General features: G+C 56.6%; 43 protein-coding genes, 1 other RNA gene and 1 pseudogene (1 of these 45 only partly in view). 9 read left to right on the top strand and 36 right to left on the bottom strand.

Annotation, left to right across the window (positions count from 1 at the left end):
- The 4 genes from topA to Tam1G_RS02965 form a co-directional block, all read right to left on the bottom strand.
- Positions 1 to 117, bottom strand: the 5' portion of a protein-coding gene (gene topA / locus Tam1G_RS02950) for a type I DNA topoisomerase (protein ID WP_101625415.1). Its footprint begins 2,892 nt before the window's first position; the window shows 117 of its 3,009 coding nt (coding positions 1-117); the start codon lies at positions 115 to 117; its stop codon lies off the left edge, out of view.
- Positions 118 to 255: 138 nt separating this feature from the next.
- Entirely contained in the window at positions 256 to 1,377 is a 1,122-nt protein-coding gene (locus Tam1G_RS02955; RefSeq protein ID WP_101625416.1) for a phosphatase PAP2 family protein, read from the bottom strand.
- A 143-nt stretch (positions 1,378 to 1,520) separates the two neighbouring features.
- An RNA gene (ffs, locus tag Tam1G_RS02960) (signal recognition particle sRNA small type) lies at positions 1,521 to 1,617 on the bottom strand.
- 22 nt (positions 1,618 to 1,639) lie between these two features.
- On the bottom strand, positions 1,640 to 1,849 hold the full coding sequence (locus Tam1G_RS02965; protein ID WP_101625417.1) for a hypothetical protein: 210 nt from the start codon (positions 1,847 to 1,849) through the stop codon (positions 1,640 to 1,642).
- Between Tam1G_RS02965 and Tam1G_RS02970 the strand changes: the two genes are divergently transcribed.
- On the top strand, positions 1,848 to 4,181 hold the full coding sequence (locus Tam1G_RS02970) for a transglycosylase domain-containing protein (RefSeq protein WP_165781884.1): 2,334 nt from the start codon (positions 1,848 to 1,850) through the stop codon (positions 4,179 to 4,181). The two genes, Tam1G_RS02965 and Tam1G_RS02970, sit on opposite strands and share 2 nt — an antisense overlap.
- 160 nt (positions 4,182 to 4,341) lie before the next feature.
- Here the strand turns inward: Tam1G_RS02970 and leuA are convergent, their stop codons facing one another.
- Both leuA and Tam1G_RS02980 read right to left on the bottom strand, forming a co-directional pair.
- Positions 4,342 to 6,258 carry a 2-isopropylmalate synthase gene (gene leuA, locus Tam1G_RS02975; RefSeq protein WP_033890730.1) on the bottom strand — a complete coding sequence of 639 codons (1,917 nt, stop codon included), beginning with the start codon at positions 6,256 to 6,258 and terminating at the stop codon, positions 4,342 to 4,344.
- Between the two features lie 167 nt (positions 6,259 to 6,425).
- Positions 6,426 to 7,817: a metallophosphoesterase family protein gene (locus tag Tam1G_RS02980; RefSeq protein WP_033890731.1), complete on the bottom strand. Its 1,392-nt coding sequence runs from the start codon at positions 7,815 to 7,817 to the stop codon at positions 6,426 to 6,428.
- Between the two features lie 428 nt (positions 7,818 to 8,245).
- Between Tam1G_RS02980 and Tam1G_RS02985 the strand changes: the two genes are divergently transcribed.
- Positions 8,246 to 9,109 (top strand): FadR/GntR family transcriptional regulator, encoded by an 864-nt coding sequence (locus Tam1G_RS02985; protein ID WP_081890032.1) that lies wholly within the window; start codon positions 8,246 to 8,248, stop codon positions 9,107 to 9,109.
- A 189-nt stretch (positions 9,110 to 9,298) separates the two neighbouring features.
- On the opposite strand, the gene Tam1G_RS02990 is transcribed toward Tam1G_RS02985, so the two are convergent.
- From Tam1G_RS02990 to Tam1G_RS03030, 9 genes are all read right to left on the bottom strand, one after another.
- A complete protein-coding gene (locus Tam1G_RS02990; protein WP_033890732.1) occupies positions 9,299 to 10,258 on the bottom strand; it encodes a dihydrodipicolinate synthase family protein in 960 nt (319 codons plus the stop codon).
- A gap of 45 nt (positions 10,259 to 10,303) precedes the next feature.
- Entirely contained in the window at positions 10,304 to 11,137 is an 834-nt protein-coding gene (locus tag Tam1G_RS02995; RefSeq protein ID WP_033890733.1) for an ABC transporter ATP-binding protein, read from the bottom strand.
- A complete protein-coding gene (locus Tam1G_RS03000) occupies positions 11,134 to 13,209 on the bottom strand; it encodes a dipeptide/oligopeptide/nickel ABC transporter permease/ATP-binding protein (RefSeq protein ID WP_081890033.1) in 2,076 nt (691 codons plus the stop codon). The genes Tam1G_RS02995 and Tam1G_RS03000 overlap by 4 nt, the downstream gene beginning before the upstream one ends.
- Positions 13,210 to 13,211: 2 nt before the next feature.
- Complete coding sequence (locus Tam1G_RS03005; protein ID WP_101625418.1) at positions 13,212 to 14,168, bottom strand: ABC transporter permease; 957 nt, start codon at positions 14,166 to 14,168, stop codon at positions 13,212 to 13,214.
- A 126-nt stretch (positions 14,169 to 14,294) separates the two neighbouring features.
- Positions 14,295 to 15,863, bottom strand: a complete 1,569-nt coding sequence (locus Tam1G_RS03010) for an ABC transporter substrate-binding protein (protein WP_033890734.1) — start codon at positions 15,861 to 15,863, stop codon at positions 14,295 to 14,297.
- A gap of 243 nt (positions 15,864 to 16,106) precedes the next feature.
- On the bottom strand, positions 16,107 to 16,775 hold the full coding sequence (locus Tam1G_RS03015; RefSeq protein ID WP_033890735.1) for an N-acetylmannosamine-6-phosphate 2-epimerase: 669 nt from the start codon (positions 16,773 to 16,775) through the stop codon (positions 16,107 to 16,109).
- 27 nt (positions 16,776 to 16,802) lie between these two features.
- A complete protein-coding gene (locus Tam1G_RS03020; protein WP_033890736.1) occupies positions 16,803 to 17,804 on the bottom strand; it encodes an ROK family protein in 1,002 nt (333 codons plus the stop codon).
- Positions 17,801 to 18,745 (bottom strand): DUF4862 family protein, encoded by a 945-nt coding sequence (locus Tam1G_RS03025; RefSeq protein ID WP_033890738.1) that lies wholly within the window; start codon positions 18,743 to 18,745, stop codon positions 17,801 to 17,803. The genes Tam1G_RS03020 and Tam1G_RS03025 overlap by 4 nt, the downstream gene beginning before the upstream one ends.
- A gap of 129 nt (positions 18,746 to 18,874) precedes the next feature.
- Positions 18,875 to 19,495 (bottom strand): DUF5701 family protein, encoded by a 621-nt coding sequence (locus tag Tam1G_RS03030; protein ID WP_033890739.1) that lies wholly within the window; start codon positions 19,493 to 19,495, stop codon positions 18,875 to 18,877.
- A 193-nt stretch (positions 19,496 to 19,688) separates the two neighbouring features.
- Between Tam1G_RS03030 and asd the strand changes: the two genes are divergently transcribed.
- Entirely contained in the window at positions 19,689 to 20,783 is a 1,095-nt protein-coding gene (gene asd, locus Tam1G_RS03035; protein ID WP_033890740.1) for an aspartate-semialdehyde dehydrogenase, read from the top strand.
- Positions 20,784 to 20,871: 88 nt separating this feature from the next.
- On the opposite strand, the gene Tam1G_RS03040 is transcribed toward asd, so the two are convergent.
- Complete coding sequence (locus tag Tam1G_RS03040) at positions 20,872 to 21,438, bottom strand: ACT domain-containing protein (RefSeq protein WP_033890741.1); 567 nt, start codon at positions 21,436 to 21,438, stop codon at positions 20,872 to 20,874.
- Between the two features lie 95 nt (positions 21,439 to 21,533).
- Positions 21,534 to 22,298: an aspartate kinase gene (locus Tam1G_RS03045; protein WP_051917361.1), complete on the bottom strand. Its 765-nt coding sequence runs from the start codon at positions 22,296 to 22,298 to the stop codon at positions 21,534 to 21,536.
- Positions 22,299 to 22,910: 612 nt separating this feature from the next.
- Here Tam1G_RS03045 and Tam1G_RS03050 point away from each other — a divergent pair.
- Both Tam1G_RS03050 and Tam1G_RS03055 read left to right on the top strand, forming a co-directional pair.
- A complete protein-coding gene (locus Tam1G_RS03050; RefSeq protein ID WP_033890742.1) occupies positions 22,911 to 23,339 on the top strand; it encodes a hypothetical protein in 429 nt (142 codons plus the stop codon).
- Between the two features lie 748 nt (positions 23,340 to 24,087).
- Positions 24,088 to 25,191 (top strand): class C sortase, encoded by a 1,104-nt coding sequence (locus Tam1G_RS03055; protein ID WP_051917362.1) that lies wholly within the window; start codon positions 24,088 to 24,090, stop codon positions 25,189 to 25,191.
- A gap of 35 nt (positions 25,192 to 25,226) precedes the next feature.
- Here Tam1G_RS03055 and recR read toward each other — a convergent pair whose 3' ends face one another.
- The gene (recR, locus tag Tam1G_RS03060) at positions 25,227 to 25,829 is read right to left on the bottom strand and encodes a recombination mediator RecR (protein ID WP_033890743.1); all 603 of its coding nucleotides are present in this window, start codon (positions 25,827 to 25,829) and stop codon (positions 25,227 to 25,229) included.
- A gap of 18 nt (positions 25,830 to 25,847) precedes the next feature.
- Complete coding sequence (locus tag Tam1G_RS03065; protein ID WP_034534698.1) at positions 25,848 to 28,574, bottom strand: DNA polymerase III subunit gamma and tau; 2,727 nt, start codon at positions 28,572 to 28,574, stop codon at positions 25,848 to 25,850.
- A 109-nt stretch (positions 28,575 to 28,683) separates the two neighbouring features.
- On the opposite strand from Tam1G_RS03065, the gene Tam1G_RS03070 reads away from it, so the two are divergent.
- On the top strand, positions 28,684 to 29,283 hold the full coding sequence (locus Tam1G_RS03070) for a TetR/AcrR family transcriptional regulator (protein WP_033890744.1): 600 nt from the start codon (positions 28,684 to 28,686) through the stop codon (positions 29,281 to 29,283).
- Between the two features lie 65 nt (positions 29,284 to 29,348).
- On the opposite strand, the gene Tam1G_RS03075 is transcribed toward Tam1G_RS03070, so the two are convergent.
- The 14 genes from Tam1G_RS03075 to dnaK all read right to left on the bottom strand — a co-directional run bounded on the left by Tam1G_RS03075 (position 29,349) and on the right by dnaK (position 42,094).
- A complete protein-coding gene (locus Tam1G_RS03075) occupies positions 29,349 to 30,485 on the bottom strand; it encodes a diacylglycerol/lipid kinase family protein (protein ID WP_033890745.1) in 1,137 nt (378 codons plus the stop codon).
- 150 nt (positions 30,486 to 30,635) lie between these two features.
- Positions 30,636 to 30,992, bottom strand: a complete 357-nt coding sequence (locus Tam1G_RS03080) for an Rv3654c family TadE-like protein (RefSeq protein ID WP_051917363.1) — start codon at positions 30,990 to 30,992, stop codon at positions 30,636 to 30,638.
- Between the two features lie 44 nt (positions 30,993 to 31,036).
- Complete coding sequence (locus Tam1G_RS03085; protein WP_051917370.1) at positions 31,037 to 31,414, bottom strand: TadE family protein; 378 nt, start codon at positions 31,412 to 31,414, stop codon at positions 31,037 to 31,039.
- A 5-nt stretch (positions 31,415 to 31,419) separates the two neighbouring features.
- A complete protein-coding gene (locus tag Tam1G_RS03090) occupies positions 31,420 to 31,731 on the bottom strand; it encodes a DUF4244 domain-containing protein (protein WP_337588784.1) in 312 nt (103 codons plus the stop codon).
- Between the two features lie 247 nt (positions 31,732 to 31,978).
- Positions 31,979 to 32,479, bottom strand: coding sequence for a hypothetical protein (locus tag Tam1G_RS03095; protein ID WP_420308629.1), 501 nt, complete (start codon positions 32,477 to 32,479; stop codon positions 31,979 to 31,981).
- A gap of 149 nt (positions 32,480 to 32,628) precedes the next feature.
- Positions 32,629 to 33,297, bottom strand: a complete 669-nt coding sequence (locus tag Tam1G_RS03100) for a pilus assembly protein (RefSeq protein ID WP_033890749.1) — start codon at positions 33,295 to 33,297, stop codon at positions 32,629 to 32,631.
- Entirely contained in the window at positions 33,264 to 34,391 is a 1,128-nt protein-coding gene (locus tag Tam1G_RS03105; RefSeq protein WP_081975056.1) for a TadA family conjugal transfer-associated ATPase, read from the bottom strand. The genes Tam1G_RS03100 and Tam1G_RS03105 overlap by 34 nt, the downstream gene beginning before the upstream one ends.
- The gene (locus Tam1G_RS03110; protein ID WP_237746100.1) at positions 34,384 to 35,121 is read right to left on the bottom strand and encodes a CpaE/TadZ family protein; all 738 of its coding nucleotides are present in this window, start codon (positions 35,119 to 35,121) and stop codon (positions 34,384 to 34,386) included. Before Tam1G_RS03110 ends, Tam1G_RS03105 begins: the two co-directional genes overlap by 8 nt.
- A gap of 514 nt (positions 35,122 to 35,635) precedes the next feature.
- A complete protein-coding gene (locus Tam1G_RS03115; RefSeq protein WP_033890750.1) occupies positions 35,636 to 36,397 on the bottom strand; it encodes a DedA family protein in 762 nt (253 codons plus the stop codon).
- 277 nt (positions 36,398 to 36,674) lie between these two features.
- A complete protein-coding gene (locus Tam1G_RS03120; RefSeq protein WP_033890751.1) occupies positions 36,675 to 37,346 on the bottom strand; it encodes an HAD family hydrolase in 672 nt (223 codons plus the stop codon).
- An 81-nt stretch (positions 37,347 to 37,427) separates the two neighbouring features.
- Positions 37,428 to 38,012, bottom strand: coding sequence for a heat shock protein transcriptional repressor HspR (locus tag Tam1G_RS03125; protein ID WP_033890752.1), 585 nt, complete (start codon positions 38,010 to 38,012; stop codon positions 37,428 to 37,430).
- A 166-nt stretch (positions 38,013 to 38,178) separates the two neighbouring features.
- Positions 38,179 to 39,204 carry a DnaJ C-terminal domain-containing protein gene (locus Tam1G_RS03130; RefSeq protein ID WP_101625419.1) on the bottom strand — a complete coding sequence of 342 codons (1,026 nt, stop codon included), beginning with the start codon at positions 39,202 to 39,204 and terminating at the stop codon, positions 38,179 to 38,181.
- 251 nt (positions 39,205 to 39,455) lie between these two features.
- Entirely contained in the window at positions 39,456 to 40,211 is a 756-nt protein-coding gene (gene grpE, locus Tam1G_RS03135; RefSeq protein WP_101625420.1) for a nucleotide exchange factor GrpE, read from the bottom strand.
- A complete protein-coding gene (gene dnaK / locus Tam1G_RS03140) occupies positions 40,211 to 42,094 on the bottom strand; it encodes a molecular chaperone DnaK (RefSeq protein ID WP_101625421.1) in 1,884 nt (627 codons plus the stop codon). Before dnaK ends, grpE begins: the two co-directional genes overlap by 1 nt.
- 672 nt (positions 42,095 to 42,766) lie before the next feature.
- Here dnaK and malQ point away from each other — a divergent pair.
- The 3 genes from malQ (at position 42,767) to Tam1G_RS03155 (ending at position 48,102) form a co-directional block, all read left to right on the top strand.
- A complete protein-coding gene (gene malQ, locus Tam1G_RS03145) occupies positions 42,767 to 44,995 on the top strand; it encodes a 4-alpha-glucanotransferase (protein WP_101625422.1) in 2,229 nt (742 codons plus the stop codon).
- An 87-nt stretch (positions 44,996 to 45,082) separates the two neighbouring features.
- Positions 45,083 to 46,096, top strand: coding sequence for a LacI family DNA-binding transcriptional regulator (locus Tam1G_RS03150; protein WP_101625423.1), 1,014 nt, complete (start codon positions 45,083 to 45,085; stop codon positions 46,094 to 46,096).
- 191 nt (positions 46,097 to 46,287) lie between these two features.
- Positions 46,288 to 48,102 (top strand): glycoside hydrolase family 13 protein, encoded by a 1,815-nt coding sequence (locus Tam1G_RS03155; RefSeq protein ID WP_101625424.1) that lies wholly within the window; start codon positions 46,288 to 46,290, stop codon positions 48,100 to 48,102.
- Between the two features lie 275 nt (positions 48,103 to 48,377).
- Here the strand turns inward: Tam1G_RS03155 and ilvC (Tam1G_RS03160) are convergent, their stop codons facing one another.
- From ilvC (Tam1G_RS03160) to Tam1G_RS03170, 3 genes and pseudogenes are all read right to left on the bottom strand, one after another.
- Entirely contained in the window at positions 48,378 to 49,430 is a 1,053-nt protein-coding gene (gene ilvC / locus Tam1G_RS03160) for a ketol-acid reductoisomerase (protein ID WP_101625425.1), read from the bottom strand.
- Between the two features lie 416 nt (positions 49,431 to 49,846).
- The gene (gene ilvC, locus Tam1G_RS03165; RefSeq protein ID WP_101625426.1) at positions 49,847 to 50,899 is read right to left on the bottom strand and encodes a ketol-acid reductoisomerase; all 1,053 of its coding nucleotides are present in this window, start codon (positions 50,897 to 50,899) and stop codon (positions 49,847 to 49,849) included.
- Between the two features lie 463 nt (positions 50,900 to 51,362).
- Positions 51,363 to 51,515, bottom strand: a pseudogene (locus Tam1G_RS03170) (MHS family MFS transporter); the annotation flags it as partial.

A 51,515-nucleotide genomic window follows, 5' to 3' on the forward strand; every position in this document is an offset into this window, starting at 1 on the left:
CTGAGCGAGGTCACGAATATGACCCACCGAGGCCATGACGGTGTAATCCTTGCCCAGGTAGTCACCGATCTTGTGAGCCTTGGTTGGAGACTCCACGATCACAAGCTTGGTAGCCATGCCCTCTCCTTATATTCCGATGAAACGTACGGTGTTTCTGGCGTCATAATACTCATGGTTTATGCTCAACTGCCAAATTTGCGGCCGGTTGACGGCCAAATACGCTGTTTTCAGCATCTTTGGCAGTACTTCTGGGTATTACTTCGGCTGCGCTGGCGGTGCAGGCGGCGCACCGATCAAGCCGAGTCGGCTCAGCGGTGCTGCAGTAATATGGCGCAGCGCCAGCAACAAACCGAATGCGAGCGCGGCAATACCAGACACACTCACCACAGCACTGACAATGGCACCCTCTACTGACCAGGAAGCTTCGATATTCAAGCCCGGCAGTACCTGCCAAATCACGTACGCGCTGTACGCCAGAAGCAGCAATCCGCCAGTAATCAGCACACTGCCTGCAATCTGCACGCTCACTGAGGAGACGCGGCGGCCGGGATCATCCATGCCGGAGGTGCGCGTGAATGCCAATGTAATCAAAGCCAGGCCCGCGACCAGCAGAATCGACATCAGCACGTCCGATGTGCGGTGCCACTGCCCCACCATCACTGATACGCCTACCAGTACCGACCAGATGCCGCCGACTACAGCGGCCAGCGCACGCGCGGCTCGCGGCACGGCAATCAGCAGCAATACTGCACTGGCTGCAGCCAGCATGGTGTGGCCGGAAGGCGCGGAATTAGCGACCGGTGAGTCGGTCTGAATGATGAACGGGCGCGGCAGCAGCTGTTTGATTTGGGTGACGGCAAGGCACACTGCAGCAAATACTGCCATCTGCCCGACCAGCCACCAGCGGCGACGCACCAAGGCAATAATCACGCCAATGCCGCCAAGCACACAGCTCACTGCAATAACAAGCCAGGATTGCGCCACCGCGTAAATCACGCCTGATATCCAGACCGGCACATGGGCGGGCAGCTGGCTCCACACGATTTCGTCATACGACTGACCGTTTTCGGTGTAGACGCACAGCCACCAAATACCGAATGCGGCCAGAATCAACAGCACGCCGAACACTGCGCACAGCACGCGGCTGGAAATGCGCGGGCGAACGGTCAGCGGATCAAGTCGGGCAAGACCTCGGTCAAGATCATCGCTCAATCTATGATCGAACATATCCGCGTCGTCGGTATTGCGAGCCGGGCTCGATACTGGGCCGAGCGCCGCCAACGGATCGTGGACCGCGGAATCAATCGAATCAATAGAGCCGACCATGTTTGCAGGCGCGTGCGGATCGCGAATTACAGGATGCTGTGCGTCATTCATACCCATGACTGTACGGCCGCGCCCCGGACAGTGGCGTGTAAGAGTCGTGGCTCAGGGCCAAATCCGCACAAACAGACGCTAGTGGGCGAGCTAATCGATGTACAAAGTCACAATGCGCAGCACATGCGAAAGAGAGGCGAGGAAATAGAAAACCCCCACGCACCCGCAAGAGGCCACTTACCCTTGCTGCATTCCTGCCCTGGGGGAGTTGGGTGACATAGCGCCGCGTGGAGGCTTTGTTCAGTGTAAAGACATGCGTGGACTATCGCAACTCCACCAGCGGCTTCATCAACAACTCCACCCACAACTCACCCACAACTCCCATGCCTTCAGCCAGCGTCCAGCAGCCTTTCAGCAGGCATCGTTCAATCATCAAATTTGTGAGAATTCGGCGCAAATACACTCCGCCCAAGGTGGAAATCACCCAAAAATTAGCTCTATTTTCAGCACCCATGGTTACGGTGTCATGCATGGCTTCATATCAACGTCGCGCACGTGCCGGCAGCAATGGCCCCGCCACTCGCAAACCGCGCACCACACAAAGCAAGACCGCCGGCAGCCACAGCACCAGCCACCGCCGCAATCATAAGAAAAAAGGCGGCAACGGCAAGCATCGCGTATTGAAGTGGATTCTTCGGATTTTCCTCGGCCTTCTCGGCCTAGGCATTCTGACCGGCATCGGCGTATTCGCATACCTGTACGCCACCACCGAAGTGCCGCAGCCGGAAAAATTCGCGCTGGCAGAGAAAACCACGGTGTATTACTCGGACGGCACTACCGCCATCGGCTCATATGCAGAGCAGAATCGTGAGATTATTTCCTGCACCGACTTGCCGGATTACATCGGCAACGCCATCGTGGCATCCGAAAACCGCACATTCTATACGGATAAAGGCATCGACTTAAAAGGCATCGCCCGCGCATTCCTGAACAATGTGACCACGGGAACCCGCCAAGGTGGCTCTACTATTACCCAGCAGTACGCTGAACGCTACTATCTCGGCGAAACCACCACGTACGCGGGCAAGGCTCGCGAGGCGATTCTGGCTATCAAAATTGCACAAACTGAATCTAAGGAAGAAGTGCTGTGCAATTACATGAATACGATTTATCTGGGCCGTAATTCGTACGGCATTCAGGCAGCCGCCAAAGCCTACTTCAATAAGGATGCCAAGGACTTGACGCTGTCTGAAGCTGCGATGATTGCGGGCATTATTCCAGCGCCTTCCACATGGGATCCGGCCGACAACCCAAATATTGCCAAGCAGCGATTCAAGCGCGTGCTGAACATCATGCAGGAAGACGGATACATTACCGCCAAAGAACGTAAGGCAGCCGCTTTCCCGGAGACCGCTGCGGTAGCGCAACAGAATGAGTATCAGGGGCCCAACGGCTATCTGCTCACCATGGTGCGCCAGGAATTGGTGGATTCCAAGGCCTTCACCAAGGAAGACTTGGATACCGGCGGCTACAAGATCGTCACCACCATTGATAAAGCCAAACAGGATGTTATGCAGTCTGTGGGCGACGCGCGCGTCAATGGCATGCCAGATACCTTGCAGGTTGGTGGCATCGCAGTGGAGCAAAAAACCGGTGCCGTGGTAAGTATTTACGCCGGTTCTGATTATCTGACAAAGCCGCTCAACAACGCTAATCAGGCAGTATTCGAGCCTGGCTCAACTATGAAACCGTTCGCGCTACTTGGCGCAGCTCAGGAGGGCGTGAGCTTCGATACGAAGTTCAACGGCAACTCGCATCAGCATTTCTCCGGTATTTCCGCGGAAGTCAATAATGCGTTGAACATCAACTGGGGCAATATCAACCTCTATCAGGCCACTGCGAACTCAGTGAACACAGTGTTCATGAATGTGAACGAACATCTGACTCCGCAACGCACAGCAAAGATCGCACATGAGGCAGGCATTACCGGCGATATTGATGAGACTTCGCCGTACAACGTGCTGGGCATCAACGCGCTGACTGTATGGGATTTGGCTCAGGGACACTCGACTATCGCTAATAATGGCGTGAAAAATACGCTGCACATGGTGTCTCAGGTGCTTGATTCGAATGGTAAGAACCTGTACAAAGCGCCTAGTGAGAATAAGAAAGTGTTCGATGCCAACGATTGCGAGCTTGTGCAGAAGGCTATGCTCGGCACTACAACCACCGGTACTGCATCTAGTGTGTCTCGCGCGCTCGGCGGCCGCCAGGTGGCCGGTAAGTCCGGCACTGCGAATGATGAGCTTGCCGCTTCATTCGTGGGGTATACGCCAAGTTTGATGAATGTGTGGGCTATTTGGAACCCGGATGCTGACGGTAATCCGCAGGTTGTGCCCGCTTTCGGCGGCTATGGCGTGACGTCTACCGGATATCCGGCACATTTGTTCACTGAATATATGTCTCAGGCGTTGAAGGGCACTGCAGTTGAGCAGTTCACCACGCCTAAGGACACCGGTAAAATCGGCGGACCTGATGGCACGTGGGGCTTGGGCAGCGGTTCTTCATCGTCCTCTGACTCGTCCAGCAATAGCCAGCAGTCCACTACCGAGGGCAATTCCTCGTCGTCTTCCGGCACTGGATCGAACAGCCAGTCTTCTACTCCGGATTGTTCCACGAATCCAAGCTCAGCTGCATGCCAGAACAGCTCCAATAGTTCCAATAGCAGTAATGGCAACGAGAGTACGGATTCGTCGGGCGGCTCGAGTGGAAGCGACGAATCCGGAGGCGGCAACAGCAGCGGCTCCGATTCCGGTGGCGACACCGGAACAGGGGATGGCAGCTCGACCGGAGGTAATTCTTAAACCGATTTTGCTGCATATATGACTGTGGGCTCCTTGCAGATTTTGCAAGGAGCCCACATTGGGTTTTATGCGGCTATAGCCGTATTGACCTTACCGCTGATGACTACCCCTCAGTCGGCTTCGCCGCCAGCTCCCCTGACAAGGGGAGCCAGAAGGAGGGTCAGCGTGCGCGGCGGGAGCGGTTGATGGCGGAGATGATGGCCTTCAGTGCGCTGGTGGTGATGGAGGAATCGATACCCACACCCCAAACGATCTGTGCATCATCGGCCTCGCCAACCTGGCATTCCACGTAGGAGGCTGCCATAGCGTTGGTGCCCACGGACATCGTGTGCTCCACGTAGTCCATAACGGAGGCATCCACGCCGAAGTTGGAGATGGCGTTGAGGAAGGCGGCAATCGGACCGTTGCCCATACCGGAAACCTCGCGCTCCACCGGCTCATCCACGCCCACGTTCACACCGCGATCGAGCAGGCGAGCCTTGAGCACAGTATCGGAACCGTCTTCGCCGGAGCTGATAGCCACCTTGAGCAGCTTCAAGCGGCCCCACGGAGCGAGCGAAGCGTCGTGAGTATCGCCCACGACCACGCCAGCGGCAGTCATACCAGACTGCTCGACCGGCAGGTACTCGTCCTTGAACAGACGCCAGATATCCTCGTCCTTGACTTCCTTCTTGGTGTCGTCCGCGTACTTCTGCACGATCTTGTCGAATTCCACCTGCAGGCGCTTCGGCAGGTCAAGGTTGTGGTTGGTCTTGAGCAGGTAGGCCATGCCGCCCTTGCCGGACTGGGAGTTGACGCGGATGATGGCCTCGTAGGTGCGGCCGATATCCTTCGGATCGATCGGCAGGTACGGCACGAGCCAAATGAAGTTGTCCAAATCGGCACCAGCGCGCTCGGCGGCCACCTGACGAGCCTCGAGACCCTTCTTGATGGCGTCCTGATGGGAGCCGGAGAAGGCGGTGAACACGAAGTTGCCGGCGTACGGGTGACGTTCGGAAATCTTGATCTGGTTGCAGTACTCAACGGTCTTGCGGATTTCCGGCACGTTGGAGAGGTCCAGCTGCGGGTCAAGACCCTGGGTCAGCATGTTGAGACCCAGCGTGACGAGGTCCACGTTGCCGGTACGCTCGCCGTTGCCCAGCAAGCAGCCTTCCACACGATCAGCGCCAGCGAGCACAGCCAGCTCGGTGGCGGCAACGCCCATGCCCTCATCGTTGTGCGGATGCAGGGACAGCACCACAGCATCGCGATCGTCCAAGTGAGTGGACACGTACTCCACTTCGTCGGCGAACACGTTCGGCGTGGTCATTTCCACGGTGGCCGGCAGGTTGATGATCATCGGATGTTCAGGGGTGGGCTTAATCACGCCGATCACAGCGTTGCACACCTCGACTGCGTACTCCGGCTCGGTACCGGTGAAGGATTCCGGCGAGTACTCGTAGTACAGGTCGATGCCCTTGGCTTCGGATTCGAGGTCCTTGCACAGTTCGGCGGCGTCCGTGGCGAGCTTCTTGATTTCTTCCTTGTTCTTGCGGAACACGACTTCGCGCTGCAGCACAGACACGGAGTTGTAGAAGTGCACGATGGCACGCTTGGCACCCTTCAGTGCCTCGTACGTACGGCGAATCAAGTGCTCGCGGCACTGGGTGAGCACCACGATGGTCACATCGTCCGGAATCAGCTCACGCTCGATGAGCATGCGAATAAAGTCAAAATCAGTCTCAGAAGCGGACGGGAAGCCTACCTCGATCTCCTTGAATCCCATGGAGACCAGGAGATTCCAGAAGCGCAGCTTACGCTCGGAATCCATCGGGTTGACGAGTGCCTGGTTGCCGTCGCGCAAATCCACAGAGCACCAGCGCGGTGCGCGCTGCAGTCGCTTACCCGGCCACGTACGCTCCGGGTAATCAAACGGGACCTGCTTGTCGTATGCCACGTACTTGTTGTACGGCATGCGGCTCGGCTTCTGCGGATCACCGATGAATCGTGCCGGAGGCAGCAGCGGGTCATTATTACCCCCATTGGACGCTGCGGCAACCGCTGCGAGATCAAAAACGGATGATTGATCCTGACCCATCGTTCCTCCTTTTCTATTGATGTACGCGAAGTTCGTTTCCTATGGTTTGTCAAGAGCTTCGCGGCTTTGTTAATGTGCACGAAACATACTACAAGCCAGCGAGGGCAACACCCGCGAAAACCGCCGTATTGTGGCGGATTCGGCACATTGCGGCGGTTTGAGCTGGGTTATCGAGCGCTTTTCATCAATGATTTGATAATCGCCACAAAGCCCAGGCTGACTGCTCCGGCGAGCACAGCGAATACCTGCGGGCGGCGCAGTTCATTGCGAGCGCTGATGGCACCGGTGATGCAATGATCCTCGAACCAGACGCGTACCTCGTTGCTGGAGTAGCGGCCGACGAGTTCACCCCAAGTGAGCATGCGGGTCACGTAGCCGGCCGGATTGCTTTCATGGAATTCGAACAGGCGAATGCCGCGGTAACGGGACTTCGGGCCATAGCATTCAAATCCGCAGGTGGGCGCGTAGCCTAAATCGATGCCGTGCACATGGCCCACAAACGCGTTTTTATGGTCGTGGCCGCAGAACAGCGCGAAGTATCCGCCAGCTGCGGTAAGTGCAGCCACTTCCCCCACGTTTTCGTCCGCACAGCCGATGGCTTCGCCAAGACGAGAGCCCGGGCGGCACACTTCGTGATTGAGCACATAGCAGTGGCCGGCGTGCGAGCGTGCGCCTTCCACGGCGTTCGGAGTCCACGCGGGCACCTCTTTGAGGCAGTCGTAGAACTCCTGCGGCGGAATGTGCTGGAAGGCGATGGCCGGCACCGGTTTGCCGTCGCCGTTGCGAGCGCCAAGCTCATCTTGCACTGCACCCAACCATTCCAAGGCTTCTGGCGTAGGAGTGCCGTAGCCATCGGAATCAGCCAGATCAAGGCCGCGTGAGTTGACTACGTACGCGGGGTATTGTGCATCATTTTCGCGCTCACTGGCCGCATCGGTGTCGGCGGCGTAATCGCCCGAGTTCACCATCATGACGGACATGGCCACGCGCCCGGACCCATCGGATGACTCAATCGGTAGCGCAAAAGTGCCAGGTTCAAGGCTGTCTTCTGGATTAAGGCAGCCGGGGAATTCGCGGTAGATATCATCCTGTTCATCCGCGAGGATGCCGCACTGGAAATCATGATTACCGTAGGTGGCAGCAAACGGTACGTTTGCCTCGATGACCGGGCCGAGGAATCCGGCGAATGTGCGGCGGACTTTATCGCGAGTTTGATCCATGAGCTCGTCCATCGTAGGCTCAGCAGGCTGTGCAGCAGATTGCGCAGCGGACTGCGACTCGGCATGGCGCTTGATTCCACGCAACTTGGCTTCAACTTCGGTGACTACGCGCACGCGAGCGCCAGGTTCTTCGCCGCGGCGGCGCAGGAATGTGTCGATATAAGCGGGATCATAACCGCGGATTTGGTCGCCAGTGAATACCACAAGGTCAGGGTCGGCTTTGCGGATGGCCTCACGGATGAGGCGGATGGTGTCTTTTTGCACATCAGGGCCGTCTTGTACGTCGGCCATTTGCAGCACGCGGAAGCTGCCGTCTTCGCGGAATCGCAAGCTTGTCATGGTTCTTCAGTGTAGGGGCGAGTGCAGTTGAACGCCCCGCTATTCACAGGACCGGCACAGCACGTTTTGCTTCCGGAAATATGCGGGATTACAGATTGGCCGCGCGGCTATATTTCATTCATGATACCATAGAGTTGTCTGATGTCTGATAACTTAATGTTTGCCATCTCAACGACGAGTATGCAGAGCACCCCAGCACACCAACCATTGCATGCAAGTAGTCGGCAAACCGTAAACCAGCGACAGACACCCCCGAAATACAAGTTGCACCCTCTATCGGGCCAACCCGTATCGCAATAGGCGCAAAACCTAGTTTCCCTTTGCGTTTCGCACTATTGTGGTGGGCAATACCACCGGGGAAACTGCTTTTCTCAACCGCGACAACAACGTCACGGCCCCGCAAGGACGAACACGACAAGGAGCGTATCATGAGCAACCCATCCGGTCCGGCCGCACTTGAGACGCCGAACCAGACCGGGGAGTCGGCCCAGCCGCAGAATGGCGAGGCCCCGGAGGAATATACCTATACCCAGCAAGAGCTGGCGTTGTTGGCTCGACTATCACTACAGGGCGGCACATCCGCTATCTCTCAGCGCAGCCGTTGCGATGAGACGATGGACGCCATCAAATCCTATATTCTGCACGAGCACCTGCAGCCTGGTGACGTGCTTCCCACCGAAGCGCAACTGTGCGATACCATTGGCGCTTCTCGCTCTTCAGTGCGCGAGGCCGTACGCAAGCTTGAAGCTCTGAACATCGTCAAAGTGGAACACGGCAAAGGTACCTTTGTCGGGTCACTGTCTTTGGACCCGATGGTGGAAACACTGGCCTTCCGTTCCATGGTGTCCGTAGGCAAGAATTTCGCTGATCTGCAGGATGTGGTGCAATTGAGGCGATTCCTCGACCTTGGCTGCGCCGACGAAGTGGTGGCGTCGCTGGCGAACACCGAACAACCGCATCTTATGGAACTCGCCGACTCCATGACCGCAACGGCCAAAGGTGGCAAAACGTTCCTAGCGCTCGACATTGACTTCCATATGGGCATTCTCGACTCATTGGACAACACCATTGTCAAGCAGATGGTCCGTTCATTGTGGCTGGTTCATATGGCGGTACTCCCCCAGCTCGGACTGCCAGTATCCAGCGAACTTGACCGCACCGCATCAGCCCACCGTCGCATGCTCGACGCAGCGCTGGCCGGCGATGTTGAGGCATACCGCCGCGCTGTCATCGATCATTACGAGCCAATCGAATCCATTCTGAAGCAGCGAATCCTCGACGGCAACGAGTAATCGGCTCTTCGCCAATCCTCACTTCAATACAACGAATGCGGGGCGAATCACCGGAATTTTTTCCGAGTGATTCGCCCCGCATTCGTTAAGGAGGAGGAAAAAGAAGAGACGAGATGAAGTTAGAAATAGATTCGCGAGAGGTTGTGATTTGGGTCCGATTACATCAGACCCAAATCACATCAGACCAAATCAGACCGCAGTGGAAGCGCTGACTTCCTCGGCAGTGCGCACCGGTTCCAGACCGCATTCGCGCAGCACCGAGGCCACAGCCTCCACGTTCGCGCCGGTCAGCGCGCGTACCGGGTTGGGCATCTGATTAGTTTCAAACACGCCAAGCAGTGCCATAGCGGTCTTGAACGCACCCACGCCGGCTCCGAATCCGGAGACGCCGGAGGTCACGTTCACAATGTTCATCAGAGCGGCGAGCTTGTCTTGCTCGGTGCGCACGGTGGCCCAATCGCCGGATTCGTAGGCCTGCCACATGCGCACATAGCCCGTGCATTCCACGTTGCCCAGGCCAGGCACGCTGCCGTCTGCACCGGCCATGTAAGCGCCGTCCACCACGACTTCTTGGCCGGTGAGCAGCACCAGCGGATGGCCGGCCTTGCGATTGGCGTCGCACAGGAAGCGGAAGGACACGTCGTCGTTGGAGGAATCCTTCACACCGGTGAGCACACCGTCAAGGCCGAGACGAATCAGCAGATCGCCGGGCAGCTTCACGTGCACGCAGACCGGAATATCGTAGGCGAACAGTGGCAGATCCACAGCTTCGTGAATCAGTCGGAAATGGTTCTCGATTTCCGGTAGACCACCAAGCGCATAGAACGGTGCGGTAGCAACAATGGCATCGGCGCCGAGTTCGGCAGCTACCTTGGCATGCTCAATAACGCGCTCGGTTTCCGTATCGATGCAGCCAATCAGTACTGGCACACGGCCGGCGGTGAATTCGATGGCAGCTTCGATGATCTCACGACGGCGAGCGTCGGTGCTGAAGGCCACTTCGCCGGAAGAACCGAGGAAGAACAGGCCGTTCACACCAGCGTCAACAAGCCTATCAATGGAGCGTTTGAAGCTGACGCGGTCGAGCTGGCGGTCTGCGGTCAATGGGGTCACGACCGGTGGAATCACGCCGCGGAAAGTGGTGTTCATAGTGATGTTTCCTTATTGTTGAAAGTTCTGGTAGTGGACTATCGATCAGATGCACTCTTCTGGCGTTGGATGCAACAGCGACGGCGCTGCGCCCAGCAACAGTTTCGTGTAATCATCCTGCGGATTATTCAGCACATCCTTGGCTTCGCCATGCTCGACGATGGTGCCGTGATTCATTACGACAATTTCGTCGGAAACATAGCGGACCGTTTGGATGTCGTGGCTGATGAACACCATCGACAAGCCAAGTGACTTCTTCAGATCAGACAGCAGGTTGAGAATCTGTGCACGCACAGACACATCCAGTGCGGAAGTCGGCTCGTCAGCAATAATCGCATCAGGATTGAGCGATAGTGCACGGGCGATAGCCACACGCTGACGCTGGCCGCCGGACAGCTGACCAGGCAACGCGTTCAGCGCAGACTTCGGCAGACCGACCATGTCGATGAGCTCATATGCGCGCTTGCGACGCTCTGCCGCATTGCCGAGCTTATGCACGACGAGCGGATCCATGAGCTGGTCCTGCACGCTCATGCGAGCGTTCAATGCAGTGGCCGGATCCTGGAACACCACGGAGACCACGCGGCCGATATCCATGCGTTCCTTGGCAGTGCGCTTGGTCACATCCTGCCCCTTGAAGAACACGTGACCACCGGTAACGGTTTGCAAGCCGCACATCACGTTGGCCGTGGTGGACTTGCCGCAGCCGGACTCGCCCACAATGCCGATCGTGCGCCCGGGCATGAGCTTCAGGTTCACCTTGTTAACCGCCGTCACTTTCTTCGGGTGGAAGAGTGTTCCGGCGCGTGTGGTGAACACAACTTCGGCGTCCCGCAATTCGATGATTGGGGTTTCGTTGTTGTTGGTTGTGTTGTTCATCGCTGTGCTCCCTTCAGGGCTTCCGCAGCCTCCTGAGCGGCCACTTCTGGCGTGGGCGCGAACCAGTCATAGGTGAAGGCTGGTGCCGGTGCTGGATCCGGATCATCAGGTAGGCAGGCCACCATGTGCTGAGTGCCAGGCACGCGCTTCATCACCGGGTGGATGTCGAGTCCGCGGTCCGGGTGCGAGGAGCGCGGTGCGAAGCGATCGCCCTTCGGGAAGTCGGCCGGCGAAGGCACGGTGCCGGGAACCTGGTGGAGGCGACCCTGTCCGGCCTCGATGGAGGTGACGGAACCGAGCAGGCCGCGAGTGTACTCGTGGCGAGGATCGGTAAGGATCTCCTTGGTGGAGGCCTGCTCAACAACCTGGCCGGCGTACATAACGGTCACCGAGTGGGCGACCTTGGCCACCAGTGCCAGATCGTGGCTGACGAAGATCATCGCGAAGCCGAGCTTCTCACGCAGCTCGTTGAGCAGATCGATAACCTGCTTCTGCACGGTCACGTCAAGTGCGGTGGTTGGCTCGTCGGCGATGATGAGCTTCGGGTCGCGGGTCAGGGCCATAGCGATGAGCACGCGCTGGCGCTGGCCACCGGAAAGCTCGTGCGGATAGGATTCCAGCGTGCGCTTCGGGTCGAGACCCACCAGTTCGAGCAGTTCCTCGGCAGTGCGAGTGCCGCCGCGCTTGGTCAGCTGCTTCATCTGTGCCTTGATGAGCATAGATGGGTTGAGGCTGGAGAGTGCGTCCTGGTACACCATGGCGATTTCGTGGCCACGCAGAGCATTGTGCTCCTTGGGGCTCATACCAACAAGGTTCTTGCCGTCAAACAGGATTTCACCGCTGATTTCTGCCCTCGGGTCGAGCAAGCCCATGATGGCGAGCGAGGTGATGGACTTGCCGCAGCCGGACTCGCCCACCAGGCCCATGGTCTGGCCAGCGCGCACCGCGAAGGACAGGTGATCGACCACGTTCACGTCGCCGTGGCGCGGGAACTTGATGCACAGATCGCGCACTTCGATAACCGGCTTGGCGGTGGACAGCGGAATGAAGCGATCCTTGCGCTTGAGCTCTGCTTCACGCAGCTGTTCCAGACGCTTGTCGAGGCTTTCCTTCTGAGCAGCATATGCTGCCACCGGATCCACCAGCAGGCGATCCTCCTTGCGGCTCAGTTCCTTGCCTTCCTCAGTCTGCTTGATTGGGGCGGTAGGAGCGGCCACCATGGCGTCGGTGATGCCTTCGGACAGGATGTTCAGGCACAGCACGGTAATCATGATTGCCAAGCCGGGGAACATGGCCTGCCACCAGTAGCCGTAGAGCACGCCTGCCTTTGCGGAAGACAGAATGTTACCCCAGGTCGGAGTCGGCTCCGGAATGCCTGCGTTGATGAACGACAGGGAGGCCTCGAAGACGATGGCGTCAGCCACGGACAGCGTGGTGAACACCATCACCGGGGCGGCGATATTGCGCGTGACGTGCTTGAAGAGAATCCATGGAGCTCGAGCACCGGAAACGATGACCGCACGCACATAGTCCTTGCCATATTCGCTGATGATGTTCGCTCGCACAATACGAGCCACCTGAGGCACGTACAGCACACCGATGGAGATGATGATGCCGATCATCGACTGGCCGAGGATGGAGACGAACACTGCAGCGAGTGCAATGGTCGGCACAGACATCACGACATCAATCAGTCGCATGATGATTTCGGATACCCAAGTGCGCGACACTGCTGCAATGGCACCGATGATGGAACCGACCACCAAAGCGAATGCGATGGAGCTCAGGCCGATAACCAGCGAGTACCGTGCACCATAAATAACGCGGGAGAACACATCACGGCCCAGGTTATCAGTGCCGAACCAGTGGTCGCCGGTTGGGGCCTGATAGCTCATGGTGATCTCAGTCGGGTTATGCGGGGTTACGACGGACGCGAAGATGGCGGCCAACGCGAGCAGCGCGATAACGATAACGGAGATGCGTGTGCCGATGCTCATGCTCGACCAACGCTTGACTTTGACTTTGGTATTGGGTTTGCTGAATTCGCGGGTTGCGTTGTTGCTTCCGAACATCGTCACACCGTCCTGATTCGAGGATTGATGAGGACATAGAGCAGATCGACGATCACATTGACCACCATGAAGGCCAGTGCCACGACCAATGCCACACCTTGCACGAGGGTCGGCTGGTTGTTGTTAATACCGTCGAACATTGCGGTACCCATGCCGGGCAGCGCGAAGATGACCTCGATGACGATAGCGCCACCCATGAGGTAACCGATCTTCATACCGAGCATGGTGACCGGGGTGATAAGAGCGTTGCGGAAGACGTTACGGGCCACGACCACACCCTTGGGCACACCGGCACCAATGGCGGTGCGCACATAGTCCTTATCCAGCTCCTCAACCATGGAGGTACGGATAATACGGGTGAGGGAGCCGGCCACCGGCAGGCCGAGCGCGAAGCTAGGCATAGCCATACGGGCCATATACCCGGCCGGATCCTGGGTGAAGGCGGGCAAATCGCCAGCGCCAGGCAGCCAAGCCATCTTGATCTGCAGTACGTAGATAAGCAATACGCCGAGCCAGAAGGACGGGGTGGCAATGGCGATGATGGAAACAACGCGAATGGCTTGGTCAACCCAAGTGTCACGGTAAAGGGCTGCCAGCACGCCGAAGATAACAGCGAAAACGATGGCGATAAGCAAGCCGATGAAGGTCAGCTGGAGAGTGATGGGGAATGCGGTGGCGATACGGCCGCTCACCGGATCCTTGTTGACGCCGTAGACGCCAAGGTCGCCGCGCAGCAGGCCGCCGAGGTAGGAGAAGAACTGTTCCCACCAGGGGCGATCGTAGCCCATCTCATGGCGGTACTGGGCGAGCGCCTGCGGGGTGGCGTTTTCACCGAGGGCCGCGACGGCGGGGTCGTACTGAGAGAAAGACATCAGGAAGTAGACCAGCAAGGTCACTCCGAATGCCATGAACGGCAAGGCGATCAGTCGTCTGCCAAGAAGGCGTAGCAGGTTATTCAATGGGACTCCCTTGTCAGGTGGTGCAAGAATGGCAAGGCCCTCCCGCCGCGCGGACGTTCAGATGTCCCGCTGCGGACGGGAGGGCCTGTGATAGTTGTGGATTGTGGACGATTGCTCGGCGGCTACTTACTCGTTGAGCTTGGCGTTCACGAGGTTGATGCCGGTCGAACCGATGGCGTCGACGCTCTTGAACACGCCCTTCTTGAAGGCAGTGGTCGTCTGGCGGTGGAACAGCGGGTAGAGCGGAACTTCCTCGCTGAGCAGGTCGAAGCACTGGTTCCAGTAGTCCTGGCGCTCATCGTCGGTGGAGGCTGCCAGAGCCTGATCCATCAGCTCGTGGAGCTGGGTGTAGCCTTCGGAACCGTTCCAGAAGGTACGGGTCTTGGTCCAAGCGTTGTCGCCGTACCACCAGTTCATCAGCAGGTCAGGGTCGTTGCCGAACACGGACGGATCGCCAGGAGCGAGGACCATGGAGAAGTCGGCATCTGCCTTGTCGGTGATGTTCGGGTAGAGAGCGGAGGATGCCATGGACTGGATGTCCACGTTCATACCAATCTCGGCCAGATCGTTCTTGATCTGCGGAGCCAGCTGAGTGATCCAGGAGTGGTCGGTGGTGTAGAGAGTGAAGTTCAGCTCACCGGTGACGCCGGCTTCCTTGAGCAGGGACTTGGCCTTCTCCACGTTCTTGGTGTAGACGTTGCTGGCCTTGTGGTAGTTCGAGAAGTTCTCCGGCAGGAAGCTGGTGGCTGCAGTGGCCTGGCCAGACATCTGGTTGTCGATGAGCTTCTGGGTGTCGATGGCGTAGAAGACTGCCTGGCGAACTTCCTTCTTGTCGAACGGAGCCTTCTTGGTGTTGAACATGAGGAACGGCAGGTTGAAGCCCTGGACGGTTTCAAGCTCGGAGCCGGAAGCTTCAAGGGTCTTGAAGGCGTTGGCGGGCACCATTTCCATCACATCGACCTTGCCGGCCTGCATTGCGGTGACGCGGGCGGTGTCATCGACGGACACGTTCCACACCATGTGTGCTGCCTGAGCAGGGTAGTCGCCGTTGTACTGGTCGTTCTTGTCGAACTTGACCTGCTGATCGGTGATCTCGGTGTACTTCCACGGGCCGGAACCGATCGGCTGTGCCTTGAGGTCCTCATCGCTCATCGAGGAAGGAACGATTTGGATGAGTGCCAGGCGCTGCTTGAACATCGGGAATGCACGAGTGAGCTTGAAGGTCACTTCAGTGTCCGACTTGGCTTCCACGGAATCGATGAAATCGAGCATGGAAATGTAGAGGCTGCCTTCGGCGGTGGTGCGCTTGTAGGAGGAAACCACATCGTCGGCGGTGACTGCGGTGCCATCGGAGAACTTGGCTCCGTCACGCAGGGTGACCACGTATTCGGTGTCGGATACCTGCTCCGGCTCACCGGCTGCAAGTGCGTTGAATACGGAATAATCCGTGTAGTTGAGTGCATACAGCGGTTCGGTCACGTGCCAGTTGCCGGCCATGGCGAGTGCGCTGGATGTGGTGGATGGCGAGAAATCGCGGGTTGCGTATGCGACTTGCGCCGTAATGGTGTCAGCAACTGATGTGCCTGTGTTCGACGCGCCTTGGGTGCTACCGCCACCGCCGCATCCGGCGAGCAGCATGAGGCCCGCAACGGTTGCCGCCATGGCAGCCTTGAACTTTCCATTTCTCCTGATCATGTGTTCTCCTCGTCGTTGAGTGAATATCGGACCATCGTTCGAACCGAGACGGTTCCTTTCCTTATGTCATGTGATTTGTGATTGTGGGTTGCTCACCATTCCGATCTCTCGGGTGGAGGTCCAGTCGAGAACCCTTGACGTCGTCGTCGAACTTTCTTAATGATAAGACGTCTGATGTCTGATTTCAAACTCGGAGTGTTGAAATCAGACATCAGACAATTTGCTGGCTCATCGCATAGATAATCAGAGCTGTGCCACAAACCAGCGAGTAATACTTGTGGGATGAGTGATTGCGGTGCCTACCACGGCAGCCCATGCGCCGGCTTCCATCACTTGATGCAGTTGCGCAGGCGTATGAATACGGCCCTCGCACAGCACTGGAACCTCAGGGAATGCCGCAATCATCTGGCCGAGCAGTTCGAAATCCGGACCATCGGTTTTCGGACGGTCACCCGTATACCCGGATAGCGTGGTGGAAATAATATCCGTGCCGGCTTCAACAGCGCGTTCAGCATCAGCAAAGCTGCCGCAGTCAGCCATCACCAGCACACCCTCATCATGCAGCGCGTGCACAGTATCCGCATACGTCAATCCATCTGGGCGCGGGCGGCCGGTCGCATCAATAGCAACAATATCCGCTCCGGCGGCAGCGCAGCACCTGGCGTGACGCAACGTCGGCGTAATGTACACGCCTTCCTCGCCGTCCTTCCAAATGCCGATAACCGGCACGCTTACCTGCCCTTTGATAGCCGCGATATCAGCCAGGCCTTGGCAGCGGATGCCCACCGCTCCGCCCTGCACAGCAGCCATAGCCATCTGCGCCATTGTTTCCGGGTGACGCAGCGGCTCATTGGGATACGCCTGGCAGCTCACCACCAGTCCGCCTTTAATACGCTCGATTGCCTGATGCATAGTCTTGCTCCTTTGCTCTTTTTATTCCTATGCCTTGCTCGGTTCCATATGATTCGCTCGCACATATCGGTCTATGGCTGCGGCCGCTCCGATAAGTGGCGCGTCACCGCCCAGTTCGCCTTCGACAAGCGGGGTGGGCTTGACCAACGCCAATGCCGAATCCGTAAATCCGGCGCGCAACGCATCCCACCACAGTGCTCCCGCCTTTACCACCGATCCGGAAATCACAATCACATCTGGATCGATAAGGTTACCCATGCCGCCGATGCATTCACCGAGCGCATGAGCACTGTCGGCCAGCACCGAGCAAGCCAGCTGCTCCCCCGCTGCGGCACGCGAAGCCACCTCAGCACCACTGGAAACCGGCGCTGGCTTATCAGCTGCACTGAGTTCCTCACAACGGTGGTTGTAGAGATCTTTCAATCCCGTACCGGATGCCACCGGTTCAATATGCCCTTCGCGAGTGCCGCATGAGCAGAGGAATCCCTGCCCGAGCGCGCTTGGCACATGTCCAGCATGGCCGGCAACACCGTGTGCACCGGTGAATAGTTCACCATGCATCACAATCGCCCCGCCGATGCCAGTACCCACACCGATTGAGAGCACTACGTCACTGTTGCGGCCTGCGCCATAGCTCGCCTCGCCAAGACCATGCGCGCCCACATCACCAATCATGCGCACTGGCAGATCGGTGATTTCAGCAAACGCATCATAGATATGCTGGCCGCGCCAACCGGGCAGAATATCAGTGGCGGAGACAATCACGCCGGTTTCGCTATCCGGCACTCCAGCCGCCGCAATACCAATGCCTGCGATTGCTATGCCTTCGGCAGATGCACGCTCCAGCTGCTGAGCAGCGAGCGCCACAATACGAGCTTTGAGATCATCGCCACCGCGCGATGCTTCAGTTGGAATTTCACAACGATTCGTTACTACCGGCTCTTGCTCGCCATTGAGCGGCTGCGGTAAGGTTACAAATCCTGAGGCGACTTTGGTGCCGCCGATATCAAACGATAGATATGTGCTCATGCATCGCCCGCCTTGGCTGATGTCTCGGCTGTCGCATCAGCCACCGCATCGTAAATGTGCTCCAGATAGCTGAGCCTTTCCTCAAGCGTCGCATTCTTTGGCACACACACTTTGGCACCCATATAGTCGAGCGGAGTTTCCTGCTCGCCAGCAGCGCGCACAGTATCCGCAATCGCAGCAGCATCCATCAGCGAGGTAGGCTCGTCCGGACTCATCGGCAGATGCCCGTCAATCCAACCGTAGCCATACTGAGTTTCCTCAGGACCAGCCCCAGAGAACATAAGACCACTCAGCACGCCGGCCTGAGCGGCTTTGCGCACATGATCAACGGCGGTAGCGGCAGTGCGCCCCTCCACCACAGACCTGCCCCAATTCACGGTCAAGCCAATACCAGCCTCGCGGCATAGCTCGATTTCGTCTTCGATGGGCAGGAATCCTTTTTCCGGCTTCTGACCCTCCACATACTTATCGCAATGCTCGATAACCAGCGACGCCTCGGACCAGTCCAGCTGCATAAGCTCTTCCAGTGAGGCGGCCATAGCGTCCTTGCTGGCCGCCGCCGTGGGGGCGGAGTGCACTTCGACGAATCGCACATCTTGGCTTCCGCGCCATTGCGTGAAGTCAGCGAGCGCATTCCGCACTTTCTTCAGCATGGCGAGCGCTGCGGCTCGGCCATCTTCGTTGGGGCTGGCGAGGCCGAAGTTTGGGTCTTTCCATACGTGCTGCATGGTTCCGGGAATAACGGTGATGGTATTGCCCCGCCAATGCGCAGGCAAAATACCTGCCATCCAAATGCGGCCTGCGGTTTCCGCAAAATCACCGGGGAACGGTAGCTCGGTACCGGCAATCCACGGCTGCCGGCCGAGCAGATTGTAATAGTCCTCTTGGGCTTCCCGCCCTTGAGGAAGCGACGCATACGCGCCCACGACAAATGAAGGCATGCTAGTTTCCTCCTTGAAATGCTGGTGCCTTGACATACCTATCCTACTATCATCAGACGTCTGATGTCTAATCTCTGGGAGAGGCGCACCTTATGCAGCACAAGGGTTTATGAGCAGGCCTTGCTTTCTTTAACGGAAGAGACTGACTCCGCGGCGGGCGGCGCAGTAGGCGTTACCAAGCCACGTGTGGCGAGAATTCGGCCACACAGCGCCGAGACGCGGCGCATTCTGGCTCATCCAAATGCTCGGCACGCGGCCATCTGCAGAACGGGAGCCCAACAGATTGAAGCCATTCTTGACCATCAACCATTCCGGATGCTGGGTGGCGATGGCAAGTCCCTCCTCGAGCGTGAGCGGCAGGCGATCATCGGAATCAAGCAGCTTACGAGCCACATCCGGCTCACGATTGACATAGCAAGTTCCAGTGTGCGGATCGACCACCAAATAGAACGGGCCTTCAGGCGGAGTGAAGCCGCTGACGGGCAGGAAGCTGGCGATATCGCGCGGCGGCATCGTGGTAAAGCCGGCCATGCGATTGATGGAGGTTCGAGCGATCAGCGATTCAGGCGAAACCAGCTCGCGGGTCGGCACCAGCAGAATATTCGAGCCAAGATCAGAATGCTCGAGTGCGCCAATAAGCGGGCGGGCCAGCGCACGAAATGCGGCGGCAGACATATCCGCCACATCCGGGTAGCCGAGAGCCACGATACGATCAAGCTGCTTTTGCGCCTCTACTGATGCAATAGACATGGCTACCAGACTAGCAACGTGGCGGCACAGGTGCCATCATCATATGGGAAACACGGCACCGGAACTGCTGAGATTCCGTACAATATTGACCCGTGTCCGACTGCACTGTGGAGCCGCACTGCTTAGTTGCACTGCGTAGCTACACTGCGCGGCCGTGCGAATCAATCCTGTTCCTTGGACCCAGAAGGTAATCATGTCCGAAAAATTGAAGGTCGGCATTCTTGGCGCCACCGGTATGGTGGGTCAGCGTTTCGTGACGTTGCTTGAGAATCACCCGTGGTTTGAGGTGGTCACCCTTGCCGCTTCCGCACACAGCGCCGGTAAGACCTACGAAGAGGCCGTGGGCGACCGTTGGAAGATGGAAACGCCTATGCCAGAATACGCCAAGCATATGGTGGTTGTGGACGGCGATGATGCCGAAGCGGTTGCCGGTGGCGTTGATTTCATGTTCTCCGCCGTGAACATGCCCAAGGATCAGATTCGCGCCATTGAAGAGCGTTACGCCAAGACTGAGACTCCTGTGGTCTCCAACAACAGCGCTCATCGTTGGACTCCGGATGTGCCGATGGTGGTGCCGGAGATCAACCCAGAGCATTTTGCGGTGATCGAGCATCAGCGCAAGCGTCTCGGCACTACCCGCGGCTTTATTGCCGTCAAGCCGAACTGCTCGATTCAGGCATACACGCCAGCCCTGGCTGCCTGGAAGGAATTTGAGCCGCGCGAAGTGGTGGTGAGCACGTATCAGGCCATCTCCGGCGCAGGTAAGACGTTCAAGGATTGGCCTGAGATGGTGGGTAACATCATCCCGTTCATTTCCGGTGAGGAAGCCAAGAGCGAGAAGGAACCGCTGAAGGTGTTCGGCCACGTGGATGCCGAACTCGGCGAAATCGTGCCGTTTGACGGTCCGCTGAAGATCACCTCACAGTGCATTCGCGTGCCTGTGCTCAACGGCCACACCGCAACCGTGTTCCTGAACTTCGGTAAGAAGGCCACCAAGGAAGAGCTCATCGACCGTCTGGTGAACTACACTTCTCAGGCTGCCGAGCTGGGCTTGCCGCATGCGCCGAAGCATTTCATCCAGTACCTGACCGAGGATGATCGCCCGCAGGTCAAGCTGGACGTGGATTACGAAGGCGGCATGGGCGTCTCGATCGGCCGTCTGCGTGAGGACTCCATCTTCGACTGGAAGTTCGTGGGCCTCGCGCACAACACCCTGCGCGGCGCCGCCGGCGGCGCTCTGGAATGCGCCGAAATGCTCAAGGCACTCGGCTACATCACCAAGAAGTAATGCTTTACAAGAAAGCCCTCCATATGGAGGGCTTTCGTATGCTGTACCGCGGATATGCAGGTGAAGTTAACCGGATATCCGTGCAAACTCAGCGGCCGGTGCCGCCGTACACCACGGCTTCAATCTGCTTGGCGTCGAGGCCATACGCAGTGTGCAGAGCCTTCACAGCCTCGTTGAGCTGATCAAGCGGCACAAGAGCAGCGATACGAATCTCGGACGTGGAGATCATCAGCACGTTGATGTCCTTAGCACTCAGCGCGCGGAAGAACTTGGCGGCCAGACCGGAGTGGGTCTTCATGCCGACACCCACCACGGCCACCTTGCCCACGTTGGTGTTGATGTCGAAGGAATGGTAGCCCAGCTCCTCCTGCTTATCGAGCAGCGTATCCTGCACCTGCTTAACCGCAGCCTCCGGAACAGTGAAGGAAATATCAGCAGTTCCCACAGATGCGCCAGCCTGCACAATCATGTCCACGTTCACGCCAGCGCTGGCGAGCTCGGTGAACACCTTGGCAGCCATACCCGGCTCGTTCGGCACGCCACGAACAGTGGCGAGCGCTTCAGAACGGTCGTGGGCGATGCCGGAAATTACCGGAGCCTCAGGGCCAAGATCGGGGAACAGCTCTCCCATGGACTTCGCTTCTTCTTCAGTCATGTCTTACCTTGTCTTGTTTGCAGTTGTTACGTTTACTTAGGTCTTATGCGAATCGTGATGATTGACCGCAGGCCGATGCAACCAATCGGCCGAACTCAGTCGATATTCGGCAGCGTGCGAGGATCCACACCCTCCGGCACCACCAATGTGCCCGGACGATGCGAGAACGAAGAGCGCACGTGCAGCGGCATGTTGAATCGCTGAGCATATTCCACGCAGCGCAGTGCCAGCACTTTGGAGCCGCAGGACGCCATTTCGAGAATGGAATCGTAATCGATTACCGGAATGCGGCGTGCGGCAGGCACAATGCGCGGGTCGGCGGTGAAGATGCCATCCACATCGGTGTAAATCTCGCAGATGTCAGCGCCGAGAGCCACAGCAAGAGCCACTGCGGAAGTATCCGAACCACCGCGGCCGAGCGTAGTGGCATCGCCCTTGGCGTTGATGCCCTGGAAGCCTGCCACAATGGCGATGTCTCCCAGAGAAAGCGCGTTCTTCACACGATCCGGCTTGACCGACTTGATGTGGGCAGCACCGTAACGAGCATCGGTGAAGAAGCCAGCCTGCTGACCGGTAAAGGAGTGCGCGCGGCTACCTTCGGCGTGAATGGCCATGGCGAGCAGGCTCATGGAGATACGCTCACCTGCGGTCATGAGCATATCCATCTCGCGCTCAGGCGGATTGGAGTCGATGCTCAAGGCCTGATCGATGAGGTCGTCAGTGGTGTCGCCCATAGCGGAAACCACTACGGCCACCTTGTTGCCTTTTTTCTCCGTCTCAACAACGCGCTTGGCCACACGCTTGATCGAATCGGTATCGGCGACCGACGAACCGCCGTACTTCTGCACGATGAGAGCCACTGTTGTCCTTCGTTCTTCTCTCGGCTGCGGACGGTAGGCTCATCCGATATTTCGGTACCGCTCACCATCCCGGGTTTTGCGCTTCATTCTACGTAAGCGGCACGATTATAAGGATTGTTAGCGTTGCCACATGGACGCACACCCATCATGCGGACGTTTTACGCTGCACAGCCGCCTCTCACGTGCTGCACAGCCACCTCTCACGCACTGCATTCCGGGAAATGCGCCGCATAACCGCCCCTCGCACGCCACATTCCGGGAAATGCGCCGCATAACCACCCCTCACGCACCGCATTCCGGGAAATGCGCCGCATAACCACCCCTCACGCACCGCATTCCGGGAAATGCGCCGTGGAACATACCATGAAACATACCGTTTGCGACGCAATACCCGGAATGCGGCGTAATTGCACCCACTACGCGGCGCATTCCCCGGAATGAGGCACGAGAGACATCCCAAGCCGCTACGAGCGACAGCACGCAGCATGAATACTGCATGAACTTACGTAGTTTCCCGGCTTGTCGTATTCCATAGCACGCCCATGCGCCGTACCGTTAAAGTACGTCGTGGAGGTTGCAATCGACGCACCACCCAGCAGCAAGGAGGCCACGATGGCCGGCAAGAAGGATCATTCATTCAACTACTGGAGCATGAATTACCGGGGCAGGTTCCGCCGCACCAAAAAGATGATGCCTTTTATCATCGGGCTTTGCGTGCTGCTGCTGATTCTTGGCGTGCTCTCCGACGAGCTTGGGAAGGCATTGCTGTGGATCGTTCTCATCTTGGTTATTGGCGTAGCGCAATATTTCTTCACCAAGAAGAAAGCTGAGGAAGAGGAAGCCCAAGAAGCTGCGCAGGCACGTGCTCAAGCGCAGGCCGCACCCGTGCAGCCCAATCCGGCTGCGCCACAATACGCTCAGCAATATACCCAGCAACCATATGCTGCACCTGCACAATATGCGCAGCCACAGCCACCGCAGCAGTCGCTGTCTGCGCCAGTTCCTCCCACTCCACAAGCACCAAGCAATACTGCACAGTAAGCGTTACTGCCTAGCCTGCATCCAGTACCACTGTGCAGCTGCCCTGTGCAGTAGTACTGTGCAGTAGCTCTATGCAGTAGTCGAAAATACGGAGTCTACTGAGGAAATCAATTCTCAAGATTCTTTCAGGTGATTGCTCTGGGGTTTTGAGACAAACGCATCAAGCCGCTCAGGTTCGCCGGCTTATATAAGAACTACCGGCAAGCAAAGCCCAAGGAAAACGATCCGACAAGGATCGCGGACCGCAGGCCCAGCGAACCGGCGAGGCACACTCCCGGAAGGCAGGCGATTGACCGCAGCAAACGCCAGCCGGCCGGCAAACCCCACAACTATAATTGAACCCCTTTCTTCTTCCTCTCTCCTTCTCTCAAAGGTCCGGTTGCAGCACCTCGCAACCGGACCTTTTGTTATGTTCTGTCACTCGATGCTCTGAGCCCGGGTTTCAGTCAATCGAATACTGGGCATTTGCAGTTTTACCCTCCTAGCGTATTTACCCCCTATATCGATTCTTTAATCAGTGTCTTTCGGGGGCATTCGGTATTGCAATCAGCCAACTGAATTGATGGGCCGCTAAACAAAGCGCCAGTCGCAAGGTCAACACAGCCCTATCTATTCGGGGGTTTATAGACGCAATATCGGGGGTGTGTACGAGATTTGCGGAGAGCTACGGGGTTTGCGCTACGACTTTGGCACAGAGTAACGTGGCGAACGACTGCAGCAGACTGCACATACAAGGGGAGGCTCAGCGATGGCATTGCAGCATAAGCACACAATGCAGCACACGCGTGAGGCGGCTACCGCGAGCAGAACCGAGGCAGACCAGCAACAGCAGACGTTCACGCCCACTTCATTCAATGAGGCGATGGATACTGCTGATATAGCGGCTGAGCGTCGCCGATTGAGGCGCAATCTTCTAATAATGCGTCTGATTACCATCCTGCTGCTTATTGCAGCACTCGCCGTGGCATGCTTCCCCCTGGCACTGCAATTCCAATCCGGTATGGAGCTTGCGAAAACCGCGGCCACCAGCGCCCAGAACGTAGCGAACTGGCCATACCCGCAAGCTGATGATGCGCTCAAAGCCGCTCATGAGTACAACAAGAAGCTTGCGGAATCAGGCCAGCCTATTTTGGGTGAAGCAGTGGATCCGTTCTCAGGAGCACAAGGTGGCTCGCAGGCCAGCGGAGAGGATTCCGCGTCCAAGAAGGACACCGAATATCAGAAGCTGCTGAATACTGGCGACGAAGTAATGGGCACAATCAAAGTACCCAAGCAATCAATCAATCTGCCGATTTACCATGGCACCTCTGAGGAAGCCTTGGCATCCGGAGCCGGGCATTTGTATGGCACTTCGCTGCCTGTGGGCGGCGAGTCCACCCATTCGGTGATTACGGGTCACCGTGGTCTCGTTGAGGCCATGATGTTCACGCGACTCGATGAGGTAAAGAAGGGCGACTTCTTTTACATTGAGGTTATGGGGCAAACACTGGGATACAAGGTCGATCGCATTTCCGTGATTCTGCCTAATGACACGTCACAGCTCAAGATTGTGAAGGGCGAGGATCGCGTCACGTTAATGACCTGCACCCCGTATGGCGTGAACACTCATCGTCTGTTGGTTTCCGGGCATCGTGTGGCAATTCCTCTGCCGGCTCCCGAACCGAATGATGTGCATGATGCTCGCAACATAGCGATTGCAGCAGCACTGGCCGTACTGCTGCTCGGCTGGTTCTTCGTGTGGCTTGCGCGGAGGAAGCACGTGGCTCGTATTATGCGGCATGCGGCATTCTGGCCGTGGCAAAAGAGTCAAGGTTCCGAGCCGAATAATACGTTATTGGATGACGCCAAGTAACTGCCGCGCCCTCACGGGGAGTTATGCCTGCGGTTTCAGGCCTCGCGGCGGCCGGCAAGAGCGCGGCCAAGCGTGACTTCGTCAGCATATTCCAAATCAGAGCCAACTGGCAGGCCACTGGCAAGACGCGTGATTTTTACTCCCACAGGGCGCAATAGCTGAGTCAAATAGCTGGTAGTCGCCTCACCCTCGATATTCGGGTCAAGTGCCATGATGACTTCCGCGACTTCCTTGGTTTCCAAGCGCTTGAGCAAACCTGGAATCTTAAGATCAGCAGGACCCACGTTAGCCATTGGATTGATTGCGCCACCGAGCACGTGGTAAAGGCCACGGTATTCTCTCGTACGTTCGATGCTCATCACATCTTTGGGCTCTTCCACTACGCAGATTACGGAGTGGTCGCGGCGAGGGTCGGCGCAAATCGGGCAGGGGCTCGTCTCGCACACATTGCCACAAATATCGCAGAACCGGACTTTATCTTTCACTTCTTCAATGGCTTCGGCCAGTTCTCGCGCTTCATCGTCCGGCGCGGACAGCAGATAAAATGCAATACGCTGCGCTCCCTTAGGCCCAATGCCGGGCAGGTTTCCGAACGCATCAATCAAACGCTGAATGGCGCCATCATAGGCGAGTGCCATGCTTACTGCTCCTTACCGTTATTCGCCGAGGTGCTTCTTGGCTGGCTGAATGTTCTTAGGATTGTGCGGATCATCAGCCGAAAACTCTTTGACCTCTTTCACCTCAAACATCTTCTTTAAATCGTCCAAACTCATTGCTCGAGAGTCACCGAGCGATTGGTCGCTCATCGAGTATTCGTCTTCTTCCGGGTCGATCGGCGGCTCGGGAGATGAATCCTGCTGTGAACCTATGCGGGAGTTGGCTGACTGTTGATTCCAAGGGTCTGCTTCCACCCTGGGTTCCGCACTATATTGTGGCGATTGCGGTGCTTCCTGAGCCTGCTCCCAGCCGCTCGGCCCGGCCATATTCTGAGCCTGATTCCAAGGGTCTGGCGCTGCATTCGGCATGGCTGGCGCTGGCTGATTCCACGGATCATCATTCACGGAAGCAACTGGAGCTTGAGGTGCTGGCTGGTTCCACGGATCATTGTCCGCAGTGGCCGCAGGGCTGGGCTGATTCCACGGATCCATATCCGATGGAGGCATAGCATCCGGAACTGCCGGCTGAGACTTGGCTTGGGGCTGAGGCTGAGCCGTGGCCGGTTGAGCCCAGGGGTCTATACCATCACTGGTATCAGGTACTGCAACGTGCTTCTTATGATGCTCTTCTTCTGCAGGTTCCGGTGTGCTAAGGTTTCCGGCCGCGTATGGCTGGTTCTGTACCGGAGACGCACCTGTCGGCTTAGCCCAAGGGTCGTCGTCAGGAAGCTGCGCAGACCCTCGATGGGCATCCTCAGCTTCTTCGGCATGACTGGAAGTCGCAGACTTCTGTTCCTTGGGCTCGCTGGCAGTATGCATGCCTAGTCCAGATCCCAAGCTTGCTGCGGCAAGACCAGCTTTCGCCAATGCGATCTGCTGCTTGACCTTAGCCAACTGCTCAGGGCTCATGCGTTTGATGGACTCTACTCGATCGCCGTTGGCGGCAACAGGCGTAGGCGCAATAACAGTGGTTGCGCCGAACTCTTGGCGTACGGCGTCTTGCACTACGATTGCGGCTTTCTTACCGTTCGAGTCAACAGCCAGCGCAAAGGCATGCTGACTGAGCGATTGATCGAATGTCAGCGAGAGGCATGGCAAGCCCTTGCGATTGGTACCAAACTTTACCGTTGGTACTTTGGCGCGAGTTACATATTCACGAATAGCTTCAGGCAATGCCGCAACGGCTGCATCCCATTTTTCGTCCACAGAACGGGTATCGTTCGCGGGGGCTGGAGCGGAAGCTGCGACCGGAGTGGCTGCTGCAGCAGACTGCAGGCCAGAAGCCGGCTGCTGAGTGGGAGCTGACTGAGCAGCTGACGCTGAAGGCACAGACTGTTCAGCCGTCACAGTTCCAGTCCAATCAGATGCATTGGTGGACACATTTGATTGCGGAGTTGGTACCGTCTGAGCTGGTTGCTGCGCACCTTGGGTGGTATTACGCGAGGAACCAACGAATCCGCCACGATTGGCTTGCTGCGTATTCGCATTGCGCGATGCCCCCACAAAGCCGCCCGAAGCCGCATGATGCTGCGCTCCAGCGCCAGCAGAGCTTCCCGAGTTTGTAGCGGCGGCATTAGCCGGCGCACCAGCTGTAGGCGCGGTAGCAGCGAGCGCAAATCCTGATTCAGCGCCGGCAAGCAATCTAGCGGCCAGTAATTCAAGTCTCATACGCGGTGAAATTGCCCCGGTCATGGAACTCAATGTGGCGTTGATGATGTCTGCCATGGCAGTAAGTTGGCCTAAGCCCAAAGCAGCAGCCTGACGATGCAAATCACCCATATCTTCTGCTTCGGCAGTATCAGACAGCACTGATTCAGCAGAATCACCGGCAAGTGTTAGTACCAGTAGGTCACGCACGCGAGCCAGAAGGTCTTCCACAAAGCGGCGTGGGTCAAAACCGCCCACCACAACCTTTTGAATCACTCCGTATAGAGTTTCGCCGTTATGGTCGATAACCGCATCGATGGCTTCACCGATAAGCGCTTCCGGAGTGAATCCGAGGAGAGCCACAGCGGCATCATGCGTAATAACACCTTCTACAGAGCCAACCATCAGTTGGTCGAGTACGGAAAGTGTGTCTCGCATCGAACCGCCGCCTGCGCGCATAGCAAGCTTGAGCACGCCAGGTTCGGGCTTAATGCCTTCCTTATCGCAGATCTTTTCCAGATAAGGGCCCATAACCTCCTGTGGCACCAGGCGGAACGGATAATGGTGTGTACGTGAGCGAATAGTGCCAATCACCTTATCTGGTTCGGTGGTGGCGAAGATGAACATCACATGCTCAGGTGGCTCTTCAACGATCTTAAGCAGTGCGTTGAAGCCCTGCTGCGTGACCATATGAGCCTCGTCAAGGATGAAAATCTTGTAGCGATCGCGGGCTGGGGCAAATCCAGCGCGTTCGCGCAATTCTCGAGCATCATCCACACCGTTGTGTGAAGCCGCGTCGATTTCTACCACGTCAATGGAACCTGGGCCTCCGGTGGCCAGGTCCTTGCAACTGGGGCATTCTCCGCAGGGATGGGAGGTGGGGCCTTTGGCGCAATTGACGCAACGCGCGAGGATACGGGCAGAACTAGTTTTGCCGCAGCCTCGCGGACCGGAGAATAGATAGGCATGCGTAAGCTTGCCCTCGTCTAGGGCTCGCATCAGCGGAACAGTAACCTGGTCCTGGCCGATTACTCCTTCAAAGGTGTCCGGACGATAGCGTCGATACAGTGCAAGTGCCATAGCTACTAACCTACCTTGCCCTCAATATTTGCGTGCGAACCGGCGAATAATCGTACACGCTTACAGGTATTAACATAGTGTCAATAACGGTTGTCATCAGGAGGTACTCATGGACGAGAACTTCGAGGAGCGACGCGCCAGCCGTGGTGATGTTCGACGCGAAGCTATTGTGCGAGCCGCTCGCAAAATCTGCTTGGAAAAGGGATTCTCCAAAATCACCGTTTCAGATATCGCCGGTGAAGTGGGCATGACTCGTTCGTTGTTCTACCACTATTTTCCTGATAAAGATGCCGTAGCTGATGCCGTGCTGGATGATGTGATTGATGAAATCCTTAACCGACTCGATCAGTGGAATCACGCTCGTGAAATCGGCAACGTAAACAAGGCCATGGATGACATGGTGCACTTGATACGTGCGCTTATCGCAGACGAGAGCCCATTCTCCAATCGCATGATACAAGATGGCAACGCTGAACTGTACATCAAATTCATCGACCGCGCTGCAGATCGCATCGCTGATTACATTGCTCAAACTACTGTGCGTGACTTTGAGCAAATGCATGGGTTGCCCATCAGCAATGTACACGAGACGTTCTTCACGCTGATTGTCGGACTGATTTCACTGGTCCGTTCGCACCCATCCATCAGTGATGAAACCATCAAGCAGGTTATGGCTCAGACATTGCACATTGAAGGCTATATAGCGTAGCCGCTGATTTATCCAGCACCATGCAATGACTGATACGACAACGCGGTGAAGCAGTCACCGACGAATCAGAGGAATACGCCTGTAACCGGATCACGACCATCTCGCGCAATGGCTTCAGCCACACGCTCTTTGGCATCAACTTCTTGTGCCGCCACGGCAGGTGGCACGAGAACACGCAATGCACGGTCTTCCGCCACTACTCGTACAGGCAGATGGCCAATGTACTCGCCATCTGCCATAAGAATAGGCGGTTCGTCGCCCTCTTCAGCACGCGTGATTTCGATTTCACGAATGCGTTTCCAACCGAAGACTTGGGATGCAAGTAGTCGGCCGTTGTATGCATTGGAAATCGCCACCGTGCACTCATGGAAATTCGGCACATGATCCATCCATACGAGGTCAAGCAATCCGTCCGAGAAGCATGAGTATGGCGAGACTTCAATACCGCCGCCAATATGTCGCGAATTCGCAACGGTCAGCAGCGGTGAGATGATATCCCGTTCATCCGTAGAACCATCAGCCAATGTGGCTTTGACGTGGTACCCGTATCGCTTCATCTGAGTGAGCTCCACCAACACTGCAGCAAAGTATCGCAGGCTGCCGTTCGGCAAGTGCGAATGATTCGCACGATCATTAATGCTGGCATCGATGCCACAAGACAGCATTCCGGCATAGTAGCGATCGATGGGGAAAGCTTGTGTCGCTGAAACGCCTTCTGACATTTCGTATTCGCTACCCGTGGAAGGATTCACTGCGTATCCGCCCTCGAGAGAGGTCACACGCCCCATATCTACGTCTATATGAGAGCCACGCACAATGGCTCCCACAATGCCTTCCACTGCAGTCTCGATACGGTTCACCGGCAATCTCAGCCCTCGCGCAAAATCATTGCCCGAACCTATTGCCACGATGCCCAACGGCTTACCGCTGCACCCCACGGCATTCGCACCGAGCGCAATCATGCCGTCGCCGCCGACTACAACCAAATAGTCGTATTCATGAGCGTGTTCACGTGCACGATTCAGCGAATCGTCGAAACTCTGGCCGGTAAGATCCACAACATCGAAATCATGGATTTGGCCTGCTTCATGGAGCAGGTCTAATACCTGTGCATCGATTTTGGCTCCTCGGCCTTTGTCTGAGGTGGGATTGCCTACCAATCCCACGGTGGTGCGACGTTCGCTGCGTTCACTTTCGGTCATGCCTTTCACCATAGCTAATGGAGGCGAGAGAGCGCCAGAGCAAAAATCGAAGTTTGCTATGCGCTCAGTCACACTCGATGGAATCGAGTCATACTAATGCGTCTGCTCATACGTGCCATGCGTCTGGATGGATGCCTAATGCTGCGATACTTACTCGCATGCTATAGGTCCGGCTCTCGCTTCCTGCGTGACTTTGGGTGCTAATGGCACTTGAGTTGTTACCGCGATAATCAGTCGAACATCGTCGTCTTGCATCTCGCATTCAATCATTGAGGCTCCGTTAGCAGAAGCTACATGTTCTGCGAGCGCGCACGGCTGGCTAGTATCTGCGTTCCACAATGCATAGGCTGCGTTAAACGCTGCTAAATCAGCGATGGAGCGCGCTTTGTGATGGCAGAGCATCACATTGCCGATACTGGCAATAAGCGCAAGCACCACTGCGGTTACCATAACGAGCGTGGCACCTGCCACAGTGCCCGATCCTTCTTCAAAACGCGCTCTCATCATTGGCTGTCTCCTTACTGGAGTCCGAATAGCAAACACGGCATCCGCTACTGCAGCATCGCAGTCGATTCCGCTTTAACCTGCACAGGCGTGAGATTCATGGGGCCAGGCAATACCGGACAAGTAACTTGCACGTGTATGGCTTGCTCCGATTGGCGTATAGCCACAGCACTGTTGGCTCCAACGATTTGCGCTACAGCGTGTTGGGCTGCCGTCTCGTCACCGGAAACCATCATTGTGCGAGCCGCTGCCGATGCTGCGGAATCGCAGTCCATCGTCACCATGACCACGCGCCCCAATGCCAGTATCAAGCCAGCAATGGCTATAACACTGGGCAGCACTACAGCGAACTCTGCTGTAGCCGATCCTTCTTCTGGTTGCGGAGGCAATCGCGCCCGCCAACATCGATAATGCGAGAACACCATGGCTATCACCCAACGTTCAACGCTTTTTTGATGATGTTGAGCAGCAGTGTTTTCACCGCATCAGATTTGAGGATTGTTACGAGAAGCGCAGCAAAGCCTGTGGCAGCCACAAGTACTACCGCATATTCAGCCGTAGCCGCACCTTCTTCAGGGTTTTCCATAAACGTACGCAACTGGGCGTCCATCAGGCATATACGTTGATGGATTCGAGAACGCATGCGGCATATGCCATCGCGCGCTCTCAGCACAGGATCCGGCCGATGCTCGGCAAGTATCAGTTCTGTCATACTGGTTCCTTTCAGCTTGTTGAACAGCAACTATGCAGTTCATAAGCGTTCGGTAATGGCGGTTGGAGATTGTGATATTGGTGGCCCTCACACCGGTTAAAGCACCGGCATGAGGTGCATTCCACTGTGAAGGATGTAGTGGCAGATTGCACGCTGAAACGGGGTATGTGGTTCTAGCTTGCCAAGTTATCCACACCCCGGCGTGTCATCCACAACAAATGTGGATACGTGCGCGAGCACGCTCAGAGCATTGCGGCAGAAACAGGTCAATCTCTTGCTACATCACAAAAGAAACAATTGAGGGAATGACACCGATTGCTATAAAAGCCGGCAAAAAACATAATCCTGTTGGCAGCAGTAGTTTCACAGAAAGTTTTGCCGCATTGCGTTCGATGACAGAACGTTCATCGCTATCCATTTGCTCCAGAGTGGCTTCGAGCCTCACACCAGGCGCATCGCCATGCATCCAGGATGGTTCCAATGCCAAACGAATCATCGTCAAATAACTGTCAACATTTTTGCTGTCAGTACGCGTATTAGCGTTAGCTCTTATCTGCTCATTCACGTGAAAATCATTCTCTGATTGTGCGGTATTACCGCGGTTACACTCCGCGATACGCCACGCATCAGCCCAGCGCACACCTTGCTGCAGTCTCAACCCAACCTGCTCCAATGCTGCGCCGATCTCGCCTCCGACTGCGTTACCAACAGCTTCGCACGCAGCAGGAATCGAAGACCCCTGAGCAACTGCCACGCGCAGCAACCGTAATATCAACATGGGTTGCAACGCATCATCTGGAATAGTCGGATAATCACTGTCACCGTTCATGGCATTACGCAATCGACCGATTGCCACCACAGGCTTGCAGTACAACCATGATGCCAACGCAGCGCATGCCGCAGCAATACCGATCCACATTGATTCCATCACGAATGCTTTCGTATTAACGCTTGGACCCACAGCAAACCCACCGCATAGCTGCATCCTCCTGAAATCAGGCACACTAATCCACGCGTAGATCCCAGCAAAACATTCAGCGGATGTGCTCCCATCAGTTCGCCAAGCGCCACGGTTGCTGCTGGCAATGCGCTCAGTAATCCGACCGTGGCCTTGGGCACTGCGAGCGCTTGCTCTTGCGCATGCTGGAGTAATCTCATCTGCCTATATGCCGCCAGCACCACTTCCAAGCATGGCGATGCCCGGCACCCCAACCGTTCGCTGACTTGCGCTGCTGCATGCACGCCTTGAGATACACGAACTGCCTGATGATAGGTTTCATCAGGCAAGCGAATCTTCTCAAACATGACCAGCAACCTGATGTGCGTTAATCTTGCGGTTGCAAAACGGCTCCCGTGCATATCTTCACATGCTTCGAGCAGCGTACCGCCGCTGTTCAGGCGTGCAATCATTGCAGTTAACGCCTGTGCAATGCCAATGCGCTGGGTTCTGCGACGTATCGGGGAAGTTGTCTGCAATACGTCATAGCGAGCGCCTTGGGCATGGCATTTCTTCCGCAGACGAACAGCACTGTTTGACTGCGGCCATATCAGTATGGCGACCATCACCATTGCGGCGCACAAGTAGTGCAATTCCATTCCCCTTGGTACAAGTCATTGTCAGTATCGTCCAGCCATATAACACCATTGGGCTTGCTCCAAGACATCAAGAATCGCAGCCATTCAGGCGAATACCACGGTTCGCCGGAACCAGACCATCGAGCCAACGGTAGACCTTCCAGAGTTCCGTCCATTCCATAGAGCAGCCCAATTTGTGCAATATGCCTGCGTCCATTCACTTGTTCCACATGCAATACCGCATCGAACGCATCTTGTGCCAACATGGTCATTGCCTGTGGAGTAACGTCCGCCAGCAAACCAAGAGACACCAGGCGCGATGGCACACGTGCCACGCTATCGGCATGTAGCGTGGTCATACCCCCGTGATGCCCCGAATTGAATGCTCGCAGTAGGTCTACGATTTCTTCTCCACGGCATTCACCAAGCACCACACGGTCAGGTCTCATACGAAGCGTTGCCTTAACAAGCTCCGTAAGACCCACGGCACCAGCACCTTCCACATTCGCTTCTCTAGCAGCTAGCGACACATAATTAGCGTGATTGCATGCGCCAAGCTCACGTACCTCTTCCACAGTCACAATGCGCTCATACTGATCGCATTCAGCAAGCAGCGCTTTAACCAGCGTGGTTTTACCGGATCCGGTGCCGCCTGTAACTAAAATCGTTGCTTTGCCGTGCACAAGTCCTTGTAGGAGAGGCAACCAACTCATAGGAAACATGGAGTTGCACGCTAGTTGCTGCAGCGTCACAGCCTCTATGCTGGGGAATCGTATAGAGATGGCTGCCCCTTGTGGCACTAGTGGCGCTATAACCGCATGAACGCGGACACCTTCCACACTGGAAGCGTCTGCAATCGGGCAGGCATCATCAAGTCTGCGCCCCAATTGCGCGCATAATTGCACCGCATATTCCCTCACCACTGCTGGAGACCGGAATGGTACATGCAAATGATGCTCCCGCATACCTTCTCCCCTATCAGCCCATACGAGCCCCTCACAAGTAACCGCCACATCGGTTACTTCCGGGTCGTCGGCTAGCTCAGAGAGCAGTCCGAAAGAGATCACTGGTGTTTTCGGGTGTTGCGCCTGCGTTGGCCGTGAAGCGTCAATCATTGTGACTGTCATTATCGTTCACCGCCTTACGTATCGACTGTTCCACTATGTCAGCAAGACGATTCACTGCTCTGCGATTGCATTTGGGTACGGCACGGATACCGAGTCCCTCCAGCACGTCTCCGCATAAATGTGCGCTCGGCTTTATTGGCCCCACAATTTCAGAGGTCAGGTATGTTTCCGCTTCCGCCATGCTCACTTCTCCACGTCCGCGTGGAGCCCCGCGAGGCGAGAACCCTATGATTTGGGGCGTCGGGCAATCCCATGTGGATAGTTTGGCTCGATGCGTTCTGGCACGAGCCAGCCCCATGACGGAAAGTTCAGCACCCATAAAATGCATGGCATGGTTCAAATCTGGGATGGTTTGCACTAATTCCCCTTGCCCCGCATCCACAATCACCACATCGTTGGCGGATGCGAGCGCACGAACTACAGCCTGTACTTCCCATTGATTCGGGCGGAGCCCAATCCACGGGTTGTATGGCAGCACACGCACGTTTTCCCAACAAATCAGCTCGCCGCCGAGCACCTCGCCTTCAACATTGCCAAGCGGTGCACAAATCTGATTGAAACGCAATCCTGGCTCTCGCTCCACTCCGAGCAATAAATCCAAACAGCCGGAAGCAAAATCAGCATCGATCAAAGCGCAACTGAGGTCTCGTTGAGCCAACGTCCAGGCCAGCATCGCAGCAGTGGTGCTGAGTCCCATGCCACTGTGACTGGATGTCATCGCCACAATATTGTGCAGTTTTACGTCCGTAGACGGAGTAACACCGGGCGAATCGTTGGAACGCTGGCGTCTGCATGAGCTCAGTGGTCGTGCCGGCCTGGATGCCGGAGAATAGTAATGCAATCGTGGTTCCGGACCGGGAACTGTTCTCACACTGCGTTCGGGCTTTGGATGCGGTTGACTGGGCGGTGCCGTAGGGAGCGGCACCGGCGATGGTGCCACCGTTGCAGAAAGGCTAAGCGGTCTTGTAATAGTGACCGGCTGAAGTGACGTAGTTGTGTTCATAGACCGATTGAATCGTAGTAACTGTCAGCCATGCAATCGAAACCGACCTATGTGGTTCTAGCTTGCCAAGTTATCCACACCCCGGCGTGTCATCCACAACAAATGTGGATAACAAAAAGGCAGCTAGCCTGTTTCACGAGAGGTTCCACGGAATGTTTCACACACCGTTTCACAGTCGCGAACAGGCTGGCTGCCTTACTAGTCAGAGTTGCTTACGAACCAACCAACATCACTTGTTGCCGAGGTTCTCAATACCGGATTCCAACGTATCCAGCTGAGAATCAGTCAACTTCACATGAGCGGGAGCTTCAGCATCACCCTCAGCAGCCGGCTTCTTCTTGCCGAACTTAGCCTTGAACAATCCCACAATGGTCGGAGCCAAGGAGACCAACAGGATGAGCACAATCACCAGCTCGAAGTGATCCTGCACAGCCGGAATGTTGCCGAAGAAGTAGCCCAGAAGCGTGAACAGCGTGGACCACGTCAAACCACCCAGCACAGAGAACGGAGTGAAACGGCTCCAACGCATGCCGGAAATACCTGAGATGAATGGCATGAACGTACGAATAAACGGGAAGAATCGACCCAAGAACACAGCCAGCGGGCCCCACTTCTCAATCATGCCTTCAGTCTTAGCGATACGCTCAGGAGTCATGGCCTTGACCTTGCCAGACTGGATGATTCGACGGCCAAAGAAATGACCAATGAAGTAGTTGCACTGATCGCCAATAATCGGTGCAGTCCACACTACCGGCAGCAGGTACAGCAACGGCAATGCGGCCTTACCCGTCGCCGCATCAGGAGCCGCAAACACACCGGCGGCAAACAGCAGCGAATCACCCGGCAGGAACGGGAAGAAGACCACGCCGGTTTCAATAAAGACAATCAGGAAGATAAAGCCCAAGGTCGGCGCCACACCCATGGCAATCCAACCAGCAATAGCCGCACGCGGATCTTTAAGCAGCTCGAGAATAAAATTAATAAAACCCATGCTATTCCTATGAAATTCGAGCGAAAGCAGTATTCGCATTCGTTCTGTAAGACGCTAACCGGACCGGGGCAACCGGCCAGACATTCGTCTTGAAACCGTCAACCACCTTACCAGTTGGTCATCTCAAAGATAACGTTCAGAAGCTAAGCAGACGCTAAGGTTTTGCAAAGATTCAACTACTGAGCTGGGAGCAATACGACCTTTGGCGCAACTGTTATGGGTATAAACCACTGCATCGAATGAATGTAATCATCCGATGCAGCAGAACACAGAACAGCTAGGCACCCAAACGCTGGCGCACAAAGGCATCCAGCGCGTGAGCATCAATGCCGTCATAGGAATCAATGGAAGCAAACTGGCCGAGACCCGAGTTATCCGTACGAATCCAGCCGGTCTGCGCAATCAACGTGGCACCAGAAGCCGCGCCAGCCTGAAGACCCACAGCCGAATCCTCCAGCACAACGCACTTAGCCATATCTTCCTTAGCGATGCCGAGCTTTGCGGCAGCGGCCAAATAAGGAGCAGGATTCGGCTTATGCTCATACGGATCATCGCCGCACACATAACCGGCAAACAGACCTTCCGACTGCGCCATGATATTGTCCGCCATACGGCGAGGAGACGTAGTAACCAGCATGGAAGGAATGCCAGCGTCCTTGAGCGAATGCAGCACTTCGCGCACGCCAGGAATCCACGGCAGCTGACGAACCTCCGCGTTGAACACGTAATCCTTAAGCTGCTTATCAATCTCCTCAACGCTGAGCTTGCAGCCGCGCTCAATCATGTTGCGCGCCACGTTCGGAACCGGCGTACCAGAGCACATCCAGCCCAGTTCCTCATTCCATTCGCCACCGTTAGCATGAGCAATCTCAATTTCACCATCATGCCAGAGCGGCTCCGAGTCAATAAGCGTGCCGTCTAAATCCCAAAACACAGCCTTGAGCAGCATGATTTCCTCCATTTACGGTTTGGCGTAGTCGGATGTGTATGTACAAACTATTGCACCAAGCCAGCACGACAGCAGTGCGCGTCACCAACCCCAGAGGACCATGGATTTGGAGTCGTCGGAAGAGCTAGTCCGAGAATCGCCAGTATCAGCACGATTGGCGAATGATGAGCGCCCCGGTAGTTCACGGGTCTCGCGGCGAATTGCATTACGCCACAGACGCGCGCGATTCGAGCGCTGCACCTCAACGATATTGCCATCACGACCAGCAGCGAACACGCTTTCCTCACCATTGGATTGCATGCGCTTGACTTCGCGGCGCAACTGCCGGTTCTCTTCTTCGAGTTCCAGAATGCGCGCGATGCCGGAAAGATTAATGCCTTCATCCTGACTCAACCGCTGAGCTCGAGCCAGACGAGCGATATCACGCAGGCAATAGCGGCGAGCGCCACCACCGGTACGTTGTGGACGAATCAGACCCAATCGATCATACTGACGGAGAGTCTGCGGATGAATATTGGCCAGCTCAGCAGCCTGGCCCACAGTGAAAATGGGCAGTTCGATGTCGAAGCCGACCTCATCAGCACCATCAAGGTCGGCGCGGCCCATCACCAAAGCAGTGGCGCACATGGCGTAAAGCTGCCGCATCTGATTGACTGTTCGCGCCATTGTGCACCTCCATATAGATCGTTATGTTTGATTCTCTTGAGCTGGCTCTCCCCTCAGTCGGCTTTGCCGACAGCTCCCCTCATAGAGGGGAGCCGGAGGAGGAAAAGTCACCGACCAGCAAGCCGAAACCAGCGAGTCAGCTTTGCTTCACAGCAAAAGCTGAGGATTATCGGGGCAGATAGTCGCCGGCTTTTTCATCAAATTCCTTGGCTGCGTGCTTCAGCATCAGTCCCGGCTTAGCCGGCACCATAATCTGCACGCGACCAATCAAATCACCCGGCTGATTGCCACGCTTCACACCCAGCCCAGCGAGCTTGATCTCAGCACCAGAACTCGAGCCAGCCGGCACCTTGAACGTCACCGGATTGCCATCGATGTCCTTGGCCTCAACCTTGCCGCCAGCAACAGCCTCGCCCACGGTAACAGGCAAATCCATCACAATGTCATGCCCGCGCATGGAGAAGGTATCGTCCGGCTTGACAGTAACGTGCAGGTACAAATCACCAGCGCGACCGCCGTTAATACCAGGCTTACCCTTGCCAGCCAGCTTAATCTTCTGGCCATCCTTAACGCCTGCCGGCACATGAGCCTTGAACTTCTTGCCGTCCACAGACAAGGAAACCGTAGCGCCCTTAACCGCCTGACGCAGCGTCAAAGCAATCTTGGAATTTCGGTCCTCACCATTTTCCGGACGCGGAGCCTCCTCATAGGAGTAGCCGCCAGCGTTACCATACGGTGACTGGCCATAGCCAGCGCCAGCACCCTGACCAGCAGCGCCACCGAACATGGAGAAGATATCGTTCAGATTCGGATTGCCGCCGCCCGAAGTGGAGAAGCGGATACGCGAACCATTGCCGCCCATACCCGAGCCAGCGCCGAACATGGAGCCAAAGATGTCGGAGAAACCGGAAGCATCGAAGCCGCCAGAACCGGAACCACCAGCGAAGCGAGCGCCTCCCATGCCGAACTGGCGAATCGCATCATACTTCTGGCGATCCTCCTTCTTGCTCAGCACGTCGTAAGCCTCGGAGATATCCTTGAACTTCTCTTCGGCTTCCTTGGTCTTGTTCACATCCGGGTGATACTTACGGGCAAGCTTGCGGTACGCCTTTTTGATGTCCTCGTCTGAGGCGTCCTTGGAGACACCAAGGACCTTGTAGAAATCCTTACTCAGCCATTCGTTTTCAGCCATTCATGTCTCCTTTCTTGAAAGTCTTTAATTATGAAATTAGTAAAAGAGTAAGTGTTAGGACGTGTGGGGCAGAGGGGAACATCGTCCGACACACTCAAGGCTGCCGAGCCGTCTAGTGGACAGTCCAGTGGACTGCCCACAGGCGAGGGGAGCAACTTGTTGCGACGATTGTGCGAAGCACAATGGGCCAAGCTTACGGTCTGACGATGTTCCCCTCTGCCCCACACTCCGTTGCATATATGCTTGCGAAATCAGTTGTGAGGGGAGGCTACTACTACTCGGGCGGCGCGGATGACGCGGTCGCCGATGCGGTAGCCGGCTTCGACCACGGTATCCACCGTTTCCTTCTCAGCATCAGCATCCGGCTTGTGCAGGATTGCCTCATGCTTGGTAGGGTCGAAGTCCTCGCCCTTTTCGCCGAACTTCTCAACGCCGAACTTCTCGAACGCCTTGTCGATCTTCGCAGCCACAGCCTTGAAGGAATCATCCATCTCACTGTGTTCGCGAATGCGATCGATATCGTCGAGCGCCGGCAGCAGCGCGGTCAGCACATCGATAATGCCGTGCTGACGGAAACGCTCCTGCTCCTTTTGCGCGCGATTACGGTAGTTGATGAACTCCGCACGTTCGCGCTGAAGGGCCTCGAGGTATTCAGCAGCTTCCTTCTTGGCCTTGCCAAGCGGGGTGAGGGTGTCTTCGGCATTGGCGTTGTCGGAGGCAGGCTGGCCTTCGCCAGACTGTTGGTCTCCGGCGTTCGCCGGGGTCTCTCCCTCAGTCGCGGACTTCGCCGCGCCAGCTCCCTCATCAGAGGGAGCCGAAGAGGTACCAGACGCGGCAGCGCCGTTAGCGGGAGCCGAGGAGGAATCGGCAGCGGCGGAACCAGCAGTAGCGTTGGAATCCGCCTCAGAAGAGGCCTGAGCGGCCTGGCCGTCAGCAGACGCGGCCGAAGCCAAATCGTCTGCGTCGGGCAGGTCGTTCAGGTAGTCGTCCTTATTGAACTCGGACATCACTTGTTGCCCTTATCGTCATCGTCATCCACAACTTCAGCCTCGACGGTGTCATCGTCGGAGGAAGAGGAAGCAGAACCAGCGGAAGCACCAGCAGCACCAGCGCCGGCAGCGGCACCTTCAGCACCCTGCTGGGCGTACAGCACCTGGCCGATCTTCTGAGCAGCGGTCATCAGCTCGGTCTGAGCAGTCTTGACCTTCTCAGTGTCGTCGCCCTTCAGGGATTCCTTCAGAGCGTTGACCTTCTCGGTGACTTCCTTGACGATGTCATCGGAGAGCTTGTCCTTGTTGTCGTTGACGAGCTTCTCAGTGCTGTAGGCGAAGGCCTCAGCCTGGTTGCGGGTCTCAGCGTCTTCCTTGCGCTTCTTATCCTCAGCCTCGTGAGCTTCAGCTTCCTTGACCATACGATCGATCTCGTCCTTCGGCAGGCCGGAACCACCGGTGATGGTCATGGACTGCTCCTTGCCGGTGCCCTTGTCCTTAGCGGAAACGTGCACGATGCCGTTGGCGTCGATGTCGAAGGTGACCTCAATCTGCGGGACGCCACGCGGAGCCGGAGCGATGCCGGTCAGCTCGAAGGTACCCAGCGGCTTGTTGTCGCGAGCGAACTCACGCTCACCCTGGTAGACCTGAATCAGCACGGACGGCTGGTTGTCTTCAGCGGTGGAGAAGACCTCGGAACGCTTGGTAGGAATAGCAGTGTTGCGGTCGATGAGCTTGGTCATGATGCCACCCTTGGTTTCGATACCGAGGGAAAGCGGGGTCACATCGATGAGCAGCACGTCCTTACGGTCGCCCTTGATGACGCCGGACTGCACAGCAGCGCCGACAGCCACAACCTCATCCGGGTTCACGGACTGGTTGGCTTCCTTACCGCCGGTGAGCTCCTTGACGAGCTCCTTGACAGCAGGCATACGAGTGGAGCCACCGACCAGCACCACGTGGTCAATGTCGGACACGGAGATGCCAGCGTCGTGCAGCACGTTGTTGAACGGGGTGCGGCAGCGACCGAGCAGGTCGGAGGTCATTTCCTCGAAGTGAGCACGGGTCAGGGTCTCATCCAGGTGGACCGGGGTGCCGTCAGGGGTCATGGCCAGGTACTGCATGGAGATGCTGGTGGAGGTGGAGGAGGAGAGCTCCTTCTTCGCCTGCTCAGCAGCTTCCTTCAGGCGCTGCAGGGCAATCTTGTCCTTGCTCAGATCAACGCCGTACTTGTTCTTGACTTCAGAAACCAGCCAATCGATGATCTTCTGATCCCAATCGTCGCCGCCCAGGTGGTTATCACCGTTGGTGGCCTGAACCTGAATGGTGGAGAAGCCATCGTCGTCCTTGCCGATCTCCAGCAGGGAGACATCGAAAGTGCCGCCGCCGAGGTCGAAGACCAGGATGCGCTCGTCTTCCTTGCCCTTCTCAAGGCCGTAAGCCAGTGCGGCTGCGGTCGGCTCGTTGATGATACGCAGGACGTTCAGACCTGCGATCTTGCCAGCGTCCTTGGTTGCCTGACGCTGAGCATCGTTGAAGTATGCCGGGCAGGTGATGACGGCGTCGGTAACGGGCTCGCCGAGGTAAGCCTCAGCGTCCCTCTTCAGCTTCATCAGAATCTGTGCGGAAATCTCCTGAGGGGTCCACTTCTTGCCGTCGATTTCAACGGTCCAATCGGTGCCCATGTGACGCTTCACAGAAGAAATAGTGCGGTCAACGTTGGTGACAGCCTGACGCTTGGCCACTTCGCCGACGAGGATTTCGCCGGACTTGGAGAATGCCACCACGGACGGCGTGGTGCGAGCGCCCTCAGCGTTCACGATAACGGTGGGCTCGCCACCTTCCAGCGTTGCGATGCAGGAATTCGTAGTACCCAAATCGATACCAACTGCACGTGCCATAATGTGTGCTCCTTTTGTCTTGTTTATTCGTTCTTACGTTTCTCGCCCAAGTTCCTTGAGGAATCCTTCTGAAACCCTTCCGAGTTTCTTCCGAACTTCTTGGAGGCTCTCGGACCTTCCAAACTTGAGCCTACATCACTCAACTTCCAATTAGCAAGTTCTATTCCCAAATTCATCACAAAAAGTTGAGCGTGCTTCGCTCAAGTTTTTACGCGCCCAGCTGGGGCACCCGCCCCTTCGCGCGCCGCATTCCCGGAAATGCGGCGCAAACAGGCTCGCGCAGCACTACATTCCCGGAAATGCGTCACAAAACCCGTTTAAAACACTTCCTCGGCGACGCAATACCCGGAATGCGTCACATTTGCGGGCTTCACGCGCCACGTTCCCCGAAATGCGACGCAAAAGGGACGTTTCACAATGCGTTTCACGACGCATTTTCCGGAATACGGCGTGGATACAGGCCCCGTGCGCCGCATTCCCGGAAATGCGGCGCACGGAGGGGCGCACTTTATCAAAACTCCGCATTATTGCAATCGTTGTCAATTTGAGCTACTTTGATATCAGCACGTTTGATCATTAGCCTGCCCTTTTTACTGGTACCTCAACGCGGAGAGGCTATAGAGCAGTAATGCAAACGAAGAGCAAAGATGCAAGAGAAGCAAGGAGTTTCCTATGACTGGTACATGCAGCAATGAAGCGGCATCCCATAACACTCCGCAACCGCAGGAGGCACACGCGCAAGCGCAGCCACAACCTCAAACGGAAAGCCCAGCACGACTGGCCCGCCCGCTTATCAAACTTGCCAAGGCCGCAGGCGTAGCCACTTCATTCATCGACCAGCTGGGCACATATACGGAAATCAGCGACGCAGCATTAGTCGCAGTACTCAAGGCCCTCGATATTGACGCCTCCACCGATGAGGCTATCGAACAGTCCATCGCCAATATCGAAGCCGAAAACAGCAAACGTTTGCTAAACCCAACTATCGTCACCAACTACGGCAAACCAGCCACCATCACCCTGAACTGTTCTGCAGATACCGATGTCACTGCATCAGTCACCCTTGAAGACGGCGGCACCTACGAATCCATCGCTCTGATTCCTGATTTGAATTCCGGCCAGATGGATCTGACCTTAGATACCGACTTACCGATGGGCTACCATACGCTGACAGTCACTGCAGACGATCGCCACGGCACTGCCACCATCATCAATGCACCAGCGCGCATTGCCGTACCTCACGCAGTAGCCGAACACCAGCGCTGGGGCTGGATGGTCCAGATGTATTCCGTGCGCTCCCCTGAGTCATGGGGAATCGGCGATTACGGCGACCTCAAGCGCCTCGCGCAAGATGCTGCGGAAAAGTCCGGCGCCGACTTCATGCTGATCAACCCGATTCACGCCGGCGCACCAATTCCTCCGCTGGAGCCTTCGCCGTATTTGCCGGAATCTCGCCGATTCTTGAATGTGACCTACATTCGTCCGCAGGATATTCCGGAATACGCTACTCTGCCCGCCGAGATCCGCGCACAGGTCGATGCGCTGCACGAGTCCGTGGCATTCCGCAACGACGAGGTCACGCCAATGGACATCAACACGGCATGGGAAGCCAAGCGCCCGGCATTGCGATTGATTTTCGACGCCGGCCGCAGCGCCGAACGAGAGCAGCAGTTCGCACATTTCAAGGCGGAAGCAGGCCCTGACCTCGATTCCTTTGCCACGTGGTGCCTGTGCTTTGAAATCTGGGGTGCGCCTTGGGGTGAGAATCGTTGGTTCTTTGAGAAGAACATTGACGATTCAGCCGTGCAAACACTCGTGGCCGAGCATCAAGATCTGTTTGAATTCAATCGTTGGCTGCAATGGATCGCCTCCGAACAGGTGAATGAGGCACAGCACTCCGCGCTTAATCATGGCATGGCATTGGGTTTGATGCAGGACATGGCGGTTGGCGTGCATGGCCTTGGCGCAGACGCGTGGGCCAATCCTGAGCGTTTTGCCACCGGCTCGGTTACGGTCGGCTGCCCGCCAGACTTCTACAACCAGCAAGGTCAGGATTGGGGCCAGCCTCCGTTCAATCCGCGGCATCTTGAAGCCACCGGATATAAGGTGTACCGCGAAATGGTGCATTCCATGTACGAGCATGCCGGTGCCGTGCGCATCGATCATGTACTCGGACTGTTCCGCCTGTGGTGGATTCCGCAGGGTCTCGGAGCCAAGAACGGCGCATACGTGATGTACAACCATGAGGCAATGCTGGGCGTGCTGGCCATTGAAGCCACACGCGTAGGCGGCATGGTTATCGGCGAAGACCTCGGCACTGTACCGGCATATGTGCGGCAGGTCCTGGCCGACCATGGCGTACTCGGCACGGATGTGGAATGGTTCGCCCGCGTGGACGATTCGCCGAATGCTGGCGATCCTTATAAGGAACCGAGCGAATACCGCAAGCAGGCGTTGGCCTCCGTGACCACTCACGATTTGCCGCCGACCGCTGGCTACCTGAACTTTGAGCATGTGCATCTGCGCGAGAAGCTGCATCTGCTGAGCGAACCGGTGGAATCGTTTGCGGCATCGGCATTGGCCGAGCGCACTGCGATGATGAATCGACTTGTGGCCAGCGGTTATATTCCGCAATCTGTGGCAGACGATGTGCCGAATCACATTCAGGAAATCGTCGAGGCCATGCACGCGATGCTTACCGATACGCCATCGCTGCTGCTGCAGGCGGCATTGGTGGACGGCGTAGGCGAACATCGCACACAAAATCAGCCGGGCACCTCCAGCGAATATTCGAACTGGCGAGTGCCGTTGGCTGACGAGCATGAGCATGTGGTGCATACCGGCGAGGTCTTCGATTTGCCTCGCGTACAGTCACTCTCCGCGGTAATGCGCGGAAGATAACGCATTCAACCGCCCCTATCGCTATGATATCGTTGTCATAATAATGATTCCGAAGCAATCGGCAATCGATACAACGATAGGGGCGGCATGACCAAGGCAAGCATTCAGGCAGTGGCTCAGGAAGCGGGAGTCTCTGTATCCACAGTGTCCCGCACATTCGCCAAGCCCGACCTCGTGCTTCCCGAAACCCGCGACAAGGTCATGGCCGCAGCCGAAAAGCTGGACTATTCGATTTCCCGATCGGCTGCCGCGCTGAAGTCCGGCCAGTCCTTCCGCATTGCGTTACTTGCCAGCGAAACCATTACTACATGGTTTAATTCCAATATTTTTGCCGGACTTGATTCCGTACTCCGCCCTGCAGGGTATGACACAGTCCCCTACCCGATGCGCAATGCCGGCGAACGCCAGGCCTTCTTCGCCGACCTGCCTGTGCGCCGCAATGCCGATGCCGTGGTAGTCAGCTCGTTCAATATTGAGCCCAGCGAAGTGGAGCGCCTCAAGCATATGCATGTGCCGATTATCGGCATTAACATCCCTTCCAACGAGGGATTCGACGCGGGCGTTAGTATCGATGACCGTTCCGCCACTCGTTCCGCCATTGAGCATCTGATTGCACTTGGCCACCGCCATATCGCTTTCGTGGGCGGTGAGACCATTGTGACCAGCATGAAATACAGTGCTGAAGCCCGTTTACAGGGATTGCTGGATGCCGCCGCAGCGCATCCAGATGTCGAAGTAACGCATCTTCAGGTGCCGCGCAACGAAAATGAAGCCAGTGCTGTGCTCAATGCCGTGCTCACTGCGCCAGCCAATATCACTGCATTCTGCTTTGAGGATGATCAGATGGCATTGCCTGCCCTGTTCCGCCTGCGCCAGTATGGTCGGCAGGTTCCGCAGGATGTATCTATTGTTGGCTTTGATGATTTGGATTTGGCTCAAGCAGTGGGCCTGACCACGCTGCATCAGGATCCTTTTGCGATGGGCGCAGCGGCAGGCCAGATGGCACTGGATGCCATCGCCGGTAAGCCGATTGAGCCAGCGTTCCAGCGGCCTGATGCACTGCTGATGCTGCGTGAAACCACTGCACCGCCTCGCGCATAATCATTGAATTAATTCATAATCAATCATTGCTCTGATTACTGACCATTGATTTGACTACGTTGCCATACAACGCACTTAAATCATTGATTTCTCTTTTGCATATATTCATGATATCGTTGTCATGACATTGCAATGAAGCGCAGTAGCACTTACATCAAAACCCAATAACAAACCCGTAAAAGGAGCCTTCAATGACCGCCAACAATCTCAATGACGACTGGTGGAAGCAGGCAGTCGTCTACCAGATTTATCCGCGCAGCTTCAAGGACGTCAACGGCGACGGCCTCGGCGACATTGCCGGCGTCACCGAAAAGATGGATTATCTCCAGCATCTCGGCGTGGATGCTATTTGGCTATCCCCGTTCTATCCGTCTGACCTTGCCGATGGCGGCTACGATGTCATCGACTACCGTAATGTCGACCCGCGCCTCGGCACTATGGATGATTTCGACGCCATGGTTAAAGCCGCCCATTCAGCCGGCATCAAGGTCATTGTCGACATTGTGCCCAACCATACTGCCGATAAGCACGTCTTCTTCCAAGAGGCACTTGCCAGCGAGCCCGGCTCCCGCGCACGCGATCGCTATATTTTCCGCGAAGGTCGCGGCGAGCATGGTGAATTGCCGCCGAACGATTGGCAGTCCTTCTTTGGCGGCCCGGCCTGGGCGCGTGTAGCTGATGGCCAGTGGTATCTGCATTTGTTCGATAAGGCTCAGCCGGATGTGAACTGGAAGAATCCGGACATCCATGAAGAGTTCAAGAAGACGCTGCGATTCTGGTCCGACCACGGTACCGACGGCTTCCGCATCGATGTGGCGCACGGCCTGGCCAAGGACTTGGAATCCAAGCCGCTTGAGGAGCTTGGCCGCGAGTACAGCTCCACCGGCGCGCTGTGCCATGATTTCTCCCATCCGCTGTTCGATCGCCGCGAAGTGCATGATATTTACCGCGAGTGGCGCGAAGTGTTCAACGAATACAATCCGCCGCGCTTCGCCGTTGCCGAGGCTTGGGTGGTGCCTGAGCATCAGCATCTGTACGCTTCGATGGACGAGCTTGGTCAGTCCTTCAATTTTGATTTCGCCGAGGCCAACTGGTTCGCCGACGAATTCCGTTCGGCAATCGCCTCCGGCCTCAAGGCCGCCGCTGAAACGAACGGCTCCACCACCACGTGGGTGATGAACAATCACGATGTGCCGCGCAGCCCCTCCCGCTATGGCCTTCCGCAGGTCAAGGGCGCACCGTACCACCAGCTGCCGCACGATTGGCTGCTGCGCAATGGAACCACGTACCCAGAGAATCGCGAGCTGGGCACCCGCCGCGCCCGCGCCGCCGCGCTTATGGAACTCGGTCTGCCGGGTGCTGCTTACATTTATCAGGGCGAGGAACTGGGTCTGTTCGAAGTGGCCGATATTCCGTGGGATCATCTTGAAGATCCGACTGCTTTCCACACGAATCAGGCCACGATGGATAAAGGTCGCGATGGCTGCCGTGTGCCTCTGCCATGGACTGCTGCCGACGAGCCAAAGCTTGCTGATTTCAGCTTGCCCGAGCCTGCTGATGATGGCAGTGGCGAGAATCATGTGCCGCTGTGCGCAGCCGGCCAGTTCGGCACGGGCGCATCGTTCGGCTTCTCCCCTGCTATGCAGGCCGATGGCATCGCTCCGGCCGCCGACCCGCATCTGCCGCAGCCGCTCTGGTTTAAGGATTACTGCGCTGATGTGGAGCAGGCCGATCCGGATTCGATGTACACGCTGTACCGCACGGCTTTGGCGATTCGCCAGGAAACGTTGACCGCCACGCGTGACACGTCCGCAACTCAGGTGGATATGGGTAATGATGTCGTGGCATACACTCGCCTAGCAACCGAGGGCCGAGCGTTCACTTCGGTGACGAACTTCGGCAGCACTCCGCTTGCTCTGCCCGAAGGTGATGTGGTGCTCACGTCCGGCCCGCTGACTGCCGACGGTAAGCTCCCCGCCGATACTAGCGTTTGGCTGCTTCGATAGGCGTCTTTCTGTGCCACGCTAGTGCAAATCAGCGCAATATGCGTTGGCGTGGCACAACCTTTGCGTTAAATCAGCCCCAAAGTGGCCAAAACTTTGCCACACGGACGCAAATCATTCGATTATGCGCTGGCGTGGCACGGTGTCATGCCACGCCAGTGCAAATAAGCACGAAATGCATTAGCGTGGCACAACAAATGAGGCCGCCGCTCTGAAATTAATCAGGGCGGCGGCCTTTTGCTATGCGTTAGTCAGCGGCTCGGCTAGGAACCGTGAAATCACTGAACCTGGGCGCGAGCGATCTTGCCGGTGAAGGAGTTGGCCTCGTCGGCATCCTTCACGCCATCCTTGTTCCAGGAGAACATGGCGCGCAGCTTCGGGCCAACGGTCTCGATGCGCTCGTTGGAGTACTTCTCCTGCAGCTCCTTGAAGTGCGGGGCGCCGGCATCCTGATCGTCGATGAACTCCTTGGCGAAGGAGCCATCCTGGATGCGCTGCAGGTGGTATTCCATGCGCTTGCGGCAGTCCTCGTTGATAACGGTGTTGGTGTAATCACCGTACTGAGCGGTGTCAGAGCAGGACCAACGAGCCTTGTTCAGACCACCCTCGTTCATCAGGTCGACGAGCATCTTCAGCTCGTGGCAGACCTCGAAGTAGGCGATTTCCGGCTGGTAGCCAGCGTCGGTGAGGACCTCGAAGCCCATCTCGACGAGCTTGTTCACGCCACCCATGAGCACGTTCTGCTCACCGAAGAGATCGGTTTCGGTCTCTTCCTTGAAGGTGGTCTTGATGGCGCCGGCGCGCAGAGCGCCCAGAGCCTTGGCGTAGGCCAGGGTCAGAGCCCAGCCGTCGCCGCGAGGATCCTGCTCGACGGCCACCACAACCGGGACGCCACGGCCAGCAGCGTACTCACGACGCACAATGTGGCCCGGGCCCTTCGGAGCGACCATGAACACCGGGTGATCCTCGGTGGGCTTGATGTAACCGTAGTGAATGTTGAAGCCGTGAGCGAAAGCGACAGCAGCACCCGGCTTGATGTTGGGCTCAATGTCGTTGGCCCAAATCGTGCGCTGGTACTGATCGGGAGCCAGGATCATGATGATGTCGGCCTCAGCAGCGGCTTCCGGCACGGACTTGACCTCGAGGCCCTGCTCCTTGGCGAACTCAACGGACTTGGAAGTCGGGCGCAGGCCGACGACCACGTCAACGCCGGAGTCACGCAGGTTCAGTGCGTGAGCGTGGCCTTGAGAGCCGTAACCAATAATGGCAACCTTCTTGCCTTCGAGCACGGAGAGGTCACCGTCGTTTTCATACCAGATTTGTGCAGCCATTAAGCACTCCTTGTAAAGCTGCGTGCCGTCATTCTTGCCGGCACACGGTGTTGTTTGGTTGCGCATGATGCAAATTGCTCGCAATGCGCGTTTGGGCATCCAGCAAAAGCCGGACTATCTCAAGCGTGGCGGGTGTCGCCTTGTGGGCGCGACCCGGAAACTGAGGTCTATCCTATCGAGAACAGCGCTTCGGCCTGCGTGCGTCCCACAACGTGAGCTGCCTTTCGCGCATTTTTGGACATTTGCTCATTATGCAATATCGCCGTGCGATATCGCAGCGCACATCTCTGTGCCATATCTCATCAAATAGAAAAAGGCTGCTGCCGCACATCATGTGCAGCCAGCAGCCTTATTGCAAACCCTGGTAAGTAAGGTCAGTGATTTCGCTGTATTAGCAGGCGAGTGTCACTGAGCAATCACTGAACCTGGGTACGAGCGATCTTGCCGTTGAAGGACTCAGCCTCATCCTGATCCTTGGCCGGGCCGTTGTTCCAGGAGAACATAGCGCGCAGCTTCGGGCCAACGGTCTCGAGGTGCGGGTGAGAGTACTCTTCCTGCAGCTTCTTGAACTTCGGAGCGCCAGCAGCCTGGTCATCCATGAACTCCTTGGCGAAGGAGCCATCCTGAATGCGCTTGAGCTGGTACTGCATGCGCTTCTTGGTTTCCTCGGTGATGACCGTGGAGGTGTAGTCGCCGTACTGAGCAGTGTCAGAGCAGGACCAACGAGCCTTGTTCAGACCACCCTCGTTAGCGAGGTCAACGAGCATCTTCAGCTCGTGGAACACCTCGAAGTAAGCGATCTCCGGCTGGTAGCCAGCCTCGGTCAGCACGTCGAAGCCCATGTCGCACAGGTGGTTGATGCCGCCCATGAGGACGTCCTGCTCGCCGAACAGATCGGTCTCGGTCTCCTCGGTGAAGGTGGTCTTGATGGCGCCTGCACGCAGAGCGCCCAGAGCCTTGGCGTAAGCCAGGCACAGCGGCCAGGTCTTGCCGTCCGGATCCTGCTCAACAGCGACGACGACCGGGACGCCACGGCCAGCAGCGTACTCACGACGAACGATGTGGCCCGGGCCCTTCGGGGCAACCATGAACACCGGGTGATCCTCAGACGGCTTGATGTAGCCGTAGTGGATGTTGAAGCCGTGAGCGAAGGCCAGAGCAGCGCCCGGCTTCAGGTTCGGCTCAACATCTTCCTTGTAGACCTTGGCCTGGTACTGGTCAGGCAGAAGGATCATCACAACGTCAGCCTCAGCGACTGCCTCAGGCACGGACTTGACTTCCAGGCCCTGCTCCTTGGCGAACTCAACGGACTTGGAGGTAGGACGCAGGCCGACGACCACGTCGACACCGGAGTCACGCAGGTTCAGTGCGTGAGCGTGGCCCTGAGAGCCGTAGCCCAGGATGGCGACCTTCTTGCCATCGAACACGGACAGATCGGCGTCCTTCTCGTACCAGATAGTTGCTGCCATTTTGGCGCTCCTTTATATTTATTTGTTTATTTATGGGGTGAGTATTACTTACTTACGTTCTGCTTGATGTAGTGCAGAAATCTGCTGTGGTTTTCCTTGTGGGCTTTTCCGATATGCAGGTTTAGTCCTGTTCATTTGGAAAAGTCCTCAGGGGGTTCACGTTGTGGAATCAAAGATTTTCACAACGTGACACGTTGTTTTTCGGAACTTGGGCTCCCCTTGTCAGGGGAGCTGTCACGGAGTGACTGAGGGGTAGTTTCATTCAGAAACTGCATGGTGTATGACTACCCCTCAGACTCGCTTCGCGAGCCAGCTCCCCTGACAAGGGGAGCCAAGGAAGCGGCTACTTCGTGAAATCAACGTCCGTGCTGAGCCGTTAAGCGAAAGCCCAGTGGGCTTTCGTAGGCGAAGTGAGCGATTGCAACTTATAGGCAATCGCGAAGCCGGAAACCAGCCGTGGACTTTACTTGGTAAAGTCCACGTCCTTTGTCTCACGGCAGGTCATCACGGCGACCAGGCAGCACACGGCCATCACGCCGAGGTAGAGGCCTACGGAGTGGACGCCCCAGTTGTGGGACAGCCATGTGGCGATGGTCGGCACGAAGGCAGCACCAAC

The organism is Bifidobacterium imperatoris, assembly GCF_002860405.1.
Lineage (GTDB): Bacteria > Actinomycetota > Actinomycetes > Actinomycetales > Bifidobacteriaceae > Bifidobacterium > Bifidobacterium imperatoris.

Coding starts and splice junctions, on each gene's coding strand:
- Tam1G_RS02955 (WP_101625416.1), bottom strand. CDS start 1,377: ATGAATGACGCACAGCATCCTGTAATTCGCGATCCGCACGCGCCTGCA.
- Tam1G_RS02970 (WP_165781884.1), top strand. CDS start 1,848: ATGGCTTCATATCAACGTCGCGCACGTGCCGGCAGCAATGGCCCCGCC.
- Tam1G_RS02965 (WP_101625417.1), bottom strand. CDS start 1,849: ATGCATGACACCGTAACCATGGGTGCTGAAAATAGAGCTAATTTTTGG.
- leuA (WP_033890730.1), bottom strand. CDS start 6,258: ATGGGTCAGGATCAATCATCCGTTTTTGATCTCGCAGCGGTTGCCGCA.
- Tam1G_RS02980 (WP_033890731.1), bottom strand. CDS start 7,817: ATGACAAGCTTGCGATTCCGCGAAGACGGCAGCTTCCGCGTGCTGCAA.
- Tam1G_RS02985 (WP_081890032.1), top strand. CDS start 8,246: ATGAGCAACCCATCCGGTCCGGCCGCACTTGAGACGCCGAACCAGACC.
- Tam1G_RS02990 (WP_033890732.1), bottom strand. CDS start 10,258: ATGAACACCACTTTCCGCGGCGTGATTCCACCGGTCGTGACCCCATTG.
- Tam1G_RS02995 (WP_033890733.1), bottom strand. CDS start 11,137: ATGAACAACACAACCAACAACAACGAAACCCCAATCATCGAATTGCGG.
- Tam1G_RS03000 (WP_081890033.1), bottom strand. CDS start 13,209: ATGTTCGGAAGCAACAACGCAACCCGCGAATTCAGCAAACCCAATACC.
- Tam1G_RS03010 (WP_033890734.1), bottom strand. CDS start 15,863: ATGATCAGGAGAAATGGAAAGTTCAAGGCTGCCATGGCGGCAACCGTT.
- Tam1G_RS03015 (WP_033890735.1), bottom strand. CDS start 16,775: ATGCATCAGGCAATCGAGCGTATTAAAGGCGGACTGGTGGTGAGCTGC.
- Tam1G_RS03020 (WP_033890736.1), bottom strand. CDS start 17,804: ATGAGCACATATCTATCGTTTGATATCGGCGGCACCAAAGTCGCCTCA.
- Tam1G_RS03025 (WP_033890738.1), bottom strand. CDS start 18,745: ATGCCTTCATTTGTCGTGGGCGCGTATGCGTCGCTTCCTCAAGGGCGG.
- Tam1G_RS03030 (WP_033890739.1), bottom strand. CDS start 19,495: ATGTCTATTGCATCAGTAGAGGCGCAAAAGCAGCTTGATCGTATCGTG.
- asd (WP_033890740.1), top strand. CDS start 19,689: ATGTCCGAAAAATTGAAGGTCGGCATTCTTGGCGCCACCGGTATGGTG.
- Tam1G_RS03040 (WP_033890741.1), bottom strand. CDS start 21,438: ATGACTGAAGAAGAAGCGAAGTCCATGGGAGAGCTGTTCCCCGATCTT.
- Tam1G_RS03050 (WP_033890742.1), top strand. CDS start 22,911: ATGGCCGGCAAGAAGGATCATTCATTCAACTACTGGAGCATGAATTAC.
- Tam1G_RS03055 (WP_051917362.1), top strand. CDS start 24,088: ATGGCATTGCAGCATAAGCACACAATGCAGCACACGCGTGAGGCGGCT.
- recR (WP_033890743.1), bottom strand. CDS start 25,829: ATGGCACTCGCCTATGATGGCGCCATTCAGCGTTTGATTGATGCGTTC.
- Tam1G_RS03065 (WP_034534698.1), bottom strand. CDS start 28,574: ATGGCACTTGCACTGTATCGACGCTATCGTCCGGACACCTTTGAAGGA.
- Tam1G_RS03070 (WP_033890744.1), top strand. CDS start 28,684: ATGGACGAGAACTTCGAGGAGCGACGCGCCAGCCGTGGTGATGTTCGA.
- Tam1G_RS03075 (WP_033890745.1), bottom strand. CDS start 30,485: ATGACCGAAAGTGAACGCAGCGAACGTCGCACCACCGTGGGATTGGTA.
- Tam1G_RS03080 (WP_051917363.1), bottom strand. CDS start 30,992: ATGATGAGAGCGCGTTTTGAAGAAGGATCGGGCACTGTGGCAGGTGCC.
- Tam1G_RS03085 (WP_051917370.1), bottom strand. CDS start 31,414: ATGGTGTTCTCGCATTATCGATGTTGGCGGGCGCGATTGCCTCCGCAA.
- Tam1G_RS03095 (WP_420308629.1), bottom strand. CDS start 32,479: ATGTTGATATTACGGTTGCTGCGCGTGGCAGTTGCTCAGGGGTCTTCG.
- Tam1G_RS03100 (WP_033890749.1), bottom strand. CDS start 33,297: ATGGAATTGCACTACTTGTGCGCCGCAATGGTGATGGTCGCCATACTG.
- Tam1G_RS03105 (WP_081975056.1), bottom strand. CDS start 34,391: ATGATTGACGCTTCACGGCCAACGCAGGCGCAACACCCGAAAACACCA.
- Tam1G_RS03110 (WP_237746100.1), bottom strand. CDS start 35,121: ATGACATCCAGTCACAGTGGCATGGGACTCAGCACCACTGCTGCGATG.
- Tam1G_RS03115 (WP_033890750.1), bottom strand. CDS start 36,397: ATGGGTTTTATTAATTTTATTCTCGAGCTGCTTAAAGATCCGCGTGCG.
- Tam1G_RS03120 (WP_033890751.1), bottom strand. CDS start 37,346: ATGCTGCTCAAGGCTGTGTTTTGGGATTTAGACGGCACGCTTATTGAC.
- Tam1G_RS03125 (WP_033890752.1), bottom strand. CDS start 38,012: ATGGCGCGAACAGTCAATCAGATGCGGCAGCTTTACGCCATGTGCGCC.
- Tam1G_RS03130 (WP_101625419.1), bottom strand. CDS start 39,204: ATGGCTGAAAACGAATGGCTGAGTAAGGATTTCTACAAGGTCCTTGGT.
- grpE (WP_101625420.1), bottom strand. CDS start 40,211: ATGTCCGAGTTCAATAAGGACGACTACCTGAACGACCTGCCCGACGCA.
- dnaK (WP_101625421.1), bottom strand. CDS start 42,094: ATGGCACGTGCAGTTGGTATCGATTTGGGTACTACGAATTCCTGCATC.
- malQ (WP_101625422.1), top strand. CDS start 42,767: ATGACTGGTACATGCAGCAATGAAGCGGCATCCCATAACACTCCGCAA.
- Tam1G_RS03150 (WP_101625423.1), top strand. CDS start 45,083: ATGACCAAGGCAAGCATTCAGGCAGTGGCTCAGGAAGCGGGAGTCTCT.
- Tam1G_RS03155 (WP_101625424.1), top strand. CDS start 46,288: ATGACCGCCAACAATCTCAATGACGACTGGTGGAAGCAGGCAGTCGTC.
- ilvC (WP_101625425.1), bottom strand. CDS start 49,430: ATGGCTGCACAAATCTGGTATGAAAACGACGGTGACCTCTCCGTGCTC.
- ilvC (WP_101625426.1), bottom strand. CDS start 50,899: ATGGCAGCAACTATCTGGTACGAGAAGGACGCCGATCTGTCCGTGTTC.